This window comes from Mycobacterium sp. NS-7484 (genome assembly GCF_001953975.1).
Classification (GTDB): Bacteria; Actinomycetota; Actinomycetes; order Mycobacteriales; family Mycobacteriaceae; genus Mycobacterium.
Genome location: NZ_MBEJ01000119.1, coordinates 1 through 48,106 on the forward strand (window position 1 = coordinate 1; position 48,106 = coordinate 48,106).

Annotated in this window: 49 protein-coding genes and 1 pseudogene; 28 read left to right on the plus strand and 22 right to left on the minus strand. The window is 66.9% G+C overall.

The features are described from left to right. From A5733_RS21145 to A5733_RS21155, 3 genes are all read left to right on the plus strand, one after another. Window positions 1–815: hypothetical protein (locus A5733_RS21145; RefSeq protein WP_233152753.1), on the plus strand; the 815-nt coding region annotated here is incomplete at its 5' end. 80 nt (window positions 816–895) lie between these two features. After that, a complete protein-coding gene (locus A5733_RS21150; RefSeq protein ID WP_083666365.1) occupies window positions 896–1,654 on the plus strand; it encodes an RDD family protein in 759 nt (252 codons plus the stop codon). A 12-nt stretch (window positions 1,655–1,666) separates the two neighbouring features. Further along, window positions 1,667–2,824 carry a cystathionine gamma-synthase gene (locus A5733_RS21155; RefSeq protein ID WP_076241551.1) on the plus strand — a complete coding sequence of 386 codons (1,158 nt, stop codon included), beginning with the start codon at window positions 1,667–1,669 and terminating at the stop codon, window positions 2,822–2,824. Between the two features lie 72 nt (window positions 2,825–2,896). Here A5733_RS21155 and A5733_RS21160 read toward each other — a convergent pair whose 3' ends face one another. The 3 genes from A5733_RS21160 to A5733_RS21170 all read right to left on the minus strand — a co-directional run bounded on the left by A5733_RS21160 (window position 2,897) and on the right by A5733_RS21170 (window position 4,759). Beyond that, a complete protein-coding gene (locus A5733_RS21160) occupies window positions 2,897–3,568 on the minus strand; it encodes a GPP34 family phosphoprotein (RefSeq protein ID WP_067771719.1) in 672 nt (223 codons plus the stop codon). Between the two features lie 35 nt (window positions 3,569–3,603). Then, window positions 3,604–4,098: a transcription elongation factor GreA gene (gene greA, locus A5733_RS21165; RefSeq protein ID WP_067771722.1), complete on the minus strand. Its 495-nt coding sequence runs from the start codon at window positions 4,096–4,098 to the stop codon at window positions 3,604–3,606. A gap of 238 nt (window positions 4,099–4,336) precedes the next feature. Further along, window positions 4,337–4,759 (minus strand): DUF4307 domain-containing protein, encoded by a 423-nt coding sequence (locus tag A5733_RS21170; protein WP_076241552.1) that lies wholly within the window; start codon window positions 4,757–4,759, stop codon window positions 4,337–4,339. Between the two features lie 115 nt (window positions 4,760–4,874). Between A5733_RS21170 and mca the strand changes: the two genes are divergently transcribed. The 4 genes from mca to A5733_RS21190 are packed head-to-tail and all read left to right on the plus strand — an operon-like array spanning window position 4,875 to window position 8,424. Then, window positions 4,875–5,741 carry a mycothiol conjugate amidase Mca gene (gene mca, locus A5733_RS21175; RefSeq protein ID WP_076241553.1) on the plus strand — a complete coding sequence of 289 codons (867 nt, stop codon included), beginning with the start codon at window positions 4,875–4,877 and terminating at the stop codon, window positions 5,739–5,741. After that, window positions 5,738–6,049, plus strand: coding sequence for a hypothetical protein (locus tag A5733_RS21180; protein WP_067771731.1), 312 nt, complete (start codon window positions 5,738–5,740; stop codon window positions 6,047–6,049). The genes mca and A5733_RS21180 overlap by 4 nt, the downstream gene beginning before the upstream one ends. Further along, window positions 6,030–8,039, plus strand: a complete 2,010-nt coding sequence (locus tag A5733_RS21185) for a thioredoxin domain-containing protein (RefSeq protein ID WP_076241554.1) — start codon at window positions 6,030–6,032, stop codon at window positions 8,037–8,039. The genes A5733_RS21180 and A5733_RS21185 overlap by 20 nt, the downstream gene beginning before the upstream one ends. Before the next feature lie 10 nt (window positions 8,040–8,049). Next, complete coding sequence (locus A5733_RS21190) at window positions 8,050–8,424, plus strand: nuclear transport factor 2 family protein (RefSeq protein WP_067771739.1); 375 nt, start codon at window positions 8,050–8,052, stop codon at window positions 8,422–8,424. Between the two features lies 1 nt (window position 8,425). On the opposite strand, the gene A5733_RS21195 is transcribed toward A5733_RS21190, so the two are convergent. Continuing rightward, on the minus strand, window positions 8,426–9,169 hold the full coding sequence (locus A5733_RS21195; RefSeq protein ID WP_067771742.1) for a hemolysin III family protein: 744 nt from the start codon (window positions 9,167–9,169) through the stop codon (window positions 8,426–8,428). A gap of 57 nt (window positions 9,170–9,226) precedes the next feature. On the opposite strand from A5733_RS21195, the gene A5733_RS21200 reads away from it, so the two are divergent. From A5733_RS21200 to A5733_RS21215, 4 genes are all read left to right on the plus strand, one after another. Next, window positions 9,227–10,018, plus strand: a complete 792-nt coding sequence (locus A5733_RS21200; RefSeq protein WP_067771745.1) for a (2Z,6E)-farnesyl diphosphate synthase — start codon at window positions 9,227–9,229, stop codon at window positions 10,016–10,018. Between the two features lie 15 nt (window positions 10,019–10,033). Beyond that, a complete protein-coding gene (locus A5733_RS21205; RefSeq protein ID WP_076241555.1) occupies window positions 10,034–11,404 on the plus strand; it encodes a hypothetical protein in 1,371 nt (456 codons plus the stop codon). Between the two features lie 144 nt (window positions 11,405–11,548). Next, window positions 11,549–11,947 carry a hypothetical protein gene (locus tag A5733_RS21210; RefSeq protein ID WP_076241556.1) on the plus strand — a complete coding sequence of 133 codons (399 nt, stop codon included), beginning with the start codon at window positions 11,549–11,551 and terminating at the stop codon, window positions 11,945–11,947. A 136-nt stretch (window positions 11,948–12,083) separates the two neighbouring features. Continuing rightward, on the plus strand, window positions 12,084–13,544 hold the full coding sequence (locus tag A5733_RS21215; protein WP_076241557.1) for a SidA/IucD/PvdA family monooxygenase: 1,461 nt from the start codon (window positions 12,084–12,086) through the stop codon (window positions 13,542–13,544). Here the strand turns inward: A5733_RS21215 and coaA are convergent. Further along, entirely contained in the window at window positions 13,541–14,479 is a 939-nt protein-coding gene (gene coaA / locus A5733_RS21220) for a type I pantothenate kinase (protein ID WP_067771756.1), read from the minus strand. The genes A5733_RS21215 and coaA overlap by 4 nt on opposite strands. Before the next feature lie 30 nt (window positions 14,480–14,509). Between coaA and A5733_RS21225 the strand changes: the two genes are divergently transcribed. The 10 genes from A5733_RS21225 (at window position 14,510) to A5733_RS21270 (ending at window position 25,216) form a co-directional block, all read left to right on the plus strand. Continuing rightward, entirely contained in the window at window positions 14,510–15,742 is a 1,233-nt protein-coding gene (locus A5733_RS21225) for a DUF885 domain-containing protein (RefSeq protein WP_198938910.1), read from the plus strand. A 217-nt stretch (window positions 15,743–15,959) separates the two neighbouring features. After that, complete coding sequence (locus A5733_RS21230; RefSeq protein WP_142254131.1) at window positions 15,960–16,373, plus strand: hypothetical protein; 414 nt, start codon at window positions 15,960–15,962, stop codon at window positions 16,371–16,373. A gap of 102 nt (window positions 16,374–16,475) precedes the next feature. Further along, a complete protein-coding gene (locus A5733_RS21235; protein ID WP_076241559.1) occupies window positions 16,476–17,939 on the plus strand; it encodes a glycine hydroxymethyltransferase in 1,464 nt (487 codons plus the stop codon). Window positions 17,940–18,005: 66 nt separating this feature from the next. Beyond that, window positions 18,006–18,833 (plus strand): acyl-ACP desaturase, encoded by an 828-nt coding sequence (locus tag A5733_RS21240; protein WP_067771765.1) that lies wholly within the window; start codon window positions 18,006–18,008, stop codon window positions 18,831–18,833. A gap of 200 nt (window positions 18,834–19,033) precedes the next feature. Next, window positions 19,034–20,347 carry a PhoH family protein gene (locus tag A5733_RS21245; RefSeq protein ID WP_067771768.1) on the plus strand — a complete coding sequence of 438 codons (1,314 nt, stop codon included), beginning with the start codon at window positions 19,034–19,036 and terminating at the stop codon, window positions 20,345–20,347. A gap of 87 nt (window positions 20,348–20,434) precedes the next feature. Beyond that, window positions 20,435–21,319: a polysaccharide deacetylase family protein gene (locus A5733_RS21250; RefSeq protein ID WP_076241560.1), complete on the plus strand. Its 885-nt coding sequence runs from the start codon at window positions 20,435–20,437 to the stop codon at window positions 21,317–21,319. A gap of 70 nt (window positions 21,320–21,389) precedes the next feature. Further along, window positions 21,390–22,370 carry an NAD(P)H nitroreductase gene (locus A5733_RS21255; RefSeq protein WP_076241561.1) on the plus strand — a complete coding sequence of 327 codons (981 nt, stop codon included), beginning with the start codon at window positions 21,390–21,392 and terminating at the stop codon, window positions 22,368–22,370. Window positions 22,371–22,379: 9 nt separating this feature from the next. Beyond that, entirely contained in the window at window positions 22,380–22,820 is a 441-nt protein-coding gene (locus A5733_RS21260) for a universal stress protein (protein ID WP_158070630.1), read from the plus strand. 16 nt (window positions 22,821–22,836) lie between these two features. Continuing rightward, window positions 22,837–23,475, plus strand: a complete 639-nt coding sequence (gene devR, locus A5733_RS21265) for a two-component system response regulator DevR (protein WP_067771780.1) — start codon at window positions 22,837–22,839, stop codon at window positions 23,473–23,475. Between the two features lie 10 nt (window positions 23,476–23,485). After that, on the plus strand, window positions 23,486–25,216 hold the full coding sequence (locus A5733_RS21270; protein WP_076241563.1) for a GAF domain-containing sensor histidine kinase: 1,731 nt from the start codon (window positions 23,486–23,488) through the stop codon (window positions 25,214–25,216). A gap of 7 nt (window positions 25,217–25,223) precedes the next feature. On the opposite strand, the gene A5733_RS21275 is transcribed toward A5733_RS21270, so the two are convergent. The 3 genes from A5733_RS21275 to glpX form a co-directional block, all read right to left on the minus strand. After that, a complete protein-coding gene (locus A5733_RS21275) occupies window positions 25,224–26,135 on the minus strand; it encodes an NAD(P)H nitroreductase (protein WP_076241578.1) in 912 nt (303 codons plus the stop codon). A 159-nt stretch (window positions 26,136–26,294) separates the two neighbouring features. Further along, window positions 26,295–27,710, minus strand: a complete 1,416-nt coding sequence (locus tag A5733_RS21280; protein ID WP_067764522.1) for a class II fumarate hydratase — start codon at window positions 27,708–27,710, stop codon at window positions 26,295–26,297. An 18-nt stretch (window positions 27,711–27,728) separates the two neighbouring features. Continuing rightward, window positions 27,729–28,757: a class II fructose-bisphosphatase gene (gene glpX / locus A5733_RS21285; RefSeq protein WP_067764519.1), complete on the minus strand. Its 1,029-nt coding sequence runs from the start codon at window positions 28,755–28,757 to the stop codon at window positions 27,729–27,731. A 55-nt stretch (window positions 28,758–28,812) separates the two neighbouring features. On the opposite strand from glpX, the gene A5733_RS21290 reads away from it, so the two are divergent. Together A5733_RS21290 and A5733_RS21295 are read left to right on the plus strand one after the other, a co-directional pair. After that, window positions 28,813–29,448, plus strand: a complete 636-nt coding sequence (locus A5733_RS21290; RefSeq protein WP_076241564.1) for a DUF4245 domain-containing protein — start codon at window positions 28,813–28,815, stop codon at window positions 29,446–29,448. Window positions 29,449–29,541: 93 nt separating this feature from the next. Further along, a complete protein-coding gene (locus A5733_RS21295; RefSeq protein ID WP_067764513.1) occupies window positions 29,542–30,342 on the plus strand; it encodes a dienelactone hydrolase family protein in 801 nt (266 codons plus the stop codon). Here the strand turns inward: A5733_RS21295 and A5733_RS21300 are convergent. From A5733_RS21300 to A5733_RS21315, 4 genes are all read right to left on the minus strand, one after another. Continuing rightward, window positions 30,320–31,504, minus strand: a complete 1,185-nt coding sequence (locus A5733_RS21300) for an AI-2E family transporter (protein WP_076241565.1) — start codon at window positions 31,502–31,504, stop codon at window positions 30,320–30,322. The two genes, A5733_RS21295 and A5733_RS21300, sit on opposite strands and share 23 nt — an antisense overlap. A gap of 64 nt (window positions 31,505–31,568) precedes the next feature. After that, window positions 31,569–32,402 (minus strand): SDR family oxidoreductase, encoded by an 834-nt coding sequence (locus A5733_RS21305; protein WP_076241566.1) that lies wholly within the window; start codon window positions 32,400–32,402, stop codon window positions 31,569–31,571. Then, complete coding sequence (locus A5733_RS21310; RefSeq protein ID WP_067764507.1) at window positions 32,399–33,163, minus strand: SDR family NAD(P)-dependent oxidoreductase; 765 nt, start codon at window positions 33,161–33,163, stop codon at window positions 32,399–32,401. Before A5733_RS21310 ends, A5733_RS21305 begins: the two co-directional genes overlap by 4 nt. Further along, window positions 33,160–34,263 carry an NAD(P)-dependent oxidoreductase gene (locus A5733_RS21315; RefSeq protein ID WP_076241567.1) on the minus strand — a complete coding sequence of 368 codons (1,104 nt, stop codon included), beginning with the start codon at window positions 34,261–34,263 and terminating at the stop codon, window positions 33,160–33,162. The genes A5733_RS21310 and A5733_RS21315 overlap by 4 nt, the downstream gene beginning before the upstream one ends. A 125-nt stretch (window positions 34,264–34,388) precedes the next feature. On the opposite strand from A5733_RS21315, the gene A5733_RS28005 reads away from it, so the two are divergent. After that, window positions 34,389–34,937: a hypothetical protein gene (locus A5733_RS28005; RefSeq protein WP_233152754.1), complete on the plus strand. Its 549-nt coding sequence runs from the start codon at window positions 34,389–34,391 to the stop codon at window positions 34,935–34,937. Between the two features lie 12 nt (window positions 34,938–34,949). Here A5733_RS28005 and A5733_RS21325 read toward each other — a convergent pair whose 3' ends face one another. After that, complete coding sequence (locus tag A5733_RS21325) at window positions 34,950–36,149, minus strand: cytochrome P450 (protein ID WP_076241568.1); 1,200 nt, start codon at window positions 36,147–36,149, stop codon at window positions 34,950–34,952. A gap of 164 nt (window positions 36,150–36,313) precedes the next feature. On the opposite strand from A5733_RS21325, the gene A5733_RS21330 reads away from it, so the two are divergent. Then, window positions 36,314–36,868, plus strand: a complete 555-nt coding sequence (locus A5733_RS21330; RefSeq protein ID WP_076241569.1) for a TetR/AcrR family transcriptional regulator — start codon at window positions 36,314–36,316, stop codon at window positions 36,866–36,868. A 7-nt stretch (window positions 36,869–36,875) separates the two neighbouring features. Here the strand turns inward: A5733_RS21330 and A5733_RS21335 are convergent, their stop codons facing one another. The 4 genes from A5733_RS21335 to A5733_RS21350 form a co-directional block, all read right to left on the minus strand. After that, entirely contained in the window at window positions 36,876–37,760 is an 885-nt protein-coding gene (locus tag A5733_RS21335) for a formylglycine-generating enzyme family protein (RefSeq protein WP_076241570.1), read from the minus strand. Window positions 37,761–37,835: 75 nt separating this feature from the next. Next, window positions 37,836–38,735 carry an HAD family phosphatase gene (locus A5733_RS21340; RefSeq protein ID WP_142254132.1) on the minus strand — a complete coding sequence of 300 codons (900 nt, stop codon included), beginning with the start codon at window positions 38,733–38,735 and terminating at the stop codon, window positions 37,836–37,838. A 1-nt stretch (window position 38,736) separates the two neighbouring features. Continuing rightward, window positions 38,737–40,281, minus strand: coding sequence for an arylsulfatase (locus tag A5733_RS21345; RefSeq protein ID WP_076241571.1), 1,545 nt, complete (start codon window positions 40,279–40,281; stop codon window positions 38,737–38,739). A gap of 125 nt (window positions 40,282–40,406) precedes the next feature. Beyond that, entirely contained in the window at window positions 40,407–41,957 is a 1,551-nt protein-coding gene (locus tag A5733_RS21350; RefSeq protein WP_076241580.1) for an arylsulfatase, read from the minus strand. Window positions 41,958–42,074: 117 nt separating this feature from the next. On the opposite strand from A5733_RS21350, the gene A5733_RS21355 reads away from it, so the two are divergent. Both A5733_RS21355 and A5733_RS21360 read left to right on the plus strand, forming a co-directional pair. Continuing rightward, window positions 42,075–43,148 carry a tellurite resistance/C4-dicarboxylate transporter family protein gene (locus A5733_RS21355; protein ID WP_076241572.1) on the plus strand — a complete coding sequence of 358 codons (1,074 nt, stop codon included), beginning with the start codon at window positions 42,075–42,077 and terminating at the stop codon, window positions 43,146–43,148. 1 nt (window position 43,149) lies between these two features. Beyond that, a complete protein-coding gene (locus tag A5733_RS21360; RefSeq protein WP_067764482.1) occupies window positions 43,150–43,425 on the plus strand; it encodes a DUF1876 domain-containing protein in 276 nt (91 codons plus the stop codon). On the opposite strand, the gene A5733_RS21365 is transcribed toward A5733_RS21360, so the two are convergent. The 4 genes from A5733_RS21365 to A5733_RS21380 form a co-directional block, all read right to left on the minus strand. Continuing rightward, window positions 43,426–44,511, minus strand: a complete 1,086-nt coding sequence (locus A5733_RS21365) for an NAD-dependent epimerase/dehydratase family protein (RefSeq protein WP_076241573.1) — start codon at window positions 44,509–44,511, stop codon at window positions 43,426–43,428. Window positions 44,512–44,574: 63 nt separating this feature from the next. Further along, window positions 44,575–44,787, minus strand: a complete 213-nt coding sequence (locus A5733_RS21370; protein ID WP_076241574.1) for an exodeoxyribonuclease VII small subunit — start codon at window positions 44,785–44,787, stop codon at window positions 44,575–44,577. Between the two features lie 11 nt (window positions 44,788–44,798). Continuing rightward, window positions 44,799–46,028 carry an exodeoxyribonuclease VII large subunit gene (gene xseA / locus A5733_RS21375; protein ID WP_076241575.1) on the minus strand — a complete coding sequence of 410 codons (1,230 nt, stop codon included), beginning with the start codon at window positions 46,026–46,028 and terminating at the stop codon, window positions 44,799–44,801. After that, on the minus strand, window positions 46,025–46,609 hold the full coding sequence (locus tag A5733_RS21380) for a lipid droplet-associated protein (protein ID WP_076241576.1): 585 nt from the start codon (window positions 46,607–46,609) through the stop codon (window positions 46,025–46,027). The genes xseA and A5733_RS21380 overlap by 4 nt, the downstream gene beginning before the upstream one ends. A 53-nt stretch (window positions 46,610–46,662) precedes the next feature. On the opposite strand from A5733_RS21380, the gene A5733_RS21385 reads away from it, so the two are divergent. Continuing rightward, a complete protein-coding gene (locus A5733_RS21385; protein ID WP_076241581.1) occupies window positions 46,663–47,676 on the plus strand; it encodes a 4-hydroxy-3-methylbut-2-enyl diphosphate reductase in 1,014 nt (337 codons plus the stop codon). A gap of 7 nt (window positions 47,677–47,683) precedes the next feature. Here the strand turns inward: A5733_RS21385 and A5733_RS26870 are convergent. After that, window positions 47,684–48,106, minus strand: a pseudogene (locus A5733_RS26870) (hypothetical protein); the annotation flags it as partial.

A 48,106-nucleotide genomic window follows, 5' to 3' on the forward strand; every position in this document is an offset into this window, starting at 1 on the left:
TACGAGACAGGGGCGGTGCTTACCCACCCCCGCCTCCACCGCAGGGCGGTGGATTCCCGCCCCCGGGTTACCCGGCGCCCGGCGGATATCCCGCTCCCGGCTACCCGCCGGCCGGCGCGCCCAGCTTCGGCGGTGCGCCCTACAGCGTGGGTGACGCGTTCTCCTGGGCCTGGAACAAGTTCAGCAAGCATCCCGCCGAGGTGCTTGTGCCGACCCTGGTCTTCGGGCTGATCTACGTTGTGTTGCAGGTCGTCTTCCGGATGATCGAGGCGCCGTTCACCGAGGTGGAAGGTGAAGACGGCTCCTACAGCTTCTCGATGGGCGGCGCCGGAATCCTGGTCTCGCTGATCGTCATGCTCGTGGGCGTGGTGATCGGCGCGGTGATCCAGTCGGCCTACATCGGCGGAATGCTCGACATCGCCAACGGCACGCCGGTGACCATCGGATCCTTCTTCCGGCCACGCAACGTCGGCAACGTCGTCGTCGCCTCGGTGGTGTCCTCGGTCATCATCGGCATCGGCGTCGTCTTGTGCGTCATCCCCGGCATCATCGCCTCGATCATGTTGATGTTCACCACGGTGGCGGTGCTGGATCGCAATCTCTCCGGTATCGAGGCCGTCAAGGCGAGCTTCGAGCTGTCCAAGGCCAACTTCGGGCCGGTCGCCCTGACGTGGCTCGTGGTCCTCGTCGTGGGCTTGGTCGGCACCCTGCTGTGTGGCATCGGCCTGCTGGTGGCGTACCCGTTGCTGTCGCTGATCACTGTGTATGCCTGGCGCCGGCTCAACGGCGCTCAGCTGGCCCCGCTGACCCCGTAGTTCGACCGCTTCGACGCCCACGGCGCGTACGGCAGAAATGCCTGCGTCGTGGGCGTCGTGCCGCGTGACATCATTTGCACATGACTCAGCCGCCAGGCCCCGGATATGCCCCCGGTCCCAACACGTCGAACCCGTACCCCAACCCGTATCCCCATGCGGGCCAGGGCAATCCATATGGCCCCGGGCCCACCGGCCATCCGGCACCCCCGCAGATGCCGTACTCGCCGGCCGGCGCCACCGGCTACCCGCCGCCGGCTCCGGCGCCCTACCCGCCGGCGTACCCGTCACCGCAGTGGAACCCGAACCAGCCTGTGCCGAACCCGAACGCCTACACCTCATGGCTGGATCGGGCGCTGGCCTATGTGATCGACCAGGTTCCGGTCTTCGGGATCTTGTTCGTCGGGTACGGCATTCTCATGGGCATCGTGGCGGCCGCCACGTCCTCCGGCGAGCCCTCCGACGGAGTCGTCGCACTGATAGTCCTGGCGACGCTGGCGCTGTTCGCGGCGACGCTCGCGTTCCCGGTGTGGAACTACGGCTACCGCCAGGGCAAGACCGGTCAGAGCATCGGCAAGCAGGTGATGAAGTTCAAGGTGATCAGCGAGAAGACCGGCCAGCCGATCGGATTCGGCATGTCACTGCTCCGACAGGTGGCCCACTTCGTCGACAGCATCTTCTACATCGGCTATCTGATGCCGCTGTGGGACAACAAGCGCCAGACCATCGCCGACAAATTGGTGGCCACCGTGTGCGTCCCGGCCCCCGTCACCGCTCCCGCGCCTCCGGTATTTCCCGGGCCACAGGGCGCTCCCAACCCGTACGGGTATCCGCCCCGATAGGCTCGTCACGTTATGAGTGAACAGCGCAGGTGGCACGGTCTGGCCACAAAAGCCATCCACGCCGGTTACCGACCCGACCCGGGCACCGGAGCCGTCAACACCCCGATCTATGCCAGCTCGACCTTCGCGCAGGACGGCGTCGGTGGGCTCCGCGGCGGCTTCGAGTACGCCCGCACCGGAAACCCCACCCGCCAGGCGCTGGAGGCAGCACTGGCGGCGGTCGAGGAGGCCGCCTACGGGCGGGCCTTCGCCTCGGGCATGGCCGCCACGGACTGTGCGCTGCGGGCGGTGCTGCGGCCCGGTGACCACGTGGTGATCCCCGACGACGCCTACGGCGGCACCTTCCGGCTCATCGACAAGGTGTTCTCGCAGTGGCAGGTCACGCACACCCCGGTGCCGCTGAGTGACCTGGATGCGGTGCGCTCGGCGCTCACCCCGCGGACCCGGCTGATCTGGGTGGAGACCCCGACCAACCCGTTGCTGAACGTGGCCGATATCGCCGGGATCGTGCAGATCGCGTCGTCCTCGGGGGTGAAGGTGTTGGTGGACAACACCTTTGCCTCCCCGGCGCTGCAGCAGCCGCTGCTGCTCGGGGCGGACATCGTGTTGCACTCGACCACCAAGTACATCGGTGGGCACTCGGATGTGGTGGGCGGCGCGCTGCTGACCAACGACGAGGAACTCGACGCGGCATTCGCCTTCCTGCAGAACGGCGCCGGGGCCGTGCCGGGGCCGTTCGATGCGTATCTGACCATGCGCGGGCTCAAGACCCTGGTGCTGCGAATGCGTCAGCACAGCGAAAATGCCGCGCTGATCGCCGAATTCCTCGACGGGCATCCGGCCGTGGAAACGGTGCTCTATCCCGGCCTGGACAGCCACCCCAACCATGATGTGGCGGCGCGTCAGATGTCCGGTTTCGGCGGCATGGTCAGCCTGCGACTGCGCGGCGGGCCGGATGCGGCACGTGAATTGTGCTCGCGCACCGAGCTTTTCATTCTTGCCGAGTCGCTCGGTGGGGTGGAATCGTTGATCGAATACCCGGGTGCGATGACCCACGCCTCGACCGCCGGCTCACAGCTTGAAGTGCCCGACGACCTGGTGCGGCTGTCGGTGGGCATCGAGCATGCGGCCGACCTGCTGGCCGACCTGGAGCAGGCCCTCGGCCACTGACGCCGAGCAGACGTAAACCCGTACCTTTTCGCCAGAAAAGCTACGGGTTTACGTCTGCTCGCGGAAGAAAAGTCAGGACATCAGGGCCGGGCGTAACGCCGACGTCGTCACCGCCAGATTCATCTCCGGCAGCGCCGACGCGGTCTCGTCCACCCAGCTGCCGGTGGCGATCTCGGTGGACCGGGCGTGCACCCAGCGCCAGCCCCGGTCGTTGAGGCTCAACACCGCCCCTAAGCCGTCGACGGCGTGCAGCAGGCAGATGATCGCGGCGATGGCCGGTACCGGATTGTGGCCGTCGAACAAAGCGGCCAGCAACGCCGCCCGCGCCTGGCTGACCCGCTCGCGATTGGTCAGCGGCCAGCAGTACACCGGGCGGCCCGGAAAACCCTTGCCGGGCATGCGGACGCGCCGGATCTGCCCGACGCGTTCCAGCTGCTGTTCCAGAGTGCTCTGGGTGTACCGGCCCAGTTTGGCCAGCGCCGTCTCCGGCGCCAGCGGTCGACGTTGCAGTACGTGGAACGCCGCGTCGCCGACCGGGTCGGCGGGCCAATCACCGCTCAGGGCGATCAGCCGGCCCGCCTCGACGGGCTCGTCGGCCATGGCCGGGCGAATCCGGCAGGCGTAGGCCAGGTCGAGCAGGACGGCCGCGCTGAGCACTTTCTCCCTGCGACGACGGTCCAGCCCGGGTTGTGCGGCGGCGTTGTCCAGCAAAAGCAGGAACAGGTCTTCGGCGATTTGCGCCATTTCCCCGACTGTAGTGCTTACCCCCGGGGCGCCCGTCAGGCGTGGTAGGGCTCAGCGCTGATCAGGGTGACCTTGACGGTGCTGCCGTTGGGCACGGTGTAGGTGCGCGACTCGCCGACCTTGGCGTCGATCAAAGCGCTGCCCAGCGGTGAGTTGGGGGAGTAGACCTCCAGCTTGCCGTCGCTGATGCCTTCCTGGCGGGTGGCGATCAGGAACGTCTCGGTGTCCTTCTTGTCGTCGTCGTAATACACCTTGACGACCGAACCGGGCAGTGCGACGCCGGACTGCTTGGGAGCCTCGCCGACCTTGGCGTTGTTGAGCAGCTCCTGGAGCTGACGGATCCGAGCCTCCTGCTGGCCCTGCTCCTCGCGGGCGGCGTGGTAGCCACCGTTCTCACGCAGGTCGCCCTCTTCGCGGCGATCGTTGATCTCGGCGGCGATCACCGGCCGGTTGGCGATCAGCTGATCCAGCTCCGCCTTCAACCGGTCGAATGCCTCCTGAGTGAGCCAGGTGACCTGAGTGTCGGTCATGTTCTCGTGCTCCTGTCTGTGTTGGTCCTGCGGCGCTCGCGCGCCCCCCTGTGTCCGAAGTCGGTCGTTTCCGGGCCGGAGGCATGCGCGTGTATTGCCGCAGACGCAAGCGCCTAACTGAGCGCTAATGCAGCAATACACGGCCCCAGCGAGGAACCGTGTATCGCACAATCGTACCACCGAGCGGCAGGCGAATCTTCATGTAATCGCAGTTCGGCGTTTGTTGCGCGCCGCAGAATCAGGGCGCTACCAGGTAAGACGGCACATCGGTACCGCAGCCGTAGACATCGCCGATCACGGGTGGCCGGCTCGATTTCACCTCCGCGGTCGCCTGCACCACCCGCTGATCGGATGGGCCGACCAGAAACTCGCGCCGTCCGGTTTCGCTTCCGTCGATCGAGCGGGCCCGCACGATGCACACCACGGGGATCGACGGGTCCGGCCGGGTCACCCCGATCGTCACCGACACCGTCTGGTTGTCGATCAGTTCATAGGCGCTGAGCTCGCCCTTCACCTCGCCGCTGCCCAACCGCTGGTAGGCCACGAGCGCAAGGACCACACCGGCCGCCACCACCAGGGCGACCAGGGCGAACGTGATCCAGCGCCGGGTCCGGCGGCTCATTTGGCGGGATCCGTAGCGGGCGGCAGGGCGTTCGATCATCAGAACTGGAACTATAGGTCGAGACAAGTTGGTTCCCGAGCCCAGGCAACGTCTGGACGTCGAGGCTTGGGCAGCGGGCATAGGTAAGAGGACGCCGTAGTTAGATGAAAGCGACATGAGTGAACTGCGGTTGATGGCGGTACATGCGCACCCGGACGACGAGTCCAGCAAGGGTGCGGCGACCACCGCGCGCTATGCGGCCGAGGGAGCGCGCGTCATGGTCGTGACGCTGACCGGTGGCGAGCGCGGTGACATCCTGAACCCGGCGATGGATCTACCCGAGGTGCATGGCCGGATCCACGAGGTGCGCCGGGACGAGATGGCGAAAGCCGCCGAGATCCTCGGCGTCGAGCATCACTGGCTCGGGTTCGTCGACTCGGGCCTGCCCGAGGGTGACCCGTTGCCCGACCTGCCGGAAGGCTGTTTCGCGCTGGTTCCGCTGGACGAGCCGGTGCACCGGCTCGTGCGGGTGATCCGTGAATTCCGGCCGCACGTGCTGACCACCTACGACGAGAACGGCGGCTACCCGCACCCTGACCACATCCGCTGCCACCAGGTGTCGGTGGCGGCGTACGAGGCGGCCGCCGACTACCGGCTCTACCCCGATGCGGGGCAGCCGTGGAGCGTGTCGAAGCTGTACTACAACCACGGCTTCCTGCGTCAGCGCATGCAGCTGCTGCAGGACGAGTTCGCCAAGAACGGTCAGCAGGGTCCCTTCGCCAAATGGCTCGAGCATTGGGACCCCGATCACGACATATTCGCCAATCGGGTCACCACCCGTGTTGAATGCTCGGAGTACTTCAGTCAGCGTGACGACGCGCTGCGCGCACACGCGACCCAGATCGACCCGAAGGGCGACTTCTTCCATGCGCCGATCGAGTGGCAGCAGCGGTTGTGGCCGACTGAGGAGTTCGAGTTGGCGCGGTCGCGCGTGCCGGTGAAGTTGCCGGAAGACGACCTGTTCACCGGGATTGAGAGATGATCGACACCTTCACCGCAGTGATCACACTGCTCGCCGACGAGCCGCGTAACACCGGCCCGGAGTTCGGCAAGGCGACGCCGCTGGGTCTGCTGATCACGGTGGCGCTGCTGATCGGCACGTTCGCTCTGGTCTGGTCGATGAACCGGCACCTGCGCAAGCTTCCCGAGTCCTTCGACCCGCAGCACCCCGAGCCCGACCAGGCCGCCGACGAGGGCACCGCCGACGGCTCGGTGGACAGTTCCCTCGACCAAGCCCCCGATCACGCCCCGGATAGCCAGGGTCAGCCACGTGAGCCGGGTACCGGGTAACACGCTCGGCGGGTCCACCAGCCCGTACCTACGCCAGCACGCCGACAATCCGGTGCACTGGCGAGAGTGGACGCCCGAGGCGCTCGCAGAGGCCGCCGAACGGGACGTCCCGATCCTGCTGTCGATCGGATACGCGGCCTGCCACTGGTGCCATGTGATGGCCCATGAGTCGTTCGAGGATGACGACGTGGCAGCGGTGCTCAACGACGGATTCGTCTGCATCAAGGTCGACCGTGAGGAGCGTCCGGATCTGGACGCGGTGTACATGAACGCCACCGTCGCCCTGACCGGGCAGGGCGGCTGGCCGATGACCTGCTTCCTGACCCCCGACGGCCGGCCCTTCTTCTGTGGCACCTACTACCCCAAGCTCGGTTTCCTGCAACTGCTGGCCGCTGTCGCCGAGACCTGGCGCGACCGCCGCGACGAGGTCGAACGGGCCTCGGATCAGATCACCGCCGAGCTGCGGTCGATGTCGGCCGGGCTGCCCGGCGGGGAAGCGCCGGTGGCCCCCGAGCTGTGCAACCACGCGGTGGCCGCAGTGCTGAACGACGAGGATTCCGCAAACGGAGGATTCGGCGGAGCCCCCAAGTTTCCGCCCTCGGCCCTGCTGGAAGCGTTGCTGCGCCACCACGAACGCACCGGGTCGGTGGCCGCGTTGCAGGCCGTGCAGCGCACCTGCTCGGCGATGGCCCGCGGCGGTATCTATGACCAGCTGGCCGGTGGCTTCGCCCGCTACAGCGTCGACCCGCACTGGGTGGTGCCGCATTTCGAAAAGATGCTTTACGACAATGCGCTGTTGCTGCGGGCCTATGCGCACCTGGCGCGTCGCACGCAGGACCCATTGGCGCGCAAGATAACCCAGGAAACCGCCACGTTCGTGCTGTCGGACCTGGAGGCCGGTGGCATGTTCACCTCGGCATTGGACGCCGATGCCGGGGGACATGAGGGTTTGACCTATGTGTGGACCCCGGACGAACTGCGTTCTGTTCTGGGCGACGACGACGGCGCTTGGGCTGCTTCACTTTTCGGCGTGACGCCGGCCGGCACGTTCGAGCACGGGGCCTCGGTGCTGCAGCTGCGGCGCGATCCGGACGACGAAGCCCGCTTCGAGGCGGTACGCACGAAGTTGTCGGCCGCCCGCGCGCTGCGTCCCCAGCCGGCCCGCGACGACAAGGTGGTGACCGCCTGGAACGGCCTGGCCATCACAGCCCTGGCCGAGGCGTCGGTGGCGCTGAATCGGCCCGAATTCCTTTCTGCCGCAGAGCAATGCGCACGACGGATACTGGATCTGCACCTGGTGCACGGACGGCTGCGCCGGGCCAGCCTGGGTGGCCAGGTGGGCGACAGCGCGGCGATTCTGGAGGACCACGCGGCGCTGGCCACTGCGTTGCTGACGCTCTACCAGCTGACCGGGTTCGGGCTGGACGAGGCCACCGGCCTGCTGGACACCGCGCTGGACCATTTCGCCGATCCGGATCAGCCGGGTCGGTGGTTCGACACCGCCGACGATGCCGAGCAACTCATGGTTCGGCCGGCGGACCCGATCGACGGCGCGACGCCGTCAGGCGCGTCGCTGATCGCCGAGGCGCTACAGCTGGGCGGCCACCTGACCGGCTCACCGCGCTATCTCGATGCCGCACAAGCGACTTTGTCCTCCGCGACGCCGATCTTGGCGCGCGCGGCCCGCTCCGGCGGGCATTGGCTGGCGGTGGCCGAGGCCCAGGTGCGCGGGCCGATCCAGATCGCGGTGGCCGGTGAGGCGACCTCTGATCTCTTGGCCGCCGCACGCCGCATGGCACCCGGTGGGGCGATCGTGATCGGTGGCGCCCCCGGCTCTTCGGCGCTACTCAATGGACGCGATCGGGTGGACGGCGCCGACGCCGCATACGTCTGCCGCGGCACGGTGTGCGACCTGCCGGTGACGACGGTCGCCGAGCTCGCCATCTCACTGGGTGGTGAACTGCCGGACGGTTCAACCGGCGCCGTGTAGCCTCGCGGCCATGAGCCACGATGCCGCAGCCCTGGAATCCTTCGTCAAGCGTTACCTAGACACCGTTGCCGGTGGTTCCGCGGCCGAGGTCGCCGCGCTGTACGCCGACGACGCGACGCTGGAGGATCCGGTGGGCAGCGGTGAGGTGCACATCGGACGCCAGGCGATCGAGGGCTTCTACAAGAACCTCACCGCGGCAGGCGCCGCCATCACGACCGAGCTGCTGCAGTTCCGTCCGGGCGGCCATGAGGCGGCGTTCCTGTTTGCCATCAACGTCGGTGACGCGATGCGGATCGAGCCGATCGAGGTGATGACGTTCAACGCCGACGGCCAGATCACCGCGATGAAGGCATACTGGTCGGCCGCCGACGTCAAGCAGCTGTAGCTCAGAAGACGGCGAACCACATGGCGATGTAGTGGCAGATCGCCGCGACGGCCGTGCAGGCGTGGAAGAACTCGTGGTGACCGAACGTGGTCGGCCACGGGTTCGGCCACTTCAGCGCGTAGAGCACGCCGCCGATGCTGTAGAGCGCGCCGCCGACGATCAGCAACACCACCGCGGCCACGCCGGCGCCGTGCATGATCGGCCCGATGAACCAGGCCGCCACCCAGCCCAACAGGATGTACAGCGGGACCCCGAGCCAGCGCGGGGCTGACGGCCAGAACATCTTGAGCAACACGCCCGCGATCGCCCCGCCCCAGACGATCCAGAACAGCACCATGCCTTTGGACTCGGGCAGCGCCAACAGCGCGAACGGGGTGTAGCTGCCCGCGATGAAGATGAAGATCATCGAATGATCCAGGCGCTTCATCCATTTGCGGGCGTTCGCCGATTTCCAGTTCACCCGGTGGTACGTCCCGCTGACGGTGAACATCGCCACGATCGTGAAGGTGTAGAGCAGGGTGGCCAGCCCGGCGCGCAACGACTCCACCGACCAGGACACCGACACCAGGGCCGCGCCGGCGATGAATGCCACCACCGCCGAGTAGACGTGGATCCAGCCCCGTGCGCGTGGTTTGCCGAGGAACTGGGCGACACCTTCGGCGACGGCCTCGGGCAGGTCTTCGGCGGGCCGGCTCAACGCGGCGGCTGAGCGATACGGCTTGGTGCTACCGGTCGGCGCGGTCATGTCACCTCCATTGACAACACATGGTGTTCCCCGGTGCTCACAGTAGTCTGGGTTGTCGTGGACATCATTCCCCCGCGGCTCAAAGAACCGGCCTACCGGCTCTACGAGATGCGGTTGCGCCAGGAGCTGGCGCAGGCCAGATCCGAACTGCCCCGCCACATCGCCGTGTTGTGTGACGGCAATCGCCGCTGGGCACGTGACGCGGGTTACGACGATGTCAGCATCGGCTACCGGATGGGCGCCGCCAAGATCGCCGAGATGTTGCGCTGGTGCCAGGCCGCCGGCATCGAGATGACGACGGTGTATCTGCTCTCGACGGAGAACCTGCAGCGCGATCCCGAAGAGCTGGCCGCGCTGCTGGAGATCATCACCGACGTCGTCGAAGAGATCTGCGCCCCGACGAACACCTGGAGCGTGCGCACTGTCGGCGACCTCGAGCTGCTGGGCGAGGAGCCGGCCCGGCGACTGCGTGAGGCCGTCGAGAGCACCAACGGCCGGGACGGAAAGTTTCACGTCAACGTCGCCGTCGCCTACGGCGGGCGCCAGGAGATCGTCGACGCGGTGCGCTCGTTGTTGTCCAAGGAGCTGGCCAACGGCGCGTCCGCCGAGCAGCTCGTGGACGCCGTCACGGTCGACGGCATCTCGGAGAACCTGTACACCTCAGGCCAACCCGACCCCGATCTGGTCATTCGCACCTCCGGTGAGCAACGCCTGTCCGGATTCCTGTTGTGGCAGAGCGCATATTCGGAGATGTGGTTCACCGAGGCGTACTGGCCCGCCTTCCGCCGCGTCGACTTCCTGCGCGCCCTCCGCGATTACACCGCCCGGCATCGCCGGTTCGGCAAATAGTGCCACACTTGACCCATGGCTGCGCTGTCGGCGGTGGTCTTCACGCTCAGCTGGTGGCTGGGCCTCTACCTGCTGGCCCGAGACCCGCGTAAACCCGTCCTCGTCCTCGCCGCGATCGGGCTGACGAGTTTCGCCGTCGTCGTCGCGCTCGACGCGGTCCGGCTCGTCACCGGCTCGGAGATGCTCAGTCGCATCGAGATCTATCTGGTGGCGCTGCCGGGTATCGCCTGGTTCGCCGTGATGGTCGAACTCGCGCGCCCGGCGGACACCTTCCGCTCCCGTGTCGGGGAGATCGCGGCGATCTTCGCCGTCGCGGTCCTGGCGCTGGCCGGGGCGGCGATGGCGGGCAGCGTCGACGGCCCGCTGCGCACCGGGCACTGGGTGATGTTCGCGGTGATCTCGCTGTCGTCATTGGGCGCCATGGTCAAGGCCGTACTCGGTGGTGCCAAGCCCGGGTCGGTCGTCGGTTTCATCATCGTCGCCACGTTGTTCTTCGCGCTGGGCAACGCGATCCTGGTGATCCCGCTCGGGCTGGTGCCCAGCTGGCTGGCCCTGGCGTCGACGGGATTCGATGTCGCGCTGCTCGGGGTGGCCGTGGCGATCTGGGACGCCTTCGACGAGGGGCAGGCGGTGCGGGCGGACATGCGTCGCTCGATCATCGGCACCCTGGTGATCGCGGTGCCGTTCGCCGCGCAAGCCCTCATCGGGATGGTGGTGCTCGACGCGGGGACGGGCCACACCGTGCTGACCGTGCTGTTGTTCACCAGCCTGGCAGTCGCGGTGGCGGTGGAGGTGCTGGCCGATCCGCTGGCCGGGGTGCTCGACCGGCTGGCCTTCTCCCGGTCACCGGACCTGCGCGCCGACCGGGAGGCCCTGCGTCAGACCGAGGCGGCGCTGCCGCTGCGGGCCGGTCACCCGCTCGGTGACATCGACGACGACGCGTTCATCCGGCTCACCCGCCGCGCCCTCGGCCACTACGGTGATCTGTCCAAGCTCGTCGCCAGCCCGCTGACCGCGCTGCCCGCCATCGACGCCCGGCTGGCCCAGCGCGGGGCGCCGGATCAACCCCTGGAGCGGGCCAACGAGCTCAAGGCCCTGCTGGCCGATCGCATCGCCGCGCTCAAACCCCGCGACGGCGGCGACTTCGGCACCACCGAACAGTGGCGGCACTACAACTCGCTGTACTTCCCCTACGTCGTCGGGGTCCGCGCCTATGCGCAGAACGCCACCGCGGCCGGGCTCGACCCGGTGGCCCGCCAAGCCTGGCAGTGGTTCGTCACCGAGGTGCCGCAGCGCTCACTGCACAACTGGCAGAACGCCGCCGCGCGCGTGATCGCCGCGGATCTGCGCGGCGATCTGGCGGCCGTCGGCTCCGCCGCTCGGTAGGACCCCGAACCGCCGCTGACCTGCACTTGGCAGTGCTTGGCAGTGTTTGGCGTCGATCTGGCAGCGGCTGGTGAGCAAGGTCGGAGGTGTTCCACCGATCGACGTGAATGCACGACGAGTAATCACCACCAGAGAAGGAGATTCATGTCCGCCATCACCGCCACCCAGACCCAGACAGATTCGTTACTGCGCCTGGCCATGCGACTGGACGCCGTTCTCGTCGGGATCAGCGGCATCGCGCTGCTGGCCGCCGCCGGGTGGTTCGCTGATCTCACCGGCCTGCCCACGTCGGTCGAATACGGCGTCGGCATCTTCTCGGTCGTGTACGGCATCGCGGTGTTCGCCCTCGCCGGGATCGAACGGGTACGTCCCGCCGGCATCGGCACCGTGATCGCCAATGCCGCCTGCACCGTCATCGCTCTGGCCGCCGTCTTCACCATGACACTCACCACGGCCGGTGTGGTTGTCGTCATCGCCACCGGCCTCTACACGCTGGTGATGGCCGAACTGCAGTACGTGGGGGTCAAGCGGATTCCGGCCTGATTCTCGCCGACAGCAACACCCGGGGCCCGAGGCTCTGGGTGTTGCTCCCGTTGAAAGTCGGGTAGTGCACTACTCGTGGCGTGGCGATCTCTCGGACGCACACTGAACTCACGCGGCGATATCCGGGAGAATTGCGATGCCTTCAGAAGATTGCGATGTGTGCATTGTCGGTGCCGGCCTGTGCGGCTTGAACGCGCTGTTCGTGGCCAGCACCTACCTGAGACCTGATCAGAAGATCATCCTGATCGACCGTCGCCCTCGGGTCGGCGGCATGTGGGTGGATACGTATCCGTATGTGCGGCTGCATCAACCGCATCCCATGTTCACCGCAGGCAACATCAAGTGGACCCTGGGTCGCGAGCCCTCATATCTGGCCACCAAACCCGAGGTGCTCGACCATTTCAGCTACTGCCTGCAGCAGATCAAACAGCGGGTGCGCGTGGAGGAACGCTACGGCTGGGACTTCCAGTCCGCGGAGACGAGCGGCGGTGCCGTACAAGTCATCTGCCGTGACGGTGACGGGCAAACGCACACTCTCCGGACGGACAGATTGATCAAGGCCTACGGCGTGCGGGTGACGCCCAACGATGCTTTGGAGCTCTCCAGCGATCGGGTGCGGTCGGTGTCACCTGACTCATGTGACGTGCGCTCGGGGGAGATTCACGACAGCGACACCCCGGTGTGGGTGATCGGCAGCGGCAAGACCGCCATGGACACCGTGCACGCACTGATCACGTCGAGTCCGGGGCGCGAGGTGAACATGGTGGCGGGCTCGGGCACGTTCTTCGCCAGTCGGGATCGCTTTTTCCCGGCCGGTTCCCGGCGCTGGTCGGGCGGGACCTCGTTGACCAAGCTGTCCATCGAGATGACGCGGCTCTTCGACGGCACCAACGAGGACGAGGTTGCTCGGTGGTTCCGCTCGGCCTACGGCACCTGCCCGACACAGCAAGCCGATCATTATGTCGCCGGCGTCCTGTCGGAGGCCGAGAACACCGCCATCGTGGCGGGTCTGAACGACGTGGTGATGGACCACCTCGTCGACGTCGTCGACAGCAACGGTTCCGCCGATCTGGTGCTGCGCAGCGGGGCCAGAAAAGCCGTCACGCCGGGCAGTTGGATTGTGAACTGCACCGGGTACCTCGCCAACGGCGAGTATCCCTACGAGCCGTATGTCTGTGGCAACGGGTCGATTCTGTCGATCCAAATGCGTTCGGCCACCATGCATCTGACGTCATTTGCCGCCTACTTCGCGACACATCTGATGTTTCTGGGCAAGCTGAACACCGTCCCGCTCTATGAACTCGACCTGCAGGACCTTGCGCAGGAATCCAAGAAGGCGCTGGTGTATGCGATGTTCACGCTGGCTCAGTACAACCTGAGCCTCATCTCGGATGCCTTGCCGGTCAAGGTGTTCCGGGACTGCGGCCTGGACTTCAACCGGTGGTATCCGATGCCGCGACAGCTGATGGGCACTGCCCGGTTCATGGCGACCCATCACCGAGACCGCGAGCACTTGCGGCGCACTCTGGACACCGTGGCGGAGCGTTTCGATGTGCGGTGCGGTCCGCTGATCACAGCGCCGGCCGGAGTTGCCTAGAGCTTGCGCAGCCGCAACCGGTTGATCGAATGGTCGGCATCCTTGCGCAGCACCAGCGTGGCCCGCGGCCTGGTCGGCAGGATGTTCTCGATCAGGTTGGGCCGGTTGATGGAATGCCAGATGTCGCGGGCGGCGAAGACCGCCTGCTCATCGGTCAACGTCGAATAGTGGTGGAAGTGTGACGCCGGGTCGGCGAACGCCGTCGACCGCATGGTCAGGAACCGGGAGATGTACCACTTCTCGATGTCTTCGATGCGCGCATCGACATACACCGAGAAGTCGAACAGGTCCGAGATCATCAGGGCCGGACCGGTTTGCAGGACGTTGAGCCCCTCCAGGATGAGGATGTCCGGATGCCGGACCACCTGCTTCTCGGTGGGTACGATGTCGTAGAGCAGGTGTGAATAGACGGGGGCACAGGCTTCGTCGGCGCCGGCCTTGACCGCGGTGACGAACCGCATCAGCGCCCGCCGGTCATAGCTTTCCGGGAACCCTTTGCGATGCATCAGGTTCCGACGATGCAGTTCCTTGTTCGGGTAGAGGAAGCCGTCGGTGGTGACCAGGTCCACCCGGGGATGGTGGCCCCAGCGGGCCAGCAGGGCCTGCAGCACGCGGGCCGTGGTCGATTTGCCGACCGCCACACTGCCGGCGACGCCGATGACGAACGGCACCGGCCGGTCCGGATTCTGCTGCGGCTCACCGAGGAACTCCGCGGTGGCGGCGAACAACCGCTGCCGCGCGGCCACCTGCAGGTGGATCAACCGGGCCAGGGGAAGGTAGACCTCTTCGACCTCGAGGAGATCGAGCTTCTCGCCCATACCGCGCAGACGCAGCAGTTCATCCTCGTTGAGTTTCAGCGGTGTCGACATGCGCAAGGCACGCCATTGACTTCGGTCGAACTCCACATAGGGGCTCGGCTCGCTCGGCCGCGGCATTCGGTCAGTCTTACATCTACGGTTGTGGTCATGGCGAAGGGGATGGACTCCAGCACTCTGATCCGCGAATACCTACTGCTCGGTCTGCGCTTCGACCGGGTCGAGGAGGGCTATGTCGACTCGTTCACCGGAGACCCGCAGCTGCGCCGCGCGGTCGAGAACGAGCCCACGCCCGACCCTGCTGACCTGGCCCGTCAGGCCGACCGGTTGCTCGGCGAGATCCCCGACGACCTCGAGCGCGGCCGGGCCGAATACCTCGCGGCCCACCTGCGCGCGTTGAACTGTGCGGGCCGCAAGTTCGCCGGGGAAGACGTCGGTTTCGTCGACGAGGTGCAGGCCTACTTCGACGTCCGGATCGCCAAGGGAGACCCGGAAAAGTATCGGCAGGCCCACGCCAAACTCGACGAGGCGCTCGGCGGCACCGGCTCACTGGCCGAACGAATCCAGGCCCACCGCAGCGGCGACGAGATTCCGCCGGCCCGGCTCGAGGAGTGCATTCACGCCTTCTCCTCGGCCCTGCGGGACAAGGTGCGCGCCGCCTACCCGCTGCCCGAGACCGAGACCATCACCTACGAGGTGGTCACCGACAAACCCTGGTCGGGCTTCAACTATTACCTGGGTGACTACAAGTCCACCGTGGCCGTCAACGCCGATCTCAAACAACAGATGGCCAACCTGCCCCGGCTGGTGGCCCACGAGTCCTATCCCGGGCACCACACCGAGCACTGCCGCAAGGAGGCCGGGCTGGTGGCCCGGGACGGTCAGGCCGAACAGACGATCTTCCTCGTCAACACCCCGCAATGCCTGATGGCCGAGGGCCTGGCGGACCTGGCGTTGCATGCGATCGTCGGGGACGGGGCGAGCGAAGCGACGGGAAGCGGGCCAGGCTGGGGAGCCTGGGCCGCCGACATCTACGCCGACCTTGGGCTGCGGTTCGACGGTGAGCGCGCGGAAGCGATCTCCGAGGCGATGGCCGGGCTGGCCGACGTCCGCCAGGACGCCGCACTGATGCTGCACGACGAGCATCGCGACGTCGACGAGGTGGTGGAATTCCTCAAGCGGTGGCTGTTGATCAACGACGAGCGGGCCCGCCAGACGTTGCGCTTTTTGTCCTCGCCGTTGTGGCGGGCGTACACCACCACCTACATCGAGGGTTACCGCCTGCTGCGCGGCTGGCTGGATGCCCGGCCCGAGGGCGTGACGCTGACCGAGCGTTTCGGTCGGCTGCTCGACGAGCCACTGATCCCGTCGACGTTGCGCTGAAACCCACGGACAGCCCCCGGGAACCGGGTAGCAAACTGATTTATCCGACGTCCGGCGGGCCCGGCGCCAAGTCGTCTGGATTGAGTGGTCTGTGCTCAATTTTGCCCAGAAATTGCTCTGTGACCTCGATCCCAAGTGATTGATATTTTCGGTTACTCGTCGGTAACATTTTGCCGTAGGGTCTGGCGGTCGAGCCGGGCCTGGCAAAGGAAAGATCATGTCAACCACGCGAGAAAGACTCGACAAGCTCACGCGCATGGCCGGTGCGGCCGTGGTGACGGGGGCGCTCGGCCTCACCGCAATCCTGGGCTCGGCGGCCGTGGCCAATGCCGCGCCCGTCACGAAGGTCGGTAGCGATCCGGTGGCGCCGGTCAATCCCGGGGGCAAGAAAGCGCCGTTCACCAAGGTCGGTAGCGATCCGGTGACGTCGGTGATCTCGGGCATTGCCGACGCCGCCACCTCTGGCGGCACCGGTGTCGAGATTCCGCCCCTTGTCAGCCCGTGGCCCGGCGGTGCGTGGGCCGGCCATGACTGGAGCAAGGGATATCCCGGTGGCGGTTTGGCCAACGGCAAGGGCGGCGGCGCTGCCATTCACGGCAAGGCCGGCGGCGCCTGGAACCACCGCAACTGATCCGAGAACCTGCAACCCGGGCGGGGCAAATGGAGCCCCGCCTGGGTTTTTGCGAGGGTGCCCGTCGTCGGCCCCACCGAAGGCCCGACTAGGCTAAAAGTCATGGCAGCAGACTCGTCATCCACCTTGCCCGCGGCTTCCGGCGCTGATTACGCCGACACTTCCAGTGCCGCGTACCAGGCCGCCTTGCAGGTCATCGAATCCGTGGAGCCACGGGTCGCCGCAGCCACCCGCAAAGAGCTTGCCGATCAACGTGATTCGCTCAAACTGATCGCCAGCGAGAATTACGCCTCCCCGGCCGTGCTGCTCACCATGGGCACGTGGTTCTCCGACAAGTACGCCGAGGGCACCGTCGGGCACCGCTTCTACGCGGGCTGCCAGAACGTCGACACCGTCGAGGCGCTGGCCGCCGAGCACGCCCGCGAACTCTTCGGCGCCCCCTACGCCTACGTCCAGCCGCACTCGGGGATCGACGCCAATCTCGTTGCCTTCTGGGCCATCCTGGCCACCAAGGTGGAGGCGCCCGAGCTGGCGAACTTCGGCGCCAAGCACGTCAACGACCTGTCCGAGGCGGACTGGGAGACCCTGCGCAACAAGCTCGGCAACCAGCGCCTGCTCGGCATGTCCCTGGACGCCGGCGGTCACCTGACCCACGGCTTCCGGCCCAACATCTCCGGCAAGATGTTCCACCAGCGCAGCTACGGCACCAATCCCGAGACGGGTTTCCTGGACTACGACGCCGTCGCCGCCGCGGCCCGTGAGTTCAAGCCGCTGATCCTGGTCGCCGGCTACTCCGCCTACCCGCGCCGGGTGAACTTCGCCAAGATGCGCGAGATCGCCGACGAGGTTGGCGCGACCCTGATGGTCGACATGGCCCACTTCGCCGGTCTGGTGGCCGGCAAGGTGTTCACCGGTGACGAAGACCCGGTGCCGCACGCCCACGTCACCACCACGACCACGCACAAGTCGCTGCGCGGCCCGCGCGGCGGCATGGTGCTGGCCACCGAGGAATTCGCCCCGGCCGTGGACAAGGGCTGCCCGATGGTGCTCGGTGGGCCGCTGAGCCATGTGATGGCGGCCAAGGCCGTCGCGCTGGCCGAGGCGCGCCAGCCCGCGTTCCAGACCTACGCCCAGCAGGTCGCCGACAACGCCCAGGCCCTGGCCGACGGCTTCGTCAAGCGCGACGCGGGCCTGGTCACCGGCGGCACCGACAACCACATCGTGCTGCTCGACGTGCGCTCGTTCGGCCTGACCGGCCGCCAGGCCGAGTCGGCCCTGCTCGACGCCGGCGTCGTGACCAACCGCAACGCGATCCCGGCCGACCCCAACGGCGCCTGGTACACCAGCGGCATCCGGCTGGGCACCCCGGCGCTGACCAGCCGTGGGTTCGGTGCCGACGACTTCGACCGGGTCGCCGAGCTGATCGTCGACGTGCTGTCCAACACCCAGCCCGAGGGGACGTCCAAAGCCAAGTACAAGCTGGCCGACGGCACCGCCGAGCGCGTGCGCGCGGCCTCGGCGGAGCTGCTCGACGCCAACCCGCTGTACCCCGGGCTCACGCTCTGAGCCGGGTGTCGCGACACACGGCGCCCCAACTTTTAGAAACATGTAAACCCGGGTTACAGTTACCTCATGGCACAGAAACCTGTCGCTAATGCGCTGACCCTTGAACTCGAGCCGGTGGTCGAGGCCGAGCTGCGTCGTCACCTCGACACCGAGGTTCTCTGGTACGCGCACGATTACGTGCCCTTCGACCAGGGCGAGAACTTCGCCTTCCTCGGTGGCAATGACTGGAATCCGTCGCAGGTGACGTTGCCCAAGAACGTCACCGACGCCTTGGAGATCCTGTTGATCACCAAGGACAACCTGTCGGGCTACCACCGCGAACTCGTCGAGCACTTCATCCTCGAGGACAAGTGGGGGCGCTTCCTGGGTCGTTGGACCGCCGAGGAGCACCTGCACGCCGTGGCGCTGCGCAACTACCTCGTCGTCACCCGCGAGATCGATCCGACGGCCAACGAGGACGTCCGCGTCGAGCACGTGATGAAGGGCTACCGCGCCGACAGCTACAGCCAGATCGAGACGCTGGTGTTCATGGCGTACTTCGAGCGTGCCCACGCAGTCTTCACCCGCAACCTGCGGGGACAGATCACCGAGCCGGTGCTGGGGTCGCTGATCGACCGCATCGTGGTGGACGAGGAGCGTCACGAGCTGTTCTTCGCCAACCTGGTCTCGCACCTGCTCGGTACGCACCGGGACGAGACCATCGCGGCCATCGCCGCCCGGGCGCGCGAACTCGACGTGATCGGCGCGGACATCGACGCCTACCAGGACAAGGTGGCGGTCGTGGCCGAGGCGGGCATCTTCGACAAGGCCGCGTTGGCGCAGGTCATCTCCGACCGGATCACGGCCTGGGGACTGGCCGACGAACCCCAGCTCCAGGAGTTCATCAACACGTAACGCGGCGGCGTTTTTTCGCCCGGCGCGCCAGCCAGCAACCCCGCCACGGCGGGAGTAGCGTCGAATCCGATGGCTAGCGACATGCTCTGCTGTCCGGACGGTACCGATCGGTTGAATCTCGAGAGGACCGGCTCCGGTCCTGGTGCCGCAGTGTCCACCGAGCAACTCGTGTGGGGCCGCGCGGGTTCTAGGAGCGCCACGTGACTGAACAGCCTGTCCGTACCTATGTGCTCGACACCTCCGTGTTGCTGTCCGATCCCTGGGCATGCACCCGGTTCGCCGAGCATGAAGTGGTGGTCCCGCTGGTCGTGATCAGCGAATTGGAGGCCAAACGGCATCACCATGAGCTGGGCTGGTTCGCCCGGCAGGCGCTGCGGATGTTCGATGATCTGCGGCTCGAACACGGGCGGCTGGATCAGCCGATTCCCGTTGGCGCAGAAGGCGGCACGCTTCAGGTCGAGTTGAACCACATCGACCCGTCGGTGTTGCCCACGGGCTTTCGCACCGAGACCAACGACACCCGGATTCTCGCCTGCGCAGCCAATCTCGCTGCCGAGGGCAAGCATGTCACGCTGGTGAGCAAGGACATCCCGCTGCGCGTCAAAGCCGGCGCGGTGGGCCTGGCTGCCGACGAGTACCACGCGCAGGATGTGGTGGTGTCCGGGTGGACCGGCATGGCCGAACTCGACGTGGCCGCCGAGGAGATCGACACCCTGTTCGCCGACGGCGAGATCGATCTGGCCGATGCTCGGGATCTGCCCTGCCACACCGGAATTCGCTTGCTCGGTGGCAGCTCGTCGGCGCTCGGCCGGGTCAACGCCGAAAAGCGGGTGCAGCTGGTGCGTGGTGATCGCGAAGTGTTCGGCCTCCGGGGAAGGTCAGCCGAACAACGCGTCGCTCTCGATCTGCTGCTCGACGAATCCGTCGGCATCGTGTCACTCGGCGGCAAGGCCGGCACCGGCAAATCCGCGCTGGCCTTGTGCGCCGGCCTGGAAGCGGTGCTGGAACGCCGAATTCAGCGCAAAGTGGTGGTGTTCCGGCCGCTGTACGCCGTCGGCGGCCAGGATCTCGGCTACCTGCCCGGCAGCGAGAGCGAGAAGATGGGGCCCTGGGCCCAGGCCGTCTTCGACACCCTCGAAGGGCTGGCCAGCCCGGCGGTGCTCGAAGAGGTGCTGAGCCGCGGAATGCTGGAAGTGCTTCCGCTGACCCATATTCGGGGCCGCTCGCTACACGACTCGTTCGTGATCGTGGACGAGGCGCAGTCGCTGGAGCGCAACGTGCTGCTGACCGTGCTGTCACGGCTGGGGGCGGGCTCGCGGGTGGTGCTCACCCACGATGTGGCCCAGCGCGACAACCTGCGGGTGGGCCGCCACGATGGCGTCGCGGCGGTCATCGAGAAGCTCAAGGGGCATCCGCTGTTCGCCCACATCACCCTGCAGCGCAGCGAACGCTCACCGATCGCCGCCCTGGTCACCGAGATGCTGGAGGAGTTCAGCCCGGGCGCCCTGCCCTGAGCCCCTGAGTCCGGAGTGATTTGGGTGCGTTCGGTAACGCCAGGCGTTACCGAACGCACCCAAATCGCCAGCCGGTAGGCTGCCGGGGTGGCGAGGTTCCCCAACAGTCAGGCATGGCGGTGGACCGTCGTCGGCGTGGCGGCCGCCGTTGTGGTCGTGGTGGTGGGGGTGCTCACCGGGCACATCTACCGTGACGGGCCCGACGATGTGGACTGCGCGAAAGAGAAGTGCATCGCGTTGACCTTCGACGACGGGCCCAGCCCCTATACCGACCGGCTGCTGCAGATCCTCAAGGACAACGACGCGAAGGCCACCTTCTTCCTGATCGGCAACAAGGTGGCGGCAAACCCCGACGGGGCACGGCGCATCGCCGAGGCGGGCATGGAGGTGGGCAGCCACACCTGGGAACACCCCAACATGACCACCATTCCGCCGCAAGAGATTCCGGCCCAGTTCAGTAGGGCCAGTGATGCCATCGAAGCCGCGACCGGGCAACGGCCGGAGTTGGTCCGCACGGCGGGCGGTCTGGTCAACGATCAGGTGCTGGCCGAGGCCAGCAAACAGGGATTGGCCGACATCAACTGGGACGTCATCCCATTCGACTGGGCCAACGACGCCAACACCGCAGCGACTCGCTACATGCTGATGACCCAGATCAGGCCCAACAACGTGGTCCTGTTCCACGACACCTATTCGTCCACCGTCGATCTGGTGTACCAGTTCATCCCGGTGCTCAAGGCCAACGGCTACCACCTGGTGACCGTCAGCCACATGCTCGGTGAACTCGAGCCGGGTTCCAGCTACGGCAGCCGGGAGAACGGACCGCCCGTGCCGCCGGCCGAGGCGCTCCACGACATCCCGGTCGAAGAGATACCGTCGCTGCCCGCGACGCCGTCGCCGGCGCCGATGCCGAACTTCCCGATCACCGACATCCCCGGGGCCAACTCAGGAGGCCCGAACAACGGGGCATGAGACGCACATCGCGTCGGTTTGAGGACCAAAGACCCTAACCGGCGGGCTCGGGCGCGACGAGGCTTGAAGCATGCCCGACACGATGTTCGACTCAGCAGTTCTGACCAATGCTGTGCAGCTGGCATCGCGTGCCCCGTCGCTGCACAACACCCAACCGTGGCGGTTGATCGCCGGCAGTGGCGGCGTGCAGCTGCACCTCGACCCGAACCGCGTGGTCACCGCCACCGACCGGTCGGCGCGCGAGGCGATCATCAGCTGCGGTGTGTTCCTGGACCATCTGCGGGTGGCGATGGCCGCGGGCGGCTGGTCCACCACCGTCGAGCGGTTCCCCAATCCGAACGACCTCGACCATCTGGCGACGTTGCAGTTCTCGCCCATGGAATTCGTCACCGAGGCGCACCGCCGACGGGCGGATGTGATCCTGGCCCGGCACACCGACCGATTGCCGATGGCCGCTTACCCGGACGTCGATGCCCTCGAACGGCTGCTGCGGGTGCGACTGGGCGACGGGCCGGTGCACCTTGACGTGCTGGCCGAGGACATGCGTGCTCAGGTGGCTGAGGCCGCGGCCCTGACGGAGTCGCTGCGACTCTACGACTCTGCCTACCACGCCGAACTCGCCTGGTGGACAACCCCGTTCGCCACCGAAGACGGTATCCCGCAGAGTTCGTTGGTGTCGGCGGCCGAGAGTGAGCGGGTCGCGGTGTCCCGCGGATTCCCGGTCACCGCGCACAGCGATCGTCGGCCGAGCGTCCATGACGACGCGGCCACACTGGTGGTGCTGTCCACTGACGGCTACAGCCGGGGCGACGCGCTGGACGCCGGTGAGGCACTGTCGGCGCTGCTGCTCGAATGCACGCTGTCGGGCCTGGCCACCTGCCCCGTCAGCCACGTCACCGAGCTGCACGCCAGCCGCGACATCATCGGCACCCTGATCGACCGCGATGCCTGCCCGCAGCTGCTGATCCGGATCGGTATCGCCCCGGCGCTCACCGACTCACCTCCGCCCACACCGCGGCGTGCCGTCGAGACCTTCCTGACCTTCGAATAGGAGATGACCGTGACCGATACCCTGATCGCCCCCGCCGCTGCAGCCCCGGCCACCACCGCGGCCGTCCTGGTCGAAGTCGACGGCCGCACCGCCGGCAACGATGCGCTGCACGCCGCCATCGAGGAGGCCTTGCGACGCGGCGCGCCGCTGCGGGTCCTGACCACCTGGGCCGCCCGGCACCGGGAGATGTACGACGCCACAGCCGTCGTCGAACGCGACCGGTTGTCGGCCGCCCAGCTGGATCGACGCTTGACCCGGGCGCTGCGTCGTTCGCCCGACCTCGATGTGCAGACCATCGACGGTTACCACAGCGCCACCGAATACCTGGCGGCACAACCGGAGTCGGTTCAGATGCTCGTCCTGGCCGCTGACCATCCGGTTTCTGCCGAGCTGCAGGAGGTGTTGGACCGGGCCGGTTGCGCGGTGCTCGCTTGCGATCGGCGCCAGTGATTGTGAGACTCGGGGGATGATCAGAGTCTTCCTCGTCGACGACCACGAGGTGGTGCGTCGCGGGCTGATCGACCTGCTGAGCGCCGATCCGGAGCTCGACGTGATCGGCGAGGCCGACTCGGTGGCCCAGGCCATGGCCCGGGTGCCGGCTGTGGCGCCCGACGTCGCGGTGCTCGACGTCCGGCTGCCCGACGGTAACGGTATCGAGCTGTGCCGGGATCTGTTGTCGCGCATGCCCGATCTGCGTTGTCTGATGCTGACGTCGTTCACCTCCGACGAGGCCATGCTCGATGCCATTCTCGCCGGCGCCAGCGGCTACGTCGTCAAGGACATCAAAGGCATGGAGCTGGCTCAGGCGATCAAGGACGTCGGGGCCGGCAAGTCCCTGCTGGACAATCGCGCCGCGACCGCGCTGATGGCCAAACTGCGCGGGGATGCCGAGCGTTCCGACCCGCTGGCCGGGCTGACCCAACAGGAGCGGGTCTTGCTCGACCTGCTGGGGGAGGGGCTGACCAACCGGCAGATCGCGGCGCGGATGTTCCTCGCCGAGAAGACCGTCAAGAACTACGTGTCCCGGTTGCTGGCCAAGCTCGGTATGGAACGACGCACCCAGGCCGCGGTGTTCGCCTCCACACTGGACCGGCACCGACAGTAGAGATGCCAGCATGGGAAGCGTGACCGGTCACTCCGAGCACCGCGGCGACGAGCCGCGGATCTCGCCGTTGCGAGAGACTCTCTCGCAGTTGCGGTTACGTGAGTTGCTCACCGAGGTCCAGGACCGCGTCGAGGAGATCATCACCGGACGCGACCGGATCGATGGCCTCGTGGAGGCGATGCTGGCGGTCACCTCAGGTCTGGATCTGGAGGTGACGTTGAGCACCATCGTGCAGACCGCGATCCAGCTCGTCGACGCCCGCTACGGCGCGCTCGGTGTGCGCGGCGAAGGCCACGAGCTGACAGAGTTCGTCTACCAGGGCATCGACGACGAGACGCGGGCCCTGATCGGGCACCTGCCGGAGGGGCGCGGTGTGCTCGGCGTGTTGCTCGACGACCCGAAACCGATCCGGCTCGACGACATCCATCAGCATCCGGATTCGGTCGGATTCCCGCCCAACCACCCGCCGATGCGCACCTTCCTCGGCGTGCCCGTGCGGATCCGCGACGAGGTGTTCGGCAACCTCTACCTCACCGACAAGACCAACGGACAGCCGTTCAGCGAAGACGACGAGGTGCTCGTCGAGGCCCTGGCCGCGGCGGCCGGTGTCGCGGTGGAAAACGCCAGGCTCTACGAGCTGTCCCGCGACCGGCAGGCCTGGATCGCCGCCACCCGCGATATCGGCACCGAACTGCTCGGCGGCACCGATCCGGCCACCGTGTTCCGGATGGTGGCCGACGAGGCGCTCAAGCTGACCGGTGCCGACCGCATCGTGGTCGCCGTTCCGCCCCTGGACGAGGCCGGGGAGATCCCCGTCGGTGAGGTCGACACCTTGGTGGTGGCCGCCGCGGCGGGCAGACCGACGACGATCGATTCGATCCTGGTCGGCGGGGTGGAGGACGCGGTGATCGCCGCCTTCCGCGACGGCACACCGCGCCGGCTCGACCGGCTCGAGCTCGACGGGTTGGCCGGGCCGGCTCTGGTGCTGCCGCTGCGGGCCACCGACACCGTGGCCGGAGTGCTGGTGGCGGTGCGCGGCGAGGGCGCCCGCGTCTTCACCGCCGAGCAACTCGACATGGCGGCGGCTTTCGCTGACCAGGCCGCGGTGGCCTGGCAGCTGGCCAGCTCGCAGCGTCGGGTGCGGGAGCTCGACATCCTGGCCGACCGGGATCGGATCGCGCGCGATCTGCACGATCACGTGATCCAGCGGCTGTTCGCCGTGGGTCTGTCGCTGCAGGGCACTATCCCGCGGGCGCGTTCGGCCGACGTGCAGCAGCGGCTCACCGCCACCGTCGACGATCTGCAGGCGGTGATCCAGGACATCCGGACCGCGATCTTCGACCTGCACAACGCCCAGGCGGGGACGACGCGGTTGCGACAGCGGCTCGACGCGGTGATCGGCCAGTTCGCCGATGCCGGTCTGCACACCGAGGCCCGGTTCATCGGGCCGCTGTCGGTCGTCGACGCCGCCCTGGCCGATCACGCCGAGGCAGTGGTCCGTGAGGCAGTGAGCAATGCGGTGCGACATTCTGGGGCAACCGAACTCACCGTGCGGGTCGAGGTGGCCGACGATCTGTCCATCGAGGTCTCCGACAACGGGTGCGGGATCGCCGCCGAGGTCACCGAGAGCGGGCTGGGCAATCTGCGAGCCCGCGCATCAGATGCCGGTGGCGAGTTCACCGTCACCGACCGGCCCGGTGGGGGCACGGTATTACGTTGGGTTGCACCACTTCCCGAATAGTTTTGAGTCAGAGAGCGGGGCGGCGCGGGGTGGCAGGCAGCGGCGCGGCCTGCTCGGCCGGCCAACCGATCCGGATCAACATCTGCGGGTACTCCCGGTCATCGAAGAACTCCTCTCGTAGTGCCGACCGGGTATGCGCCACCTCCAACGGCTCGGTGATCGGGCAGGTCGCCAAGCCCAGTGTGGTCGCGGTGAGCAGGACGAGGCTGGTCGCCTCCCCGGCCCGCAGGCGCGCCTGGGCGTCGTCGGCATGCGTGCCCAGCGCCAGGACCGCGGCGTTCTCTGTCGCGCCGGACCGGTGGGGTGGCTGCGCCAGTGCGGGTCCGGCGAAGACCCGGCCCGGCACGGTCGTGGCGTGGTCCGGGGCCGGCGTGCTGTGTGCGGGAACGCCGGCCAGTGAGCGGTAACGACCACTCCACCGGGTCAGCTCGGTGAGGTAGGCATCGTCGCTGATGTGTTTGGAAATCGCTTGTTCGACAAGGCCGTTGAGTTGTTCGATCGATTCCACCCGGCGCATCGTGACGCCCATGCGGGCCACCCGCATCCCGATCAGCGCGATGTCGGCGGGGCAGACCTCGGTGCTGCCGTAGTGCCGCCGGTCGGTGCGGCGGCAATCGATCGCAGCGGCCAGCTTGAGGTCTGTCTCACTGGGCGGGCCGGGTGTCACGGTGATCCGGGCGAGATGGTGCGGATCGTGCGGGTCGGGGAACCGCTGTACGGCGGCGCGCCAGCCCAGCGAGGCCAGGGCGACGACGCAATGATGCAGGGTGGCACCGCAACTGAGCATCAGATCGCGACTGTCGGGGTCGGTGGCCGGCAGGTGCCGGCTCCGGTCGGCATACAGGTTCAGGGTGCCGGTGTCATCGACCCGCCAGCGCCACGGCTGCGAGTTGTGCACCGACGGAGCACGCACTGCCATCGACAGGGCGCTCTGCAGCGTCGTCGCGTCCGGAAAGCTCACCCGTTCAGCGTGCGCCGTCGCGCTCCCGTCGGGTAGGGCAGAAAGTCCTTTGCCGAGAAGACACAAACCCGTACCTTTTCGGCCGAAAAGGTACGGGTTTGTGTCTGTTCGCGGAGGTTATTCCCCGGACTTCACCTTGGCCATGGCCAGCACGTCGAGGCGCTTGTCCAGTTCGGCCTCGGACAGCTTGTCGCCGATCAGCCCGCGGTCGATCACCGTCTGGCGGATGGTCTTCTTCTCCTTCAACGCCTGCTTGGCGACCTTCGCGGCCTCCTCGTAGCCGATCGCCGAGTTCAGCGGCGTCACGATCGACGGGGAGGACTCGGCCAGGGTGCGCAGGTGCTCCTCGTTGGCCACCAGACCGTCGATGCACTTCTCGGCGAACAACCGAGACACGTTGGCCAGCAGGGTGAACGACTCCAGCACGTTGCGGGCCATCATCGGGATGTACACATTGAGCTCAAAGGCACCGGACAGGCCGCCGACCGTGACGGCAGCGTCGTTGCCGATAACCTGCGCGGCCACCTGGGTCACCGCCTCGGGCAGAACGGGATTGACCTTGCCCGGCATGATCGAGCTGCCCGGCTGCAGGTCAGGCAGCTGGATCTCGCCCAGGCCGGTCAGCGGGCCAGAGCCCATCCAGCGCACGTCGTTGGCGATCTTGGTCAGCGAGGCTGCGATGGTCTTCAGCGCGCCCGAGGCCTCGACCAGCCCGTCGCGGGCCGCCTGCGCCTCGAAAGAGTCGGCAGCGGTGCGCAATTCAGCCAGGCCGGTCTGGTTGACCAGCACCTCGACCACCTTCGGGCCGAAGCCGTCGGGGGCGTTGAGGCCGGTGCCCACGGCGGTGCCGCCGATGGCGAGCTCACCCAGCCGCGGCAGGGTCGCGCGAACCCGTTCGATGCCGGCCTCGATCTGGCGGGCGTAGCCGCCGAACTCCTGGCCCAGCGTCACCGGCACCGCGTCCATCAGGTGGGTGCGGCCGGACTTCACCACGGTCTTCCACTGCTTCGCCTTGGCGGCCAGCGACTCGTGCAGCACCTCGAGCGCCGGGATCAGATGGCGCACAGCGGCTTCGGTGGCCGCGATGTGGGTGGCGGTCGGGAACGTGTCGTTGGAGCTCTGCGACATGTTCACGTCGTCGTTGGGGTGCACCGTGACGCCGTTGCGGGCGGCGATCGAGGCGATGACCTCGTTGGCGTTCATGTTCGAGCTGGTGCCCGAGCCGGTCTGGAAGACATCGATCGGGAACTGGTCGTCGTGCAGGCCGTCGGCGATCTCACCGGCCGCGGCGATGATGGCGTCGGCCTTGTCGGCAGCCAGCAGGCCCAGGTCCTTGTTGACCTGCGCGCAGGCGGCCTTCAGCAGACCGAGCGCGCGGATCTGGGTGCGCTCCAGGCCGCGGAACGAGATCGGGAAGTTCTCCACGGCCCGCTGGGTCTGGGCCCGCCACAGGGCGTTGACCGGCACCCGGACCTCGCCCATGGTGTCGTGCTCGATGCGGTACTCGACAGCTCCGTCGGTATCGGTGCTCATGTTGGCCTTTCTAGCGATTTACGGGAGCGGGTAGGCGGCGGTCTTGTCGCCGGTGAAGTCGATGGCGGAGTACTCGTTGAGCTTGGCCAGCCGGTGGTAGGCCTCGATCATCCGGACCGTGCCGGACTTGGAGCGCATGACGATCGACTGCGTGGTGCAGCCGCCGGGGTAGTACTGCACGCCCTTGAGCAGGTCACCGTCGGTGACACCGGTGGCGCAGAAGAAGACGTTCTCGCCCGACACCAGGTCTTCTGTGGCCAGCACCTGGTCCAGGTCGTAGCCGGCGTCGATGGCCTTCTGGCGTTCGGCATCGTCGGTCGGGGCCAGCTGGGCTTGGATCGCCCCGCCCATGCAGCGGATCGCCGCCGCGGCGATGATGCCCTCGGGTGTGCCACCGATACCGGCCAGGATGTCGGTGCCCGAGTTCGGCCGGCAGGCCGAGATGGCGCCGGCCACGTCGCCGTCGGTGATCAGCCGGATGCGGGCGCCGGCGGCGCGTACGTCGTCGATCAGCTGCGCGTGCCGCGGCCGGTCCAGGATGCACACCGTCAGATCGCTCACCGAGGCACCGCGGACCTTGGCCACCCGCCGGATGTTCTCGCCGATCGGGGCGGTGATGTCGATCGCGTCGGCCGCTTCCGGTCCGACGGCGATCTTGTTCATGTAGAAGACCGCCGACGGGTCGAACATCGCGCCGCGCTCGGCGACCGCGAGCACCGAGATGGCGTTGGGCATGCCCTTGCTCATCAGGGTTGTCCCGTCGATGGGGTCGACGGCGAAGTCGCAGTCCGGCCCGTCGCCGTTACCGACCTCTTCGCCGTTGAACAGCATCGGGGCTTCGTCTTTCTCGCCCTCGCCGATCACCACGACGCCGCGCATCGTCACCGAGTTGACCAGTTCCCGCATGGCGTCGACGGCGGCCCCGTCACCGCCCTCCTTGTCACCGCGGCCGACCCAGCGGCCTGCGGCCATGGCGCCGGCCTCGGTCACCCGGACGAGCTCGAGGGCAAGGTTGCGATCCGGGGCTTCCCCCCGCGTGGGACTCATGGCCCAGATTGTCCCAGAACGTGGTCAGGGTTTGGGAGCTGGGATACTGACGAGCATGTCCAGCGAGCCGACCTCCCAGCCCACCCCGGTCCCCAAGCCGGAGAAGTCGCGGTTGTTGCAGGACGGCCGGGACATGTTCTGGTCGATGGCGCCGCTGGTGGTGGCCTGCATCGTGCTGGCCGGGATGTTGGGCATGTGCTCGCTGCAGGCAGGTGGTCCGGGGGCCGGGCCGGCCCCGGAGTTCGACGCCCCGGCGGCGCTGCAGGCCGACGCCGATGCGCTGAAGATTCCGATCCGGCTGCCGCAGCTGCCCGAGGGCTGGCAGCCCAACTCCGGCAGCCGCCGCGGTATTGACGGTGGTAGGACGCTGCCGGACGGCCGGCATGAGCGGGCGGTGTCCTCGCGCGTCGGCTATCTGGCGCCAAGCGGCAAGTACCTGAGCCTGACCCAGAGCAATGCCGACGAGGTCGCGCTGGTGGCGTCGATCAAATCGGACTCCTACCCCTCGGGCACCCAGGACGTCGACGGGGTGACGTGGGTGGTCTACGAGAGCAGCGACCCCGAGCCGGTGTGGACGACGCGGCTGAGCGGCCCGGCACAGGTGGCCATCACCGGGGCGGGTGGTACCGACGAGTTCCGTACGCTGGCGAGCGCGACGCAGAAGCAATCGCCACTGCCGATCCGCAAATAGGGGCGCAAAACAGGGGGCGCGAAGGTGAAGATGTTGGCGAGATTTCTCCCGGGTGTGACGATCTTCTTCACCTTCGCCGATAAGGAGTGAGCGTTGACCTCACCAGTTGCCGATCTCACCGGCTGGACCGCCACCCCGTTCACCGCCGCTGGCCAGACCCATGACGTGTACCGCAAGGGTGCCGGTCCCGGGGTGGTGCTGATCCCCGAGATCCCCGGCCTGCATCCCGGCGTCCTGGCGCTGGGTAACCACCTGGTGGACAACGGGTTCACCGTGGCGGCGCCGTCGTTGTTCGGTACGCCCGGCGCGCCTGCTGTGCGGCCCGGAGCCGTCGGGGTCCTGGTGAAAGCCTGTGTGACGCGCGAGTTCTCAGCATTCGCGACCAACGCCGATCGTCCCGTCGCGCATTATCTGCGGGCGTTGGCCCGCGACCTGAACGCCACCACCCCGGGTAAGGGCGTCGGCGTCATCGGGCAGTGCTTCACCGGTGGTTTCGCGCTGGCGGCCGCAGTGGACGACAGTGTGCTGGCCCCGGTGCTCAGCCAACCTTCGGTCCCGGTGGCGCTGACGGCCAAGCAGAAACGCGATCCGGGTATGTCCGAGGCCGAACTCAAGATCATCGAACAACGCGCGGCCAACGACGGCTTGTGCGCGCTGGCGTTGCGGTTCAGCGAGGATCGGATGGCGCCGGGGGAGCGGTTCGCCACGCTCAAGGCCCGTCTCGGCGATGCCTTCGAGGTCATCGAGATCGACTCGAAAAAGGGCAATGCCCACGGCTTCCCGGCCTCAGCGCACTCGGTGCTGACCGATCAGGTGCGCGAGGTCGACGGGCATCCGGCCTATGAGGCGCGCAAGCGGGTGGTGGCTTTTCTCACCTCGCGGCTGAGCGCTTAGCGTCGTTCTCCGGGTCGCTCTCGCGGCCCAGTCGTTTCTGCACCCAGTTCACGAGCCGTCGCCACGGACTCGGGCCGGCTTGTTCGGGTTCGGTGGTCTCGAGCTCGACGCCCTTGAAGACCGCCAGGTACACGCTGACCGTGGTGACGATGATGATCATCAGCACCGGCCCGATCACCAGGCCGAAGAAGCCGAACATCGCGATCCCGGAGAACACCGCCAGCAGCATCAGCGCGGGATCCAGCCGGGCCGCCTTGGGCACCAGCCAGGGACGCAGCAGGTTGTCGATGTTGGTGACCACCACGAGGTGGAACACCACCACGAAGATGCCGCCGATGACGTTGCCGAAGAACATCATCCCGATTCCGAACGGGATCGTGACGATGCCGCCGCCGAGCGGGATCACCGACAGGGCGGTGAGCAGGATCGCGAACACGAAAAAGCCGTTGTGGAAACCGGCGATGTAGATCGAGATCGCGCCGGCCACGCCCTGACACAACGCGATCACGAACTGCCCCTTGACCGTTCCCTTCACCATGGCGCCGGTCTTGGCCAGGTACAGGTCGGTGATCTCTTCGCCGAGGGGATTGAGCCGCCGGATCAGGGTGGCCATCTCGTCGTTCTTGACCAGCATCGAGATGAACACGTACAGGAAGATGATTGACGCGGTGATCGCGCCGACCAGGCCGCCGACCGCGCCCTGCAGGATGCCGAGCAGCCATTCGCCGAGATGTTGGGAAAGCTTGACCACGGTGTCGCGCAACGAATCCGCGGTGAGGTGGATGTCCAGGAACGGCACCCGCGCCAGCAGTGAGTTGACCAGTTCCAGGCCCCGGTCGCCCAGGGTGCTGACGTCCGTCTCGGCGATCCACGTGCTGACCGTGTTGACGATCTGGGTGATCTGCACGATCGCCATGAACACCACCAGGGCGACAGGGATGATCACCATCAGGATCGCGACCAGCACCGTCAGCGTGGCCGAAAAACCGGTACCCAGGCGTCGTCGAAATCGTTGGTAGAGCGGGGTGAACAGGTACGCGCCGACGGCGGCCATCACGATCAGGACGAAGAAGCTGCGCAGAAAATAGGCGCCCAGTAACACCGCCAGCACCGTGACGACTGCCAGGGCCCGCTTCTGGGTGACGGTGAACTGGTTTTCCATCAGGCCCCTTCCCGCCGTTGGCCTGACCTTATCGTCAGGCCGGCGTGACAGTGGGCATTGAACGTCACTCCAGCGTGACGCTGGGGGCGCTGCGGGCTGCTTGGCCGGCTCGTTGCGAGGCGACGAACTTCATCGACAGGCGCTGCATCAGGCTCGGGGCCAGTCGGGCGAACACCCAGGAGGCATGGGCGCGGCGGGGTTTGACGAGGATGGCCTTGTTGCGGGCGATGGCGCGCAGCGTATCGGCGGCCAGTCGGTCGGCGTCATAGGCGGTCTTGACGCCTTGGCCTTGAAGGAAGTAGTCGCGCCCGACGAACCCGCCGACCGCACCCTTGTCCAGGATCGGGGTCTCGACGGCGGCCGGGCACACCGCCAGCACGCCGACACCGTGAGCCGCCGCTTCCGAGCGCAGGGCCAAGGACAGGCCGACGACGGCGTGCTTGGTCATCACATAACTGGTGAGCTGGCCCGCGGCCGCCAGGCCGGCCATCGAGGCGGTGTTGATGATGTGCCCGTGGCCCTGCCGGATCATCTGCGGATACGCCGCGGCAACACCGTGGACGACGCCGCGCACATTGACGTCGATGATGGCGTTCCACTGGTCCAGGGTCAGCAGTTCGGTGTCCCCGCCCCAGACGATGCCGGCGTTGTTGAACATCAGGTCGAGCCGTCCGGCCCGCTCGACGACGCTGTCGACCGCATCCTGGACGGCGGCCGCGTCGGTGACGTCGAGCCGGGCCGAGCGTGCGCCGAGTCCCGCGGCGGTGGCCGCGGCGGCGTCGGCGTCGATGTCGGTGCACAACACCTCGGCCCCGGCGGCCGTCAGCGCCCGGCACAGGGCCGCCCCGATGCCGGATCCCGCGCCGGTCACGATCGCCTGCTTGCCGGCGAGGTTCATCCCTGCGCCAGCTTCATCACATGGCCGAGCACGTCCGGGTAGCGCTTGAGGTGCGCGCCGCCGTTGAGGTCGAGGACCTCACCGGTCAGCCACGACGCCTGCGGTGAGCAGATGAATACCACCGCGGCGGCGATGTCCTCGGGCACCCCGGTGCGGCCCAGGGCGGTGTTCTCGACGTACTCCTCGACCACGCCGGGGATCATGGCCGCGGGGTCGGTCAGTGGGGTTTTCACGAACCCCGGCGCGATCGCGTTGACCCGGATGCCGCGCGGCCCGAGCTCGAGCGCGGCCACCTGGGTAAGCATGGACAACCCGGCCTTGGCCGCGCAGTAGGCGCTCATGCCGGCGGCCGGCTGACGCCCGTTCAGCGACGAGATCGACACCAGCACACCGCCTTCGGGCAGATGCCGCCCGGCGTGCTTGGCGACGACGAATCCGCCGTTGAGGCAGACGTCGATGACGGCACGGAAATCCTCGACCGGCATGTCGGTGATCAGGCCGACATTGCTGAACCCGGCGCAGTTGAGCACGACGTCGACGGCGTCGATCGAGGCGAAAAGCGCCTCCACCGAGGCCTCGTCGGTGACGTCGACATAGTGACTGTCATGACCGGCACCCAGCTGGGCGGCCCGGGCCGCGGCGCCCTCGGCATCACGGTCGGCCACCACGATGCGGCAGCCGTCGGCCGCCAGTGCCTGCGCACTGGCCCACCCGATTCCCGAGGCCCCGCCGATGACGACGGCGACGCGTTGCGTGCTCACGCTTGGCCCTCGGGCGAGCGCTCGTCGGGCGTCCCATCCGGTCGGTGATCGCCCCACTTCTTGTCGATGGCATTCCACACATCGGCGTAGTGCCCGGGATAGTTCTTGTAGGCGGACTTGGACCGCAGGAACGCGCGGATCAGCGGGGCGGCCAGGCCGATCGGGAACCGCTTCCAGCCGGCTTTCGCCTTGGTGTCGGCCAGCAGCTGCGGCCAGCTGTGATGCTGAAAGCCGAGCACTTCCTGCGCCCGGCTGCTGTCCATCCAGTCGGTGGCGAACCAGGCCGCGTCGTCGTCGGGGTTGCCGGGCCGGCCGGGCGGCAGTCCACCCTTGATGCCCATGGCGGCCGCCGCTTGCGAACCGACCGCGGATTGCGTGTGGCGGTGCGTCTCGGAATCGCCGCCGATCAGGAGCACCTCGTGGTTGGCGATGTCGGTTCCGACGGTGGTGGCCGCGACGAACGCGGCCGCGACATCGCGCACGTCGACGGTCTGCAGCCGGCCGTCGGCGGGCAGCACGCTCTCGAACGAGATGAGGTCGACGTCCATGTCGAGGCTGAACTCGGAGCTCATCACCCCGCCGAGGCGCAGGATCAGCCAGTCCAGCGTGCTGGCCCGCACCAGTGCTTCGGCCTCGACCTTGTGCGCGCCGTAGATGTCGGAGGGGTTGACCGGCGTCTCCGGGGTCAGGACGTCGTCGATGTGGTGCGGATTGCGGGCCCCGTAGACGGCGATGCTGGAGGCCTGGATGAACCGCGGCGGGGTAGGTTGGGCCTCGGCGGCGCGCACCAGTGAGGCGGTTGCCTCGACGTTGACCTTGCGGGCCAGCCCCCGGCGCAGATAGCAGAACGGCGGGATGATGGCGGCGAGGTGGATGACGGCGGCCGGGGCGACTGCCGCCATCAGCTGATCGACCGTCCCGGAATCGGTCAGATCGGCCCAGCGCACCTGGACCGAGGCCGGCAGTGCGGCTGCCGCCTTGCGGTTGGCCGGGACGTCGAGGTCGGTCGCGACCACGCTGCGCCCACCGGCGGCCAGAGCCTTCACCACGGCAGAGCCCACCAAACCGAAAGCTCCGGTGACCAGAACTGCGTCGGACATAGACCTCCTCGATAGAACGTGTTGCAACCCTAGCGAACGACAGTGTGGTGTGTGTCACCGTGATCCGGCCCGATTTCGAGGGCTCTAAATGGGCTGTTAGCCCGTCGATGCTCAGCAACCGGTCCATGACCGTGGTGCTGGGGCGGCGCAGGCCGAGGCGAATGTTGCTGCCGTTGCCTCAAAAGCAGTCGCCAATGGCACCGTCCGAAGGTATGTGTGACTGGGAACACATCGCGGGTTGGCCTGTGATCCATTTGCCGGAATGGTCGTCGTCGCTCAATTTGGAAATTTGCCCGAGACCTATGCAAGGTGTGGCTGTAGGTATCGATGAAAGTGAGCCAATCGCAGGCGTTTGTGATGTACTCGGTTGCACGCGTCAGCAATTGGGGAGGTGTGTGATGTCCGAAGATGTCGTGGCAGGGGTTAACGACAGCGACTCCGGTGAAATTGCCGGAGAGGTTGCTGTCGGTTCCTCGGTGGTCGTTTATCCCGGAACTGATGACGAGCTGCACGGTGAGGTCGTCGAAGATTTTGCCGACTTGGCCGGCACCGCGGTCGAGGTCGCTGGGGAACGAATTGTCGGACCGGCGCGGCGTTGGGCGGTAAACCTCGACGACGGCGGCCTGGTGTTCGTCGACGACGACAGCATCGCGCTCGCGACGCAAGACGCCTGATCTCGCGGTAGTTCACCGCACTCTCAGCGGAAGCTGACATAACCGCCGCACCAGCAGGCTGGGCTGCCATTCGGCGACCCCGGCCGGGCGCACGGTGCGGCCGCCTGCAAGTAGCGACGACACCACGATGCGCGCTTCGAGCCGCGCCAGCGCGGCGCCCAGGCAGAAGTGGGCGCCCTTGCCGAAAGCCATGTGGCGCTTGACGTTCGGACGATCCATCCGGAATTCCTGGGGCTCCTCGAACACGGCTGCATCGCGGTTGGCTGCTCCCCACAACAGCAGCAGATGTGAGTCTTTGGGCACCGCGACGCCGACCAGCTCGGTATCGCTCACCACGTGCCGGTAATGGCCCCGAAAAGGGGATTCGAACCGCAACACCTCCTCCAGAAACGGCGGAATCAACGCCGGGTCGCTCCGCAGCCGCTCGGCGACTTCAGGTCGACGGCTCAGGATCCAGACCGCACTGCCGATCAGCGAGGCCGTCGACTCCCCACCCGCACCGACCAGCTGGACAAGCATCATCACCGCGGTTTCGGGCGACAAACGCTCAGCCGCACAGTGGGCCGCCAGATCGCCCAGCAGGTTGTCACCCGGGTTTGCCAACGCTTCACCGAACCGCTCGGTCAGGTACCCACCGACTTCCATGGCGGCGATCCCCGACGCGGTCAGTTGGTCCGTGTCGACGAGACCGTCGAGCAGCTGGGTGGTGGCATACGCCCACGTCACCAACCGGTCCACATCTACGGCGGGTACTCCGAGCAAGCGGGCGACCACCAGCATTGGCAGCCGGTCGGCCACCACTTCCATCCAGTCGAACTCCGAGCCCGCCGCGGCCAGCAGCTCGTCGGCTGTCTCGGCGATGAAGCGCTCCAGCTCGACCAGGCGTTTGGCAGCCATCCGGGGCAACACCGTCTTGCGGTGGGCTGCATGTATCGGTTCGTCGGCGGTGGCCAGCACGTGGATCGGATCGCCCAGCTCGCCCATGCCGAACGCGGCGACGGTGCCGTCGGGCTGCGACCACATCGTCGCGGTCAGATTCGACGAAAATTCCTGCGTGCGCGCGGTGGCCTCGGCGACGGCGTCGTACGAACTCACCACGAAGAACGGTGAGTCACCAACCCGCGCCACCGGAGCGTCGGTACGCAACCGGTCATACAGCGGGTAGGGATCCTGGAGGCAGGCCGGCTCGAACAGTTCGTGTGCCAGAAGCATTCGCCCAGGTTGATCCGGTGTCTGCGGGGAGTCAACGGGCCGGGTGCAGGTTGATAACCTGCACGCGGCAGGTGGTCGAACCGGTGTCTCAGTGACACGCAGTGACCTGCGGACCGGGTGAGACCATCAGCGTATTTCGTCTCAACATGCGATAAATTGGCACCGTGTCTCCAGGGCGAACGGACTGGCTGGTCGGCGGAGATCGACGAGCCGAGGCCGCCGAGCGCATCTATGCCGCGGCCGCCGAGATGGTCGCACGGGACGGTCTCGACGCCCTCGACATCGATGCCCTGGCCGCGCGCGTGCATTGCTCACGGGCGACGGTGTACCGGCATGCGGGTGGCAAAGCTCAGATCCGCGATGCCGTGCTGGCCCGGCTGGCCGCCACGATCGTTGGGGAGATACGTGGTCGCGTCGACGGCCTGACCGGGGCGCAGCGCGTGCTCACCGCCGTCACCGTGGCGCTGCAACTCATCCGGGCCGACCCGATGTTCGGCCTGCTGCTGAGCTCACTGCGCAGCGGCGGTGGCATGGCAGCCGACTTGGCCCGATCGTCGGTGCCGGCCACGTTCGCCACCGAGCTCAGTGGACTCGGTGAAGACGATCCGGTGGCCGCGGCCTGGATCGTGCGCCTGGTGCTGTCCCTGTTGGTCTGGCCGGGTGCCGACGAGGCCGCCGAGCAGGAGATGCTGCTCCGCTTCGTCGCCCCGGCGTTCTAGACAGTACTCAGCTGCGGCGCACGCATCGAAAACCGATGTGGCTCATACCCGTATCGACCGCCTGCGGTCGCCGTGCCGCCGGCCGGTACCGCATGCAGTAACTGTCGGCGCACAGGTACGACCCGCCCTTGATCACCCGCCGACCGACCTGAAACTGCGGCTGGTTCGGGTCATACGTATCCGCGGCACAGCAGGGCGTGGTGGCGCGGTCCGCGCCGTACCAATCGACGGTCCATTCCCAGACATTGCCGGCCATGTCGAACAGGCCGTAGCCATTGGGCTCGAAACTGCCCACCGGTTTCGTTGTGCCATAGCCGGTTTCGGGCAGATACGGGAACTCGCCGTGCCAATAGTTCGCGAGGCGTTGTCCGGGGCGCTCGGGTTCGCCACCCCAGGTGTAGGACGCACCGGTGAGGCCACCGCGGGCGGCGATCTCCCACTCGTCCTCGGTCGGCAGTTCCAGGCCGGCCCAGTCCGCATAAGCCTGAGCATCCTCGAAAGCGATGTGCACGACCGGATGGTCGTCGCGCCCTTTGAGTGACGACCGTGGCCCGCGTGGGTGATTCCAGCAGGCGCCCGGGGTCCAGGCCCACCACAGGTTGATGTGCCGCAGGTCGACGGGCCCGGCAGTGCGCCGGAACACCATCGAGCCGGGCACCAGGTTTCCCGGCGGAGCGCCGGGAAAGTCGTCAGGATTCACCGGACGTTCCGCGACCGTGAGATAGCCGGTGGCGTCCACGAATTCGGCGTACTCGGCGTTGGTGACCTGGTGGGGCTGAATCCAGAACCCCCGCGTGGCGACTTCGCGGGCCGGCGCCTCCTCGGGGTAATGCGAGTCAGATCCGAGAATCGTCGTCTGTGCCGGGATCCAGATCAGGCCGGTGTCTGTCATAGATCGACTCTGCAATGAGGGCGTGTGCTACTCGCACTTTTGCGCCCTGGACGCAGGATCGATGATTTCGGCGCGTCACCCAAAGACCGTCGTCCAATCGTCGCGCATACTCGTCACTGTCCAGCCCCGGTCGGCGGCGAGCGCCAGCGCCTTCTCGGCGCCTGCGGTGTAATCGAATTCGCGGTCGGCGTCGTCGTGGCGTACCAGCAGGCTCAGCGACGGGCCCGGACCTGCGCTGGTGTACTCGAGCATTTCGATGTCACCGTTTGAATTGCCCGCCGCGAAGATGGGCCGTCGGCCGATGCGTCCCCAGATACGCACCGGCTTGACCGGCCCGTCATCCATGAATTCCGGGGTGGCGGTGGTCTTGAGGTGGCCGTCGACAAAATCGAGCCCCACCGAACTGCCGATCACCCGCTCCGGCGGTATGCCGTACATCTGCATGGTCACCGGGCGCATGAAATCGCGACCACCGCCGGAGGCGATGTAGTTGGTGAATCCGTTGTCTTCCAGATAACGCAGCAGCTCGACCATGGGCGCGTAGCCGCACGCCGTGTACGGCCGGTTCAGCGTCGGGTGCTCGGTCGCCGCGAAGAATGCCTTGACCCGCTCGGCGTGATCTTCCACCGGCAACCCGGCATAGGCCGAAAGTATCCCGGCAGCAAGGACTTTCAGGCCAGAGTCGTCACCGTTGTAGTGCTTGGTGACGGCATCGCCGAACCAGGCGAGGTCGCCGGCCGTCGCGGCCCGGTACGGTTGACGCGCCGCGAGTTCGGCATCTGCGGCGGCCTGTTCGGCCAATCGGCGCACCAGGAAATCGAGCTGGATGTAGGCCGGTTTCTCCACCCACAGCGTGCCGTCGTTGTCGAAGACCGCGACCCGATCCTCAGGTGCGAGGTCGCGGACCGCGCGCTCGACGAAGGCGACGACAGCCGACTTCGTCGGCCCGTCGTTCCAGGAGTCCAGTGCTCCCAAGTCAACCGCCCATTCGTTCGAGGAAGTTGTGAAGCTTCTCGACCGCGTGAGAGATCGTGAACGAGGCCGGTTCTCGCCGCGGCGGGAACTCCTTGAAGGTTTCCAGGAATTCGGTGACGAGCGCGTTGGCCATGAAGGCGAGGTAGTCGTGCTCGAAGTACCAGTCCCAGTAGGTGTTCGAGGTGATGTCGGCCCGCTCGTAAGGGTCGGTGCGCAGGTTGAAGAGTTTCGGTGCCCGCAGCGGGGTGAACGGCTCGAACCAGATCTGCAGCGTGCCCTGGCAGCGCTGTTCCATGAACACCACCTTCCAGTTCTCGACCCGCACACCGAGGACATCGCAATCGTCGGAGAAGTAGATCAGGCCGCGGCGTGGGCTCTTGTCTGCCTCACCGGTCAGATACGGCAGCAGATTGAACCCGTCGATGTGCACCTTGTAGGTGGTGTCGCCCAACGTGTGGCCCTTCTTGAGCTTGTCCACGATGTCGGGTTCGCCGGCGGCCGCCAGGAAGGTCGGCAGCCAGTCGTGGTGCTGGATGATCTCGTTGGACACAGCGCCGGCTTCGATCTTGCCGGGCCAGCGGATCAATTCCGGGACCCGGAAGGCGCCTTCCCAGTTGGTGTTCTTCTCACTGCGGAACGGCGTGGTGGCGCCGTCCGGCCAGGTATTGGCGTGGGGGCCGTTGTCGGTGGAATAGACGACGATCGTGTCCTCGGCGATGCCCAGTTCGTCCAACGCGTCGAGCAATTGGCCCACGTTGCGGTCATGGTCGACCATTGTGTCGTGGTAACCGGACTGCCAGCGGCCGGCCTGTCCGAGGCTCTCGGGCTTGGTGTGGGTTCGGAAATGCATGTGCGTGGTGTTCATCCACACGAAGAACGGCGTGTCCGCTTCGTTCTGGCGGCGGATGAAATCGATGCAGGCCGACGTCGTCTCGTCATCGATGGTCTCCATCCGCTTCTTGGTCAGCGGGCCGGTGTCTTCGATGCGTTGCTTGCCGACCGGACCGAAACGCTCGTCGACTTCATCGGACTCCTCGTCGGTGGCCCACGAGTGCACCACGCCGCGCGGCAACATTGCCCTGCGCAACTTCGGGGCTTCCTCTTCCGTCGGATAATCGGGGCTCTCCGGCTCCTCCTCGGCGTTGAGGTGGTAGAGATTGCCGAAGAACTCGTCGAATCCGTGTGCGGTGGGCAGGTATTTGTTCAGGTCACCGAGGTGGTTCTTGCCGAACTGACCGGTCGCGTAACCGACAGATTTGAGCGCCGTGGCGATCGTCGGATCGTCCGGTGACATGCCGACGTCCACGCCGGGCATGCCCACCTTGGACAGCCCGGTGCGGTAGACGCTCTGGCCCGTGATGAACGACGCCCGGCCTGCAGTGCAACTCTGCTCGCCGTAGGAATCGGTGAAAAGCATTCCCTCCCTGGCGATTCGGTCGATATTGGGGGTGCGGTACCCCATCAACCCCATGCTGTAGCAGGACAGATTGCTGATCCCGATGTCGTCGCCCCAGATCACCAGGATGTTGGGTTTCCCGTTCGGCATTCGCAATGCCTCGCTTTCGTATCGAATTTGAACGCTGGCCATCGGACGCTGACTCGACGGTATTCGCGTGAGGCCGGTTTGACGACGAACTCTCGGGTCTCTCAGGGAAAACTAAGTCTGAACGGTCAGTCCTTGGCCAGGAACTTCTCCAGTTTTTCCACGGCCTGGTCGATGGTGAAGCTGGCCGGCGCGTGCCGCGGCGGGAATTCCTTGAAGGTGTCGAGGAATTTCGTGGCCATGGCAATCGAATAGAACACAAAGTAGTCGTGCTGCAGGAACCAGTCGTAGTACGTGTTCGAGGTGAGATCGGCGTATTCGAACGGGTCGGTGCGCAGATTGAACAGCTTGGGCACTCGAAGATGGGTGAAGGGTTCGGCCCAGATGCGCAGGGTGCCCTGGCAACGTTGTTCGGCGAACACGACCTTCCAGTTCTCGAACCGCAGGGCCACCAGGTCGCCGTCGTCGGAGAAATAGAAGAAGCCCCGCCGGGGACTGGTCTCGACCTCACCTGTCAGATAGGGGAGCAGGTTGAACCCGTCGATGTGCACCTTGTACTCGGTCTGACCGTCGGCACCGGCCTTGTGACCATTCTTGAGTTTCTCTGCGATGTTCGGCTCGCCCGCCGCGGCCAGCAGCGTCGGCAACCAGTCATGGTGCTGGATGATCTCGTTGGAGATGCTGCCCGCCTTGATCTTTCCGGGCCACCGGATCATCTCGGGCACCCGGAACGCGCCCTCCCAGTTGGTGTCCTTCTCACTGCGGAACGGGGTGGTGCCGCCGTCCGGCCAGGTGTTGCGGTGCGGCCCGTTGTCGGTGGAGTAGATGACGATGGTGTCCTCGGCGATACCGAGTTCGTCGAGCACGTCGAGCACGGTGCCGACATTGCGGTCGTGGTCGATCATCGTGTCGTGGTAGGGCGACTGCCACAGCCCGGCCTGTCCACGACTTTCCGGCTTGGTGTGGGTGTAGAGGTGCATGTGGGTGAAGTTGCACCACACGAAGAACGGGTTGCCCGCCTCGTGCTGCCGCTTGATGTAGTCGACGGTGCGGTCGGCGATGTCCTCGTCGATCGTTTCCATCCGCTTCTTGTTCAGCGGACCGGTGTCGGCGATCGTCTGCTTGCCGATGGGCCCGAATTTCGGGTCGTCGGGCTCCGTCGAGACCTCGGTGGTGGCCTTGCAGTCGAGCACGCCTCGCGGCTTGGCCAGCTGGTGCAGCACCGGGAACTGGTCGGCATGCGGGTAGTCGAACTGTTCGGGTTCTTCTTCGGCGTTGAGGTGATACAAGTTGCCGTAGAACTCGTCGAACCCGTGCACGGTCGGCAGGTATTTGTTCAGATCGCCGAAGTGGTTTTTGCCGAACTGCCCCGTCGCATATCCGAGCGGCTTGAGCAGTTCGGCGATGGTGGGGTCTTCGGCCGCCCAGCCGATGGGAAAGCCGGGTGCGCCGACTTTACTCATGCCGGTGCGGTAGACGCTTTGTCCGCTGATGAAAGCCGCCCGGCCCGCGGTGCAGCTTTGCTCGCCGTAGGAGTCGGTGAACCGCATGCCTTCGTTGGCGATACGGTCGATGTTGGGTGTGCGGTAGCCCATCAAGCCGTCGCTGTAGCAGGACAAGTTGGTGATCCCGATGTCGTCGCCCCAGATGACCAGGATGTTCGGTTTACCGTCAGGCATGTCATCCTCCCGTGAGCGGAAAATCTTGAGCGCCTTGAACTTTATGCGTACTCGGACGCCGTCATCGGAAAACGCCACTCGGGCGCGACGGAAATCGCGTGATGGTATGACCGGAACATGAGCCAGGCCAGGGGATCGGAAGCCGTCCGCAGCTTGCATCCGGGGTACTTCGCGCTCGTCATGGGCACCGGCATCGTGTCGATCGCAGCGCAGTATCACCGCACTTACGCACTGTCGGTGGTGCTGTTGTGGCTGGCGACGATCTCCTACGTGGTGCTGGTGGTGTTGGTGACGGCACGGATCATCGCGTTCCGTCGCGAGTTCGTCGCCGACCTGACCGACCCGCGGCGCGGTTTCGCGATGTTCACGTTCGTCGCTGCCACGAACGTGCTGGGTACCCGGCTCGCCACCGACGGCCACTACGGCGTGGCGCTGGGGCTGTTGGCGATCGGCTGGGTGGCCTGGATGGTCCTAGGCTACGTGGTGCCGTGGACAGCGGTGCTGGGCCGCGCCGCGCGGCCGGTCTTGCAGAGCGCCAACGGCACCTGGTTCATCTGGGTGGTCGCCAGCCAGTCGGTGGCCGTACTGGCCGCTGCGCTACAGCCCCAGATCGCCCAGGGTCGCAGCGAACTCGCGCTGCTTGCGGTGTTCTCCTGGTCCGTCGGGATCTTCCTGTACGGAGCCGCCGGCATGTTCGTCGCGCTGCGGATGCTGATGTATCCACTGCGGCCCGACGACCTCACCCCGCCCTACTGGGTCGCCATGGGCGCCACGGCGATCACCGTCGTTGCCGGCGCCCGGATCGTGGAAATGGCCGACGCGCCCATGGTCGCCGCCACCCGCGGGCTCATCGCCGGCACCTCGGTGTTCTTCTGGGCGTTCGGCACCTGGCTGATCCCGCCGCTGATCGCCGCCGGCATCTGGCGCCATCTCGTGCACCGGATCCCGCTGCGGTACGACGCGACGATGTGGAGCGTGGTGTTCCCACTCGGCATGTACGGCGTCGGCGGGCACTATCTCGGGCAGGCCGACCAGCTGCCGATCGTGGAGAACATCGGCTACGTGGAAGGGTGGGTGGCGCTGGTGGTGTGGGCCGTGACTTTCGTGGCCATGCTGCGCCACCTTTTCCTCACCCTGCTACCTGGTGTCGCGGACAGATCCGGCGCACTCTTGAAGGTGGAGGGAGATTGAGATGTACGACAAGGATCTGACCAACAAATGGCTCATCGAGATCGAGTTCTCCGAGGACGAGATCCACACCCACGCATCGGCTCGGGCGCAGTTGCGCGACGACACGATGTCGGCCACCGGCGATGCCTACCGCAACCCGAAAGACGCGGGCGCGCCCATGATCGGCGAGGAGATCGCGGCGGCCCGCGCGCTCATCTCCTTGGGAAGCGACTTACTGCATGCCGCGTCGGCGCGCATCGAACAGTCCACGCACCATCCGGTGCACCTGTACCGCTGATCAGGCGGTGACCGGCTGCTTGGTTGCGGACTCCATCTGGTGGAACAGGTCGGTGTAGTACGGCAGGCATTCGGCCATGGCCTGCTCGGTGGTGAACAACGGCTCGTACCCGAGGTCGCGGCGGGCCTTGGCGATCGAGAAGTAGTTGTTGAGGTACAGCCGTTCCACCGCAAGGGGTTCGATCAGCGGCTCGGGGATGCCGAACTTGAAGTGCAGCCACTGCCACACCATCATCGCCTTGTGCACCAGGCGTCCTGACACCCGGAACGTGGGCAGTGGCCGGCCGCAGGCGGCGAGGACGGGGCGGGCGAACTCGAACATGTTGATCGGTTCGCCGTCGTTGATGAAGTAGGCCTGACCGGGTGCGGTGCCGCCGGGCACCAGGTGCTGGGCGGCCAGGATGAATCCGTGGATCAGGTTGTGCACGTAGGAGTTGTCCAGCTTGATGTTCTTGTTGCCGACCAGCACCTTGACGTGTCCGGCGAGCACGTTCTCGAACACCTTGCGGAACATGGTCTGATCGCCACGGCCCCAGATGCCGCTGGGCCGGATCGCGCAGGTGAGCATGCCGTGCTCACCGTTGGCGGCGAGCACGAACTTCTCGGCGACCACCTTGGTCTCGGTGTAGAGGTCGTTGAACCGGTCGGTGTAGGGCATGGTCTCGTCACCGTTGACGATGTCCTGACCGCCCATCACCACACTGTTGGACGCGGTGTAGACGAAGCGTTTGACCCCCGCCTCCTGTGCGGCGTGCACCAGGTTCTTGGTGCCCTCCACGTTCACGGCGAAGCTGCGCTGCCGGTACTCCTCGGTGACCGACGCGCCGCCCATCAGGTCGATGATGGCCGCGGTGTGGATGATCGTGTCGACGTCCTTGACGGCGGCGGCCACCGTTTGTTTGTCGCAGATGTCTCCCTCGACGACCTCGAGGCCGGCGTGTTCGCCCAGCGGGGACGGCGCGCGGTCGAAGGACCGCACCGCGTATCCGCGATCGAGCAGTTCGGTCACCAGGTTCGCGCCGACGAAGCCGGAGCCGCCGGTGACGAGGACACGGCCGAGTTCGGTGGTCAGTTTCGGATCACCCATGCCGCACAGGGTAACTGAAACATGTTCCAGTTTCGAGCGGAAATATCGGATCTGATTGCTGGATCAATCTTCTCCGGACTCGCGCTCGGCCAGCGCCTGCTCCACCCGCTGACGCGCCCCAGCTAAGTGTTCCTCGCAGCGTTTCGCCAGCTTTTCGCCTCGCTCCCACAGATTGAGCGAAGCATCAAGATCGAGACCGCCCTGTTCGAGTTGCTGAACGACGGCGATCAACTCGTCGCGGGCTTCTTCGTAGCCCAGTTCACTAATAGGCTTCATGCTCGTACCTTCTACTCGCTACCGTCGCTCACCGCGGTGACCACCCCGTCGGACACGCGCACCCGCAGCCGCGTCCCCTCTGGTGCCTCGTCCACCGAACGCAGGACCACCGGCTCACCGTCCGTCGGGACCGTCTGCACCACCGCGTAACCGCGGGCCAGCGTCGCGGCCGGGCCGAGCGCGGTCAGGCGCGCCGACAGATGTCCGATCGTGTCCGCCTGAGCATCGATCAACCGGGTGATGTCGCGCTCGGCGGTGGCGCGGCACCGGTGGACCTCCTCGGCCCGCGCGGTGAGCGCGGCCAGCGGCTGAGCCAGCACCGGCCGGCTGCGCAGCTGATCCAGGTGATGCTGTTCGCGGTGTACCCAGTTGCGCAGCGCGCGGGCGCTGCGCCGGTGCAGATCGGTGATCAGCGCCTGTTCGGCGGCCGCGTCGGGCACGATCCGTTTGGCCGCGTCGGTCGGGGTGGCCGCGCGCACGTCGGCGACCAGGTCGGACAGGGGAGTGTCGGGTTCGTGGCCGATCGCGCTGACCACCGGGGTGCGGCAGGCCACGATGGCCCGGCACAGGGTCTCGTCGGAGAACGGCAACAGATCCTCGACGCTGCCGCCGCCGCGGGCCAGCACGATGACGTCGACGAGCGGGTCGGCGTCCAGTGCCGCCAGGGCCTCGACGATCTGCGGGACGGCGTTGGGGCCCTGCACGATGGTGTTGCGGATCGCGAAACGTACTGCCGGCCAACGGGTGGTGGCCACGGTGGTCACGTCGCGCTCGGCCGCCGACGCCCGACCGGTGATCAGACCAATGGTGCTGGGCAAGAACGGAATCGGCCGTTTGAGCCGAGGGTCGAACAGCCCTTCGGCTTCCAGTAGCCGACGCAGCCGCTCGATGCGGGCCAGCAGCTCACCGATACCGACAGCGCGAATCTCGTTGACCCGCAACGAGAACGTGCCGCGGCCGGTGTAGAAGTTGGGCTTGCCGCAGATGACCACCTGCGTGCCCTCGGACAACTTCACCGGGGCGTTGCGCACCAGATCGCGCGGGCACGTCAGGGTCAGCGACATGTCGGCCGCCGGGTCGCGCAGCACCATGAACACGGTCTTGGAGTCTGGGCGGACCTTCAGTTCGGTCAACTGCCCCTCGACCCAGACGGTGCCCAGGCGGTCGATCCATTTGGCGACCCGGGTCGCCACGGCGCGAACCGGCCAGGGGTTTTCCGGTGACTGACCCGGTTCGGTCACTTCGCGGTCGCGCGGGTGATCCTGTTGGCGAGCAGGGTGACGAACGGTGCGCGGGCCCGGCCGGCCTCTTCGTAGGCCAGCAGCGCTTCGAGGTCGGCCACCCGCAGCGACGCCAGCCTGGCGCGCAGCTGCGCCAGCGTCAGCGCGTCATAGCCGAGTTCCTCGGCGATGCCCGGTGCCCCGGCCGCGGAACCGGCGTTGGTGGCCGTGGCTTTGCCGTTCGTCGCCGCCGTCTCCGGTTCGCCGGTGCTGTACAGCGCGAACCGGCCCTCGGTGCGTCGCTCTCCGTCGGTGTCGGGCGCATCGTCTGCCGCGTCAGTGTCGGAAGCGGGCTCGAGATCTTCGTCGAAGGTGGCCCACTCGGGCTGTTCGTCCTTGGGCGGAAAAAGCTGCTCGAGTGTTTCGTCGCCCTTGATCACCAGTTCGGCCAGGTTCTGCTGGACGTGCATGACGATGTTGGCGGCCTGGCTGGCCACGGTCATGGGGTAGGTCAGGATGGTGTGGGGTAACTTGCGAGCTTCTTCCAAGGTGGTGACCGCCGCCCCCACCAGCAGCCGGACCCCATACGGTGCAGTTCCCATAGTCGATAGCCTACGGCTGGCTCGGCGTGGCGGTGTCCCCGTACCCTGGTGACATGCCGTCGACAATCAACATGGGTATCCCTGGTGCCACCAGCTCGGTGCGATCAGGCGGCAGTTCGCAAGCCCTGGGCAAACGAGTTCTGCTGGCCGAGCCGCGCGGATACTGCGCCGGCGTCGACCGAGCGGTGGAGACCGTGGAGCGCGCGCTGGAGAAGCACGGTGCCCCGGTCTACGTGCGGCACGAGATCGTCCACAACCGGCACGTCGTGGAGACGCTGGCCAAGGCCGGCGCCGTCTTCGTCGACGAAACAGACGAAGTGCCCGAGGGGGCCATCGTGGTGTTCTCGGCGCACGGCGTCGCACCGACCGTGCACGAGACGGCCGCTGCCCGCGACCTCCAGGTCATCGACGCCACCTGCCCGCTGGTCACCAAGGTGCACAACGAGGCCAAGCGATTCGCCCGTGACGACTACGACATCCTGCTCATCGGTCACGAAGGCCATGAGGAGGTGATCGGCACCGCCGGTGAGGCCCCCGATCACGTGCAGGTGGTCGACAATCCGGACGCGGTGGACAAGGTCACGGTGCGCGACCCGAACAAGGTGATCTGGCTGTCGCAGACCACGCTGAGTGTCGACGAGACCATGGAGACGGTGCGTCGGCTGCGCGAGAAGTTCCCGACGCTGCAGGATCCGCCGAGCGACGACATCTGCTACGCCACGCAGAACCGTCAGGTTGCGGTGAAGGCCATGGCGCCGGAGTGTGAGCTCGTGATCGTGGTCGGTTCGCGTAACTCGTCCAACTCGGTCCGGCTGGTCGAGGTGGCTCTCGGTGCCGGATCGCGCGATGCGCACCTGGTCGACTACGCCGAGGACATCGACCCGGCCTGGCTGGAAGGCGTCACCACCGTGGGCGTCACCTCAGGGGCCTCGGTGCCCGAGGTGTTGGTGCGCGGTGTGCTGGAGCGGCTCGCCGACTACGGCTACGGAACCGTGCAGCCGGTGACCACCGCCAACGAGACCCTGGTGTTCGCCCTGCCGCGGGAGATCCGCCCGCCGCGGGCCTGAGGGCCGTTCAGTCGTCGTACTCCCAGGAGTGACGTCCCCTGGGCGCCTGGCGCCGGGTGGCTGAACGAGGCCGCGTGCGATGTTCCACCCGATGATCTTCGTCATCGGTGCCGCGGTAGCGCACCCGTGACACCGGGTGGTGTGTCGAGCGGCCAGAGCGGGTCGGCGGGTCGAAAGAATCCTCGAACGGTTGGTAGTCGTCGAATCGGCGGCGACGCCGCTGTGGCCGTTCATGTGCCTCGAACGTGCCCGCTTCACGACGCTCGGGTGGCGGTTGCCTGCGTGGTTCCCGCGGCTCGGTCCGTGCCCGCCGGCGCGGCTCGCCGACCCCGGGCTCGGCCGGACGCGGAGGCCTGGGGCGTCGCGGGCGCTCGGGGATCGCCCCGTCGAACTCGCTGCCGGGGTCGGTGTCACCGGCGCGGCTGGGGCG

What these genes read in the sequence shown, in the direction of transcription:
- A5733_RS21210 (WP_076241556.1), top strand. Translation starts at nt 11,549, where the DNA reads ATGTCCGCCATCACCGCCACCCAGACCCAGACAGATTCGTTACTGCGC.
- A5733_RS21345 (WP_076241571.1), bottom strand. Translation starts at nt 40,281, where the DNA reads ATGCCGAACGGGAAACCCAACATCCTGGTGATCTGGGGCGACGACATC.
- A5733_RS21275 (WP_076241578.1), bottom strand. Translation starts at nt 26,135, where the DNA reads ATGGCAGTGCGTGCTCCGTCGGTGCACAACTCGCAGCCGTGGCGCTGG.
- glpX (WP_067764519.1), bottom strand. Translation starts at nt 28,757, where the DNA reads ATGAGTCCCACGCGGGGGGAAGCCCCGGATCGCAACCTTGCCCTCGAG.
- A5733_RS21350 (WP_076241580.1), bottom strand. Translation starts at nt 41,957, where the DNA reads ATGCCTGACGGTAAACCGAACATCCTGGTCATCTGGGGCGACGACATC.
- A5733_RS21365 (WP_076241573.1), bottom strand. Translation starts at nt 44,511, where the DNA reads ATGGGTGATCCGAAACTGACCACCGAACTCGGCCGTGTCCTCGTCACC.
- A5733_RS21325 (WP_076241568.1), bottom strand. Translation starts at nt 36,149, where the DNA reads ATGCTTCTGGCACACGAACTGTTCGAGCCGGCCTGCCTCCAGGATCCC.
- A5733_RS21385 (WP_076241581.1), top strand. Translation starts at nt 46,663, where the DNA reads ATGCCGTCGACAATCAACATGGGTATCCCTGGTGCCACCAGCTCGGTG.
- A5733_RS21180 (WP_067771731.1), top strand. Translation starts at nt 5,738, where the DNA reads ATGATCGACACCTTCACCGCAGTGATCACACTGCTCGCCGACGAGCCG.
- A5733_RS21155 (WP_076241551.1), top strand. Translation starts at nt 1,667, where the DNA reads ATGAGTGAACAGCGCAGGTGGCACGGTCTGGCCACAAAAGCCATCCAC.
- A5733_RS21255 (WP_076241561.1), top strand. Translation starts at nt 21,390, where the DNA reads ATGCCCGACACGATGTTCGACTCAGCAGTTCTGACCAATGCTGTGCAG.
- A5733_RS21205 (WP_076241555.1), top strand. Translation starts at nt 10,034, where the DNA reads ATGGCTGCGCTGTCGGCGGTGGTCTTCACGCTCAGCTGGTGGCTGGGC.
- A5733_RS21355 (WP_076241572.1), top strand. Translation starts at nt 42,075, where the DNA reads ATGAGCCAGGCCAGGGGATCGGAAGCCGTCCGCAGCTTGCATCCGGGG.
- A5733_RS21170 (WP_076241552.1), bottom strand. Translation starts at nt 4,759, where the DNA reads ATGATCGAACGCCCTGCCGCCCGCTACGGATCCCGCCAAATGAGCCGC.
- A5733_RS21315 (WP_076241567.1), bottom strand. Translation starts at nt 34,263, where the DNA reads ATGTCCGACGCAGTTCTGGTCACCGGAGCTTTCGGTTTGGTGGGCTCT.
- A5733_RS21370 (WP_076241574.1), bottom strand. Translation starts at nt 44,787, where the DNA reads ATGAAGCCTATTAGTGAACTGGGCTACGAAGAAGCCCGCGACGAGTTG.
- A5733_RS21280 (WP_067764522.1), bottom strand. Translation starts at nt 27,710, where the DNA reads ATGAGCACCGATACCGACGGAGCTGTCGAGTACCGCATCGAGCACGAC.
- A5733_RS21360 (WP_067764482.1), top strand. Translation starts at nt 43,150, where the DNA reads ATGTACGACAAGGATCTGACCAACAAATGGCTCATCGAGATCGAGTTC.
- mca (WP_076241553.1), top strand. Translation starts at nt 4,875, where the DNA reads ATGAGTGAACTGCGGTTGATGGCGGTACATGCGCACCCGGACGACGAG.
- A5733_RS21160 (WP_067771719.1), bottom strand. Translation starts at nt 3,568, where the DNA reads ATGGCGCAAATCGCCGAAGACCTGTTCCTGCTTTTGCTGGACAACGCC.
- A5733_RS21380 (WP_076241576.1), bottom strand. Translation starts at nt 46,609, where the DNA reads ATGGGAACTGCACCGTATGGGGTCCGGCTGCTGGTGGGGGCGGCGGTC.
- greA (WP_067771722.1), bottom strand. Translation starts at nt 4,098, where the DNA reads ATGACCGACACTCAGGTCACCTGGCTCACTCAGGAGGCATTCGACCGG.
- A5733_RS21190 (WP_067771739.1), top strand. Translation starts at nt 8,050, where the DNA reads ATGAGCCACGATGCCGCAGCCCTGGAATCCTTCGTCAAGCGTTACCTA.
- A5733_RS21240 (WP_067771765.1), top strand. Translation starts at nt 18,006, where the DNA reads ATGGCACAGAAACCTGTCGCTAATGCGCTGACCCTTGAACTCGAGCCG.
- A5733_RS21225 (WP_198938910.1), top strand. Translation starts at nt 14,510, where the DNA reads ATGGCGAAGGGGATGGACTCCAGCACTCTGATCCGCGAATACCTACTG.
- A5733_RS21270 (WP_076241563.1), top strand. Translation starts at nt 23,486, where the DNA reads ATGGGAAGCGTGACCGGTCACTCCGAGCACCGCGGCGACGAGCCGCGG.
- A5733_RS21290 (WP_076241564.1), top strand. Translation starts at nt 28,813, where the DNA reads ATGTCCAGCGAGCCGACCTCCCAGCCCACCCCGGTCCCCAAGCCGGAG.
- A5733_RS28005 (WP_233152754.1), top strand. Translation starts at nt 34,389, where the DNA reads ATGACCGTGGTGCTGGGGCGGCGCAGGCCGAGGCGAATGTTGCTGCCG.
- coaA (WP_067771756.1), bottom strand. Translation starts at nt 14,479, where the DNA reads ATGCCGCGGCCGAGCGAGCCGAGCCCCTATGTGGAGTTCGACCGAAGT.
- A5733_RS21300 (WP_076241565.1), bottom strand. Translation starts at nt 31,504, where the DNA reads ATGGAAAACCAGTTCACCGTCACCCAGAAGCGGGCCCTGGCAGTCGTC.
- A5733_RS21305 (WP_076241566.1), bottom strand. Translation starts at nt 32,402, where the DNA reads ATGAACCTCGCCGGCAAGCAGGCGATCGTGACCGGCGCGGGATCCGGC.
- A5733_RS21230 (WP_142254131.1), top strand. Translation starts at nt 15,960, where the DNA reads ATGTCAACCACGCGAGAAAGACTCGACAAGCTCACGCGCATGGCCGGT.
- A5733_RS21150 (WP_083666365.1), top strand. Translation starts at nt 896, where the DNA reads ATGACTCAGCCGCCAGGCCCCGGATATGCCCCCGGTCCCAACACGTCG.
- A5733_RS21215 (WP_076241557.1), top strand. Translation starts at nt 12,084, where the DNA reads ATGCCTTCAGAAGATTGCGATGTGTGCATTGTCGGTGCCGGCCTGTGC.
- A5733_RS21235 (WP_076241559.1), top strand. Translation starts at nt 16,476, where the DNA reads ATGGCAGCAGACTCGTCATCCACCTTGCCCGCGGCTTCCGGCGCTGAT.
- A5733_RS21335 (WP_076241570.1), bottom strand. Translation starts at nt 37,760, where the DNA reads ATGACAGACACCGGCCTGATCTGGATCCCGGCACAGACGACGATTCTC.
- devR (WP_067771780.1), top strand. Translation starts at nt 22,837, where the DNA reads ATGATCAGAGTCTTCCTCGTCGACGACCACGAGGTGGTGCGTCGCGGG.
- A5733_RS21195 (WP_067771742.1), bottom strand. Translation starts at nt 9,169, where the DNA reads ATGACCGCGCCGACCGGTAGCACCAAGCCGTATCGCTCAGCCGCCGCG.